The organism is Mariniflexile sp. TRM1-10, assembly GCF_003425985.1.
GTDB lineage: Bacteria > Bacteroidota > Bacteroidia > Flavobacteriales > Flavobacteriaceae > Mariniflexile.
The window spans coordinates 3572745-3630415 of sequence record NZ_CP022985.1 but is presented as its reverse complement, the minus strand read 5'-3'; the positions used below and the strand labels follow the sequence as shown (position 1 = coordinate 3630415).

Annotated in this window: 39 protein-coding genes (2 of these 39 cut by a window edge); 11 read left to right on the top strand and 28 right to left on the bottom strand. The window is 35.4% G+C overall.

The features are described 5' to 3' along the window. From CJ739_RS15085 to CJ739_RS14975, 23 genes are all read right to left on the bottom strand, one after another. Positions 1-243, bottom strand: partial view of an alpha/beta hydrolase gene (locus tag CJ739_RS15085; RefSeq protein WP_117176779.1) — the 5' end (the start) only. It extends 627 nt beyond the left edge of the window; 243 of the gene's 870 nt are visible here — the first part of the coding sequence; the start codon lies at positions 241-243; its stop codon lies off the left edge, out of view. A gap of 105 nt (positions 244-348) precedes the next feature. After that, positions 349-1284, bottom strand: coding sequence for a polysaccharide lyase family 7 protein (locus tag CJ739_RS15080; RefSeq protein WP_205419368.1), 936 nt, complete (start codon positions 1282-1284; stop codon positions 349-351). A gap of 197 nt (positions 1285-1481) precedes the next feature. Beyond that, positions 1482-3329 (bottom strand): sialate O-acetylesterase, encoded by a 1848-nt coding sequence (locus CJ739_RS15075; RefSeq protein WP_162880232.1) that lies wholly within the window; start codon positions 3327-3329, stop codon positions 1482-1484. Between the two features lie 57 nt (positions 3330-3386). Then, positions 3387-4139 carry an SDR family NAD(P)-dependent oxidoreductase gene (locus CJ739_RS15070; protein WP_117176775.1) on the bottom strand — a complete coding sequence of 251 codons (753 nt, stop codon included), beginning with the start codon at positions 4137-4139 and terminating at the stop codon, positions 3387-3389. Between the two features lie 59 nt (positions 4140-4198). Next, the gene (locus CJ739_RS15065) at positions 4199-5650 is read right to left on the bottom strand and encodes an IPT/TIG domain-containing protein (RefSeq protein ID WP_162880231.1); all 1452 of its coding nucleotides are present in this window, start codon (positions 5648-5650) and stop codon (positions 4199-4201) included. 15 nt (positions 5651-5665) lie between these two features. Beyond that, positions 5666-8065: a polysaccharide lyase 6 family protein gene (locus tag CJ739_RS15060; RefSeq protein ID WP_117176771.1), complete on the bottom strand. Its 2400-nt coding sequence runs from the start codon at positions 8063-8065 to the stop codon at positions 5666-5668. A gap of 186 nt (positions 8066-8251) precedes the next feature. After that, positions 8252-9736 (bottom strand): RagB/SusD family nutrient uptake outer membrane protein, encoded by a 1485-nt coding sequence (locus CJ739_RS15055; RefSeq protein ID WP_117176769.1) that lies wholly within the window; start codon positions 9734-9736, stop codon positions 8252-8254. Between the two features lie 12 nt (positions 9737-9748). Further along, positions 9749-12886, bottom strand: a complete 3138-nt coding sequence (locus tag CJ739_RS15050; protein ID WP_117176767.1) for a SusC/RagA family TonB-linked outer membrane protein — start codon at positions 12884-12886, stop codon at positions 9749-9751. 427 nt (positions 12887-13313) lie between these two features. After that, complete coding sequence (locus CJ739_RS15045) at positions 13314-14150, bottom strand: endonuclease/exonuclease/phosphatase family protein (protein WP_205419367.1); 837 nt, start codon at positions 14148-14150, stop codon at positions 13314-13316. A 333-nt stretch (positions 14151-14483) separates the two neighbouring features. Next, entirely contained in the window at positions 14484-16313 is a 1830-nt protein-coding gene (locus CJ739_RS15040; protein WP_117176765.1) for a family 43 glycosylhydrolase, read from the bottom strand. A gap of 58 nt (positions 16314-16371) precedes the next feature. Next, positions 16372-18063: a sulfatase family protein gene (locus tag CJ739_RS15035; protein ID WP_117176763.1), complete on the bottom strand. Its 1692-nt coding sequence runs from the start codon at positions 18061-18063 to the stop codon at positions 16372-16374. 71 nt (positions 18064-18134) lie between these two features. Continuing rightward, the gene (locus CJ739_RS15030) at positions 18135-20756 is read right to left on the bottom strand and encodes a glycoside hydrolase family 2 TIM barrel-domain containing protein (RefSeq protein WP_162880230.1); all 2622 of its coding nucleotides are present in this window, start codon (positions 20754-20756) and stop codon (positions 18135-18137) included. A 61-nt stretch (positions 20757-20817) separates the two neighbouring features. Then, positions 20818-23040, bottom strand: a complete 2223-nt coding sequence (locus tag CJ739_RS15025) for a glycoside hydrolase family 3 N-terminal domain-containing protein (RefSeq protein ID WP_205419420.1) — start codon at positions 23038-23040, stop codon at positions 20818-20820. Positions 23041-23050: 10 nt separating this feature from the next. Then, positions 23051-24811 (bottom strand): discoidin domain-containing protein, encoded by a 1761-nt coding sequence (locus tag CJ739_RS15020; protein ID WP_117176759.1) that lies wholly within the window; start codon positions 24809-24811, stop codon positions 23051-23053. Between the two features lie 6 nt (positions 24812-24817). Beyond that, a complete protein-coding gene (gene bglX / locus CJ739_RS15015) occupies positions 24818-27136 on the bottom strand; it encodes a beta-glucosidase BglX (protein WP_117179029.1) in 2319 nt (772 codons plus the stop codon). A gap of 5 nt (positions 27137-27141) precedes the next feature. Beyond that, positions 27142-27936 (bottom strand): carboxylesterase family protein, encoded by a 795-nt coding sequence (locus CJ739_RS15010; protein WP_117176757.1) that lies wholly within the window; start codon positions 27934-27936, stop codon positions 27142-27144. 10 nt (positions 27937-27946) lie between these two features. Further along, entirely contained in the window at positions 27947-28921 is a 975-nt protein-coding gene (locus CJ739_RS15005) for a metallophosphoesterase (protein ID WP_117176755.1), read from the bottom strand. Between the two features lie 91 nt (positions 28922-29012). Continuing rightward, complete coding sequence (locus CJ739_RS15000; protein WP_117179027.1) at positions 29013-30380, bottom strand: glucoamylase family protein; 1368 nt, start codon at positions 30378-30380, stop codon at positions 29013-29015. 10 nt (positions 30381-30390) lie between these two features. Continuing rightward, positions 30391-31764 (bottom strand): glucoamylase family protein, encoded by a 1374-nt coding sequence (locus CJ739_RS14995; protein WP_117176753.1) that lies wholly within the window; start codon positions 31762-31764, stop codon positions 30391-30393. 95 nt (positions 31765-31859) lie between these two features. Then, positions 31860-33602 carry a LamG-like jellyroll fold domain-containing protein gene (locus CJ739_RS14990; RefSeq protein ID WP_117176751.1) on the bottom strand — a complete coding sequence of 581 codons (1743 nt, stop codon included), beginning with the start codon at positions 33600-33602 and terminating at the stop codon, positions 31860-31862. 20 nt (positions 33603-33622) lie between these two features. Continuing rightward, positions 33623-35170: a RagB/SusD family nutrient uptake outer membrane protein gene (locus tag CJ739_RS14985; RefSeq protein WP_117176749.1), complete on the bottom strand. Its 1548-nt coding sequence runs from the start codon at positions 35168-35170 to the stop codon at positions 33623-33625. 10 nt (positions 35171-35180) lie between these two features. Then, complete coding sequence (locus tag CJ739_RS14980) at positions 35181-38213, bottom strand: SusC/RagA family TonB-linked outer membrane protein (protein ID WP_117176747.1); 3033 nt, start codon at positions 38211-38213, stop codon at positions 35181-35183. 226 nt (positions 38214-38439) lie between these two features. Next, on the bottom strand, positions 38440-41241 hold the full coding sequence (locus CJ739_RS14975) for a helix-turn-helix and ligand-binding sensor domain-containing protein (RefSeq protein WP_117176745.1): 2802 nt from the start codon (positions 41239-41241) through the stop codon (positions 38440-38442). A gap of 497 nt (positions 41242-41738) precedes the next feature. Here CJ739_RS14975 and CJ739_RS14970 point away from each other — a divergent pair, with 497 nt between their 5' ends. Further along, the gene (locus CJ739_RS14970; protein WP_117176743.1) at positions 41739-42053 is read left to right on the top strand and encodes a hypothetical protein; all 315 of its coding nucleotides are present in this window, start codon (positions 41739-41741) and stop codon (positions 42051-42053) included. A 132-nt stretch (positions 42054-42185) separates the two neighbouring features. Next, entirely contained in the window at positions 42186-43523 is a 1338-nt protein-coding gene (locus CJ739_RS14965) for a sigma-54-dependent transcriptional regulator (RefSeq protein WP_117176741.1), read from the top strand. Here the strand turns inward: CJ739_RS14965 and CJ739_RS14960 are convergent. Beyond that, positions 43516-45942 (bottom strand): hybrid sensor histidine kinase/response regulator, encoded by a 2427-nt coding sequence (locus CJ739_RS14960; protein WP_117176739.1) that lies wholly within the window; start codon positions 45940-45942, stop codon positions 43516-43518. The two genes, CJ739_RS14965 and CJ739_RS14960, sit on opposite strands and share 8 nt — an antisense overlap. A 383-nt stretch (positions 45943-46325) precedes the next feature. Between CJ739_RS14960 and CJ739_RS14955 the strand changes: the two genes are divergently transcribed. The 9 genes from CJ739_RS14955 (at position 46326) to CJ739_RS14915 (ending at position 52953) form a co-directional block, all read left to right on the top strand. Continuing rightward, the gene (locus tag CJ739_RS14955; protein ID WP_117176737.1) at positions 46326-46619 is read left to right on the top strand and encodes a helix-turn-helix domain-containing protein; all 294 of its coding nucleotides are present in this window, start codon (positions 46326-46328) and stop codon (positions 46617-46619) included. 116 nt (positions 46620-46735) lie between these two features. Beyond that, on the top strand, positions 46736-47983 hold the full coding sequence (locus CJ739_RS14950) for a type II toxin-antitoxin system HipA family toxin (protein WP_117176735.1): 1248 nt from the start codon (positions 46736-46738) through the stop codon (positions 47981-47983). Between the two features lie 478 nt (positions 47984-48461). Then, positions 48462-48680: a helix-turn-helix domain-containing protein gene (locus tag CJ739_RS14945; protein WP_117176733.1), complete on the top strand. Its 219-nt coding sequence runs from the start codon at positions 48462-48464 to the stop codon at positions 48678-48680. Further along, a complete protein-coding gene (locus CJ739_RS14940) occupies positions 48680-49012 on the top strand; it encodes a HipA N-terminal domain-containing protein (protein ID WP_117176731.1) in 333 nt (110 codons plus the stop codon). Before CJ739_RS14945 ends, CJ739_RS14940 begins: the two co-directional genes overlap by 1 nt. A gap of 28 nt (positions 49013-49040) precedes the next feature. Next, a complete protein-coding gene (locus tag CJ739_RS14935; protein ID WP_409446044.1) occupies positions 49041-49958 on the top strand; it encodes a HipA domain-containing protein in 918 nt (305 codons plus the stop codon). A 277-nt stretch (positions 49959-50235) separates the two neighbouring features. Beyond that, a complete protein-coding gene (locus tag CJ739_RS14930) occupies positions 50236-50817 on the top strand; it encodes a Crp/Fnr family transcriptional regulator (protein ID WP_117176726.1) in 582 nt (193 codons plus the stop codon). Positions 50818-50904: 87 nt separating this feature from the next. Further along, positions 50905-51534, top strand: coding sequence for a DsbA family protein (locus CJ739_RS14925; RefSeq protein WP_236951518.1), 630 nt, complete (start codon positions 50905-50907; stop codon positions 51532-51534). Between the two features lie 70 nt (positions 51535-51604). After that, on the top strand, positions 51605-52498 hold the full coding sequence (locus tag CJ739_RS14920) for an MBL fold metallo-hydrolase (protein ID WP_117176724.1): 894 nt from the start codon (positions 51605-51607) through the stop codon (positions 52496-52498). 65 nt (positions 52499-52563) lie between these two features. Continuing rightward, positions 52564-52953 carry a nuclear transport factor 2 family protein gene (locus CJ739_RS14915; protein ID WP_117176722.1) on the top strand — a complete coding sequence of 130 codons (390 nt, stop codon included), beginning with the start codon at positions 52564-52566 and terminating at the stop codon, positions 52951-52953. Positions 52954-53486: 533 nt separating this feature from the next. Here the strand turns inward: CJ739_RS14915 and CJ739_RS14910 are convergent. The 4 genes from CJ739_RS14910 to CJ739_RS14895 all read right to left on the bottom strand — a co-directional run. Continuing rightward, complete coding sequence (locus CJ739_RS14910; RefSeq protein ID WP_117176719.1) at positions 53487-53879, bottom strand: response regulator transcription factor; 393 nt, start codon at positions 53877-53879, stop codon at positions 53487-53489. A 384-nt stretch (positions 53880-54263) separates the two neighbouring features. Beyond that, complete coding sequence (locus CJ739_RS14905) at positions 54264-55541, bottom strand: YaiO family outer membrane beta-barrel protein (RefSeq protein WP_117176716.1); 1278 nt, start codon at positions 55539-55541, stop codon at positions 54264-54266. 10 nt (positions 55542-55551) lie between these two features. Then, positions 55552-57006, bottom strand: a complete 1455-nt coding sequence (locus tag CJ739_RS14900; RefSeq protein ID WP_117176714.1) for a glycosyltransferase family 2 protein — start codon at positions 57004-57006, stop codon at positions 55552-55554. Then, positions 57003-57671 carry the 3' portion of a HEAT repeat domain-containing protein gene (locus CJ739_RS14895; RefSeq protein ID WP_117176712.1) on the bottom strand. The gene runs 402 nt beyond the window's last position, so the window shows 669 of its 1071 coding nt (coding positions 403-1071); its start codon lies beyond the right edge, outside the window; its stop codon occupies positions 57003-57005. Before CJ739_RS14895 ends, CJ739_RS14900 begins: the two co-directional genes overlap by 4 nt.

Here is a 57671-nt window from a genome sequence, read left to right as displayed (position 1 = left end):
TTCTTTAACACCATGGTTCCATCCTCCACCATGAATATTGATGACTATAGGTGTTGGTGTTTCAGATTTTGGATTGGTGTACAAATCCATACGGCCATCCCAACCGTTTACTTGGGCATAGACCACATCTATGTGTGCTTTATATCCTTCGGGAAAATCAACAGGTTTGTATTCCTTTTCCTGACTGAACGTGGCACTTGAAAAAGTGGTTAAAAGGATGCTAAAAAAAATAAGTTTTTTCATACGTTACATTTATTGTTTTAATTAGGTCAGATGGACACGAACGATAGCGAACTGGCGAAGCAATCACTTTATTTTCATAGGTGTTTATCTCACCATCATTTTTGATTAGTGTGAGACTTTCAATTGATAATATTTGACATAGGCAAAGGATTCAGTATTTGTTGAGACCAGGTAATTGCCTGCTTTAAAGTAATTCTCAAAAGGCCATTTTTGTAAACTGACATCTTCAAAAACATGTATTTGATTATTGGCTTTAATGGTCAATTTTCCTGTTCTTGCAGTAATTTTTATACTGAAACTGTTAAAACCCACATAGCCAAAATTATGGCTGATGTCTGTCCAAGTTGATGAACTGTCATCATATAAATCCAATCCTGAAGTCGATTCATTCACCAACGTTTTTTTGTAAGCTTTGATATACCCTTCATCCCAAATCATTTTTAATAAAGGTGGTGCATGATTGGAACTAAAGCCATACGTAGTCATGTCTTCTTGCGAAATAATACCATGTATTTGCATGACAATGGTTCTATTATAAGTTCTGCTGCTATTGTTGTCTTCCGAAATGGAATCAATTTTTAGGGTGCCTTCTAAAATACCGCCTTCAGTAAGTGACCAATTGTTGTAATTATTTCCTGATGTTTGTTGTTCTCGTAATTCCGTTCTAGGATAGCTACTGTTTCCCGTAGTGGCACCAGCAGGATACGTATAAAACACAATAGATGTATCCGAGGTATCATCATACATAAAAGGGATGAGATTCTCTTCTGTTTGATACCCATAATTGATTAATGATATGGGCTGAAACTCATCTGGCTTACCGTCATTGTTCAAGTCTACTGGTAAGGTAATTTTCCAATGGTTGAAATCAATATTTGCATATTCCGTTGCTTTTTGTGAACTATCATTAGACACATTAACAATTGTTTCTTCAGGTAAATTAGTTTCATTTTTCGTACATGACACACTTCCGGCAAAAAGACTCACTGTAAGTATGATTTTAAGCAGTATGACTAAGGTGAATTTTTTAGTTATTTTCATCTGGTTGTATTTAGTTTATGGGTTTATTAGTTTATGGGTTTATGAGTTTATATTTTGGTCATGCTTCAACAAGCTTCATTTGCTAACTTCACTGCAAAATATATTTTTGCATCTCGCTAATGCTCAGCACAGGCTTGGAGCACCCTGAATAATCATCTTCGTATATGTAAATGCTATTTTCATGGGTGTTTCATATATTATTTATCAGTTCTAAAAGGTGGTGCCGGTAAACCAGAAGTATTAAAAATCATCACGTTTCCTGGAGCATCTTCCCATAAATAGCGCACATGTTTTGGATTGCTAATTGATTTTGACGAAACTTCTACAGTTTTGGTATTTGTCAATGTTGCTTCTGCTTTAATGAAACTGTTTTTGCCATCAGAAATTAAAAACCCATTGATGTTTCCAGCGTCCCCCTTGATGCTTAAAGGCTCATTAAAAGTGATGGTAATTTTATTCGTTTTCACTTTCATTTTTTTAACTATCGGGCCGCTTTTGGCTATATCGGTTTCGTTATATGCCAAATTTTGTGCTGCCATTGCCAAACGTTTGCCCACATCTTGCTTGTTCGCAAAATGGACATTGGCATCTTCACCAATATCTAAAGTAACTACCATAGCGGTGTTATCTAACTTCAAAGCTGCTGTTTGTGCTTCCCTTATAGCAGCTTCCCTATTGCCTTGATTGGCATAATTCGCCAACTGTACAAATAGGAATGGCATGTTTTTATTCCAACCTTTGCGCCAATCCTTTATCATTTCAGGGAAAAATTTGGCATACTCCTCAGGGTTTTTAGTGTTTGATTCCCCTTGATACCAAATCACGCCCTTGATATTGTAACCATAAAATGGATGCACCATGCTATTGAACAGTGAAGAGGGGTAGTTTTTTGGGTGCTCACGTGCTGGTGGTTCAGCGACATGAGGTGTTCCAACTTTGTAACACCAATCGCCAACCAACGCGTATGTTTGCGTGGCTGTTTTGAGATATAAATCACTCTCAGCACCTCTAAAACCACCTAAATCACCCAGATTTTTTGTGCGAATGGTTATTCTGTTTTTTCCTGTTTTAAGAAGGCTTTTTGGAATGGTATAAACCCTATCCAAATCTTTACTTGTTGAGGCTCCAACTTCTTGACCGTTCACGTAAGTGATGTCTTCATTGTCAACACGACCAATACTCAATTGAATATCGGAAGCAATATCGGAAGCATTTAAATTGATTTCTTTAGTCACCCAAACCACACCATAGGTTTGCTCTAGCTTTGTATCTCTCCATAACGAAGGCAATTGGAATGTTTTCCAGTCACTGTAATCTGTAGTTGGTGATTCCCAATGGGCAGGCATTCCCAAATCAGCTTTATCTAAATCAACACCATATTGTTTATTCGCTTTGTTATAAGCACTGATAAGGTTAACCATATCCAAAGTTTTCATTTTAGCGATGGTTTCCAGATGCTTTGGATGATCCTTGAATAACGTTGCATCCATCCAAGCTTCAATATTTGTGCCTCCCCAAGAGGAATTTATTAAACCAATGGGGACTTGGTAGGTTACATACAGATGTCTTCCAAAAAAATAGGCAACTGCCGAAAAACCTTCAGCGGTTTCTGAAGTACAAGTTTCCCATGTTCCTTTTAAAACATCGTATTCTTCAGTATGGCTCATGTTACGAGGCGCAGTGAATAACTTGATTTTTTCGTAATTGGCATGAGCTAATTCTTCTTGTCCATTTACTGAGTTTTCAAGTTTCCAGCCCATATTGGATTGCCCGGAACAAAACCAAACTTCACCAACATACACATCTGTAAACTTCAGTGTATTTGTTCCTTTTAAAGTCATTTCAAACGGTCCTCCTGCCTTTGTGGCTTTGAAAGTCACTGACCAATCCCCGTTGGAATCTGCTTTGGTATGTAACGTTTCATCATTAAAAAAAGCGGCTATGGTTTCTCCAGCATGCGCCTTTCCATACATGGTAATAGGTTCATTCTGTTGCAACACCATGTGATCAGAAAAAAAGTGGGGTACTTTTATCTCTGCATTCATCACGAATGAAATGAACAGAAAACTTATTATGAAACTCTTTTTAATCATCATTTTTAATTAACTAAAGGCTAAACCACCATTAATGTCAATATTATTTCCTGTTAAGAATGATGATTCATCCCCTGCCAAATAAGCTACTAAATCGGCAACTTCTTCAGCCATTCCTTCTCTTCTTAAAGCTGTGGCATTTGCAACATTTACCCTTACTTGTTCTTTGGTGAAATCATCATGGAATTTAGTTGCAATCATACCTGGGTTTAATGCATTTACCCGGATACCTAATGGACCCAATTCTTTTGCCAATCCGCGTGTAAAGGTAGAAACGGCTCCTTTTGAAGATGCATATAAAAAGGCTCCTGGACCGCCACCATCTCTACCTGCTTGCGATGCGAAATTAACGATGGAACTTCCTTTGCCCAATAAAGGTGCAAATGCTTTAGTTACAAAAACAACAGATTTAAAATTTACATCCATTATTAAATTGTAAAAGCTTTCGTCTACTTCACTAAGTGTTTTACGAGCAAAAAGACCACCAGCTACATTTACCAGTATATCTACTTTACTTCCAAAAGCGTCCTTAGTTTTTTCAACTAAATTATCTATATCACTTAGTTTCGTGACATCTGCAAATACCGCTATGGCCTGCCCTCCCAGTGCTTCTATTTGTTTTACCGTTTCTGCGCCATGTTCTTCACTATCAAAATAATTCACCACTACTTTAGCGCCTTCTTTTGCTAGTTTTATACATACTGCACGTCCTATATCGCGCCCTCCTCCTGTTACAACAGCTACTCTTCCTTTTAATTTCATTGCTTTGTTTTTTATATTTATATTTTTTATTTAGAACTTGTCTTGACTTTTTTCAGTAACTATCCTGCAGCGTCAAAAGCATCTGTTACATCGATAGCTCCAAATTCCGTAAGAACTGAATCCGTGACGATTATCCAATCCATATTTACTTTTACCGGGAACTCGGTGACGCCTGACCCTGTGTTAAATCGGATTTCAAAAGTTGACCCAATCGTTGAAATGCTTGGGATAAATCCTTTCAATCTAACAGCGTACAATTTCCAATCACCTCCTGTATTCATGTCGGATCCTGAAAGTTGCCGTCTATTAGCCGATCCTGTTCCGCCTATGTATATTTTTAAGATGGGTTCCGTGCTTTCTGTGTTAATCCAAAAATGCAATACCGGATTATCTCCAAAATTGCCAGTATCAATCATATTAGGCCACGTATCATTATTGGTTACATTATGCAAGCGCATTCTTGCTATGGTGCTTCCTGTGGCAGTGTTCATTTGAAGATTGTAATATGAACTGCCCGGGAAAGGTGGCTGCTCCACAACATTGTTGAGTTGCTGTGTGGCTAATGGGTCTTTTGAAAGGTCTATCACAAAAACATTTGCTGCATACGAATCAAATTCAATATAACTTTCAAACTGCCCATTGATATAAGGCACGTTAGATTGCGTCAACTGACCAGAAGTTCCGTAATTGACAACAATATCTTGATAGCCAGTGGCAACTCCTGATGGTACATTAAAGCTTACGGACGTTGCGCTTGCTGTGTTAAAGGTTGCATTTTGACCACCTACGGAAACTCCTGTAATGAGATTCATATCTGTTCCAACAATAGTAACTTCACTATCTCTGTTCATGAGAGATGGCCACGAACTAATGATAGGAGTTGGAATAAGAATATTAAACGAATCATTTAATAGCTGTGACACTTCACCATTTACTGTATTATAATAGTAATTAACCGCTACAGGAGAATTTTCATTATTAGGAACACTTACTACAACAGCCTGATCTTCTTGAAATTGGATCGTTCCATCCATATCGCCAAATGAAATTCTCGTGATACTGGTTAGGTTGGTTCCTGATAGTACGATGTTTTCGTTTACTGTGGCACTAGAAGGAAAAGTAGATGTAACCGTTGGTGTTGGATAGGTTACTGTCAATGTTTCTGAAGACACCGCTTCCTTACCTGCAGAGGTTATGATTTTCACTACGCCGGAAGTAGCATTTGGTGCTACTTTAATTTCTAAAGTTTTACCATTGATACGCTGTGTGATTTGACATTCAACACCACCAACAAATGCGGTTTCTGCAAAATTCAAAAAAGTACCTGTAATCGTAACTTTAGATAAAATATCTGCTGTTCCTGGGGAAATGGACTCAATGGTTGGTTGCGCTGCCAATATTTCATCAACAGTTTTGTCTACTTCAGTATCAGCATCACAAGCTGTAAATACTTGAGCTAATGAAAAGAGCATTATTATAATTGCTGTAAATTGTATTCCTCTAGTCTTCATTTGGTTTGTTTTTTATTATTGGTTTATTAATCCGATGTCCTTACCGTCTGTAGCAGCATGTTTTAAAGCCGAACTTTCTTTTAGTTGAAAAGTATCAGTGTCCTGCCATTGCGGATTTGTATTTAGTACGGATTTGGATGTTGCTTTACTTGATGTTTTTAATTCTCCTGCGTTAAAAACAACGGAATTAGAAACAGAATTTTTATCGCCTTTTAGAATTGCGGAATATTTTGATTCGGGACTTCCTGCAAAAATGGAATTGTTAATGGTAACGTAAACAATACCGTTAGTGCGAATGCTACGCCCTTTTTCATTGTCATCAACATTATAAAACACACAGTGATTAACATGTAATTGGCCTCCTAAGGTAGATTCGTCATTGCCACCTCGGTAATAATGGATGGCGAATTGATCAATGTCCTTAAATAGGGTGTTTTGAATATCAATGACCTCAGCATTGTATTTACCTAGGTCTTCTTTTTCATAACTCAGGTTCAGTCCTCTCAAGCTTTTCTCAAAACGACAATTTAAGATCTGAATGGAGTCTGCAAAAGTGCCTTTGTAAGCTTTAAATATGGCACTTCCATCGTCATGAAACCCATGAATGTACACATCATCCAATTTCAGGTTATACGCTTTTGATGTGGGTGTATTTTGAGAAACAATAGCGTAGCGAACCGAGTTTGCACTCGAACCATCAATTTCCAATCCTTTTATAGCTAATGATGTTCCTTCAGTTACTTTAAAGAAATATCCTGGAACTTTCTCAGCATTCTTACTTATTTTGATGACTGTTTTTTTGCTTCCAGCACCTTTGATTATAATATTTGAAGATACTTGCATACCTCTTGTAATTTCATAAGTGCCTTCTGATAATTCCAAAATGGTACCATCTTTTGCTTTTTTGATGGCATGCACCAAAGCATCTTCTGCTGGAGATACGCTCACTACTTTATAATCTTGTTGTGGTTTTACGGCATTCGTTTCTTTGGCTTTTTCCAAAGACCAACTAACGCCTGGTTGGATGCTCAATGCTGCGGGTACTTTTTTATTTCCAGGGATGATGGCGCCCGCTCTTACTTTTGTTCTTACCGTTCCTGTAAGGTCTGTGCGTACTGGTCGAGTGGTTTTTTTTACCTCTAAGAGCGAATCGCTTGAAACAGATGGAATGGGGTAAGATGGAAGGTTTTCCCAATTTAAATTGGCGTGTTCAAATCCTTCAGTACTGAATTTATAAGCCCCTTGGACTTTATTCCCTGAGAATGAGATCCCGGAAATATCATCAGAAATGTTTAATAAATTTATACTTTCAGTTCCGTAAAATAAATTATTTGCAAACGTCGTATTAATTGGTGTTGCCGAGCGTTCTTCATCACTGCCTTCACATAATTCAATAGCGCTGGAATTGATGAAGGTATTATTTTGGATCACCACATCTTTTACTTGATTGTAACGATTCAAAGGGCCATTAGGAACACCGTTCATAATCACTAAGGGGGCTCTAAAACCGTCACCTTTTAAACCAATCATGAGATTATTCTGGATGATGTGGCCTTCATTGATAACCCGAATTCCTCCTGTATGGGGTTTGTTATTGCCAAAAAACACATTGCCTTCCACCAAACATCTGTTGCCGTGACGTAAAGTGAGAATGCCTTCGCTTTCTAAAAACAGATTGTTTCTGTATATATTATCACAAGATTTACTGGATATAATTTCCACTTCCCCATTGCATTTTTCGAATAGGTTATTTTCCACAAGGGTTTTCGACGATTCCATGGAAGTATGGCTTGTACCAACTCTAATGGTTTCACCACCATTGGCTCCAAGCGGTGGTCTGTAACCAAAATAATTATTGTCTATACGATGGTTATTCTCTAAATTCTCAGGATTACCACGTAAACCAACAATTAAAACAGGACCTTGATTGGTTTTACCATAAAAGGAACAATGGTCCACACGATTGTTTTTTCCCCACAGTTCAACCCATTGGTATTGTGAAGCTCTGTCATCTGGGTTATAATTAGTAATGGCACAGTTGGTTACCCTACAGAAGTTGGCCAACTCAGTCTCATTCTTTCTGAAATTAATAACAGATTTATCAATAGCGTTACCATCTTTAAACCATAGGCCTTCTACAGTTAAATAGGTTCCGGAAATGATGATTCTGGATGTACCGTTAAGAATGACATGACCTGGTGTTTGTGCTTTTAAAACAATTGGGTTCTCTGGAGTGCCTTTACCAATAAAATTGATTTTGACGTCCGTCCAGGTTTGGTCTGCCAATATAATGGTATCACCGGGAGCCACATTTTTTAAAGCAGTTTCCAACGCTTGGGGGTTGCTCACTAAAATTTCTTTAGCATGGGCAAATACAGCAAATAGGCATGTGAGATATATTAAATATTTTTTCATATGTAAATATTTAACCCCCAAACCCCGAAGGGAAAACCTCGTACTGGGTTCTAAGGGTTGTGTTTATTTGTTTATTCGTTTATTTGTTGATTTGTTAATCCTTAACTCTTGACTTCACTCATAACCCATAACTCATAACTCATAACTCATAACTCATAACTCATAACTCATAACTCATAATTCAGATTAATAACCAATGTTTTGAGCAATACTTGGGTTTAAATCAATTTCGTATTGAGGAATTGGCAATAACAATTGAAATTCCTGAATGGGCTCTGTTTTAAATTGTGGTCTGTTAGGATCGTTATATTGGTCTTCGGTTGCAAATTGTGTATTCATGACCGTGACGGCTCTTCCTGTTCTTAGCAAATCAAACCAGCGTTGGTTTTCAAAAGCAAATTCCAACTTGCGTTCTAATTCCAAAGCCAATTTAAAGTCAAAATAAGTTCCAATTTCACCAGCATCATAAGCTGTAAGACCTGCCCGTTCATGAACTTGATTTAATAAATCCATGGCATCAGCAGTTGGTCCCGAACTTTCATTGATAGCTTCGGCTAATAGTAGCATGGCATCGGTAAATCTTATTACTGGCCAATCATTGCCGGCATCATCAACAGTTCCAAAATCTGAGTTGTATTTTTTTATATATCTGTATTCATTAACCTGCCCTTGAAATCCAACCCAGCTGTCTGCCATCGATGCGTCTTTGCGATCGTCACCTAAAGGATAAGCGTTTGACATGCTGGTCGCTGGGACATTTAATTCATCTCCACTTCCTGTAACCACATAATTATCACTTTGAATAGGGGCAAAATAGTTGGCAAAAGGTGCTCCAAGACCCACACTTCCTGTTTGGTATCTTACTGCAAATAAAATTTCGTTGTTGTATTCATTACTGATGTCAAAAACATTGGCATAGGATGGTAAATAACTAAAAGGACTGTCATATACAACCTCGCTTAAAACGGTTTCTGCCTTAGTTAAATTTGAATGGCCTCCTAAGGTTAAATAGGCTTTTCCCAATTCTGTTTTTGCGGCCCATTTGGTCAAACGTCCAAGATCCTGACCTGTGGCTGTGTTTGGAAGGTTATTGGATGCAAATTCTAAATCTGCCAATAGAAAATCATACACATCCTGTACGTTGCTTCTATCAATTGTTTTAGCTTCTTCACCTGAAATGGGTTTGTCAACTATAAAAACCCCACCCCAAAGGCGAACAAGGTTAAAATAGGCATGTGCCCTAAAAAAGCGTGCTTCCGCCTCGTATTTATCGGCGAGTTCCTGGTCTTCAACAACATCTATTTGTGTAATGACATTATTTGCCAATGAAATGGTTCTGTAACATGCTCTCCAATAATCTTCTACAAAAATGTTTTGAGATGTAAGTACAAATCTATCTACTTGACGATAGGGCACATTTGCAGTTTCACTATTGCGAGGACTCATATAGGTGTTGTCAGATCTTAGTTCTGTTAACACAAATTCTTTGTCAAGCATGTTTTGCATGGAATTATAAATCCCGACAACCGCAAGGTTAATTTCCTCCGTATTTTGATAGAATTCATTAGCCCCAATATCAGAAATAGGTTCTAGATTTAATTGATCACTACATGAGGTATATAAAGTGACTATTGAAATGGTGATAATTAATTGTCTTAAATATGTTTTCATTTTCTTTTTTTTTTAAAAATTGATATCTAAACCAACGCTAAACTGTTGTTGAATTGGATAGGCACCACGTTGATAACCTGAAATTAAAGGCGATCTGTAAACACCACTTGTTGAAAAACCCTCAGGGTTTAGTCCGTAGTAATCACTAGACATGAGATAAAGTAAGTTTTGTGCTGAAACAAATAATCTCACTTTATTAAGTTTGGTTTTCTCCAAGAACTTTTTCGGTACTGAATACCCAAGGATGACTTCTCTTAAGGATATGTATGAGGCATCTTGAATTAAATAATCTGTCAGTACCCAATCCCTACCTAATTTTTCCCTTGGTTTGGTTGCGGCAAAATTTTCATGGAACCACCAGCCGTTTACAAAATCGCTATGCAGGTATCTTGGTTCTGTATAAAAGCCATCGCCATAAAATACTTCGCCACCTTGAGAGCCTTGAAACAAGAAGTAAAGATCAAAACCTCCATATTTAAACGTATTGCTAAAGCCCCAAGTAAAATCTGGGAAAGGACTCCCTAAAGATGTTCTGTCATCTGCATCAATAATACCATCACCATTCATGTCTGCAACTCTAATACCACCAACGGCATCTTCTGAAGAACGCGGTAACGTATTTAATTCTTCGACATTTTGCCAAACACCAACCATTTTATATCCGTAAAACTGAATGGCTTCCTCTCCTACTCTGGAGATATATTGTTCGTTGCGCTCCCCTTGGTTGATAAATTGTTCTTCCCCACCTAAAGAAATGAGCTTATTTTTATTGGCTGAAAAATTAATGCTACCATCCCAAGTAAAACTATCGGTTCCTAGGTTTGCGGTCAGAGCTATTTCGTAACCTTGGTTTTGTATTTTACCTATGTTATTCCAATAATTATCGTGACCCGTAATGTATGATACATTCTGCTGAAGCAAGAGTTTGTCTGTTACAGAATAGTAGTAATCGGCTGTTAGTGATAATTTATTCTTTAAAAAACTAACATCAATTCCTGTGTCATATTGTTTGGTTTGCTCCCAACTTATGGCACTGTTGCCTAGTGTCAATCCGTTTTCAGCAAGACCGGAATTTACAGAACCTCCACTTTCCCCTAGTGAATAATTTGCTGGAAACAAAAGATTTGTAAATGCATAGCTTTCTATGTTGTTGTTCCCTGTAAGTCCAAAACTTGAACGGATTTTAAATTGGTTAACAAAACCGATATTGTCTTTCCAAAACTTTTCTTTGTGAATGTTCCATCCCACGGATGCTGAAGGGAAGAAACCGTATTTATTGTCTGGACCAAAAAGGGAAGAACCATCATAACGTGCTGCTGCAGAAAACAAATATTTTCCTTTATAATCATAATTGACTCTGGCTAAAAAAGACGCCAATGAAATTTCTTCCTTATTGGTATAAGTACCATCGGCATTGATTACAGTTGCTGCATTTAAAGTTTCAATTAAATCTGTTGGGAATTGTGTGCCTTCAATGGCTGAGTTTTTATAAGCTGTATATTCATAAGTGGTACCCACTAAGACATCCATACTATGGTTTTTCTTTTTCCATCTGTAGTTTAAGGTATGTTCTGTGATGAATTTGTTATTTAAGTTCATTAGATTATAACCATAAGATTCACCAGTATGTGACGCTTGTGAATTTCTGAATATTTCATAATCTCTTAATTGAAAATAGCCTCCAAATGTTGCTTTATATGTTAAGTTCTTTGCAACTTTCCAATTGGCAAATCCATCTGCAACGACCCTATAATCATAGCGTGTACGGTTTTCATTTTCCATTCTTGCAATGGGATTGTTATTACTGGATCCCCAAAGCGAGCTTGCTGTAAATGTTTGCGGAATCCCTTGGTCATCAACATAACTAAATGTGGTATTGTTATAGTGTCTCGGATGGGAATAGGAACCAATTGGTTGCCCTGTTAATTCAGAAGTAAATGCATTATGCCTTACGGGTCCCCATTGCAATGCTCTTGAATAATCAGAAAAAGGCACTGTGGAACGTCTTAACCTTGAAAAGGATGGTCTGAAATTAAACCCGATTTCTAGCTTATCAGATAATTTTGTAGATAAACGTCCTTGAAAGTTTAATTTATTGTTGAAGTTATCTTTTAAAAGTCCCTGGTCTTCAATGTACTGAGTAGATATATAATACTTTGTGCTTGAATTTCCTCCAGAAATATCCAGTTGATAGTTATTAATTTGAGCCGTTCCACGTTGGGATTCTTCAGACCAATTGGTACCTCCTGTTTCAGTAGCGACAATACGCTGCGCACGTTCTCTAGTCGTATACGTTAAGATGGATGGTGTTGTTCCATTTTGTGCAGCTTCAAAATTTTCGATGGTTTGGCGTTCATTAAGGAGCATATCGGTATATTCAAATCCATCTAAGGCGTCAATTTGTTTGTATGCACGCTTAAATCCGGTAAAGCTTTTAAAGCTGTATGTAGGTGTTAAACTGCCACTTTTGGTAGTTACTAGAATCACACCATTCGCACCTCTTGAACCGTAAAGTGCGGTTGAACTGGCATCTTTCAACACCTCAATGGATTTTATAGAACTCGGATTAATAAATTCCAAAGCATCTGCAATAGGAAACCCATCGACTACAATTAACGGGGAACTACTGGCACTAATGGAGCTTAAACCTCTGATGGTAATTTGTGGTGATTCCCCAATTTCCGATGATATATTTTGAATTTGCACTCCGGCAATTTTACCTTGTAAAGCTTGGTCAATCCTACTGTATGGCAACTCGTCAAGATTGTCATTATTTAAACTAGAAACAGCCCCTGTGAGACTTGATTTTTTCTGGGTTCCGTAGGCCACAACAACAATTTCATCAAGTTTGGCCATATCTTCGACCATTTTAATTAGCACGTTATTTTGACTCCTTACAATAAATGTTTGCGAAACAAAGCCTACATAGGATACCGTGACAACATCATCATTTGCAACTTGAAGCGTGAAACCGCCATCGAAATCCGTAACTGTTCCTTTGTTTTTGGAAGTCACAAGAACGTTTGCTCCTACAATAGGCATCCCGTCTACCTCAGACACAACTTTTCCCGTTATAGTGTACGTATTGGTTTGAGCATTGACAATAAAACTACCTAGAAATAGTAGCAGATAAAAAATTCTTAATTTCATAATAATTAATATTATATAAAGTTAGATTGTTTAGTTTCACTGGATAACCAAATTGGTTAACTAGTTTGGTTTTCCAAATATATAAAAAAATTTATAATAAAAAAGATTTAATAAAAATTTATTGATTTTTAACAATTAGGCGTTTAGAGACTGTCTAAGCTTTATGCTTAATTATGGTAGGGTTTCAAATATTAAAATCCGCAAATAATTATTTTATGCTGGATAGATTTTATATTGAAAAGTCTAAATTTTAATTAAAAAGAATGTGTTCTGATTAAAAATAGCACCTAGATCCGGGAGAAATGATAAGGTTTTGAGTGTAGAAAGACTGTTTTTCAATCGCAACTAAATAAATTAATGAACTACCCCGAAGGTGAGCCTCAAGGAATTCTATAGATTAAATAAATTTTACACGTATTTGTAAATTTTAGTCTGTAAAAGTTATTTCAGTAAAAACAGGCAAGTGGTCCGATGGGTAACGGCATTCTTTAGAATCACTTAAAACGGCATATTTATTCACAGTGATATGGTCACTTACAAATATAAAATCGATACGTCGGGTTACTGGTTTATGAAATTCAAAATCATTGAAAGTTCCTGATGGACCAAAAGTGTTTCTTGCAACATATTTTGAATCGTTTAAGCTTTTTGAAATATATTTAATACGCTCATGGGTTTCTTCCATATTAAAATCGCCCATTAAAATAACCGGTAAACCTTGGGTATTAAGAAGCTTTATTTTATTTAAAATTAATTTTACACTTTCAATTCGTGCTTCTGTACCAACATGATCTAAATGTGTATTAAATACCCAAAACATTTTTTTCGTTTTAAGATTTTTAAACAAAGCATAGGTACATACCCTATTGCAAACAGCATCCCAACCCATCGATACTTTTTCGGGTGTTTCCGATAACCAAAATGTGGATGATTCCAATACTTCAAATTGATCTGCTTTATAAAATATTGCTGAATATTCACCCGCATCCTTACCATCATCTCGTCCAACACCAACAAAGTCATAATCAACCAAAAGGCTATCCATGTCTTTCATTTGGTTTGGCATGGCTTCTTGAACACCAAGCACATCTGGTTCGTAAAATTTGAGCTGATTACTAAAGAATGGTTTTCTATTCATCCAACTGTTTTCTCCTTCTTTAGGGTAATCCAACTTTATGTTATAAGTCATTACCGATATTTGCTGAGCATTTAGACTCATGCAAAATATGATTGCACAATAGGTTGTTATTCGCTTAATTTTCATCTGTTTTTTTTTAAGTTGCAAAGTTGCAAAGCCGCAAAGTTTCAAAGCTGCAAAGTTTCAGAGTTTCAGAGTTTCAGAGTTTCAGAGTTTCTAAATTTCTAAGTTTTACTTCTAACTTCTATCTTCTGGCTTCAAACTCTTAACTCATAACTTTTAACTTTAGTTTTGGACTTTTTTGATTTTTGATTAACAATTGATGATTTTTGAATTTTAGACTTGTTAGATTGGTTTTAAGTGTTAAGTTGTATTTTTACTTCTAACTCACAACTCACAACTCATAACTCATAACTCATAACTTCTTAACTCATAACTCATAACTCATAACTCATAACTCTATTCTGCATAAATAATCTCACTTTTTTCTGAAATGCCATTTTCGTTAAATGCTTCCACTTGCATGTAGTAGGATTGATCTGTATTTAAAGCACGAAGTTCGTAATTTGGTTGTTCATACATCAAAGCAGATAGGTTTAGCTTATCCTTAGAAATACCCCAATAAATAACATAGCCTGTTGCGTTATCTACTTTATCCCATGTTAAGTTGGCATTTCTTTTATCGGCTTGCCTTTTAACTTTAAAATTAGGAGGTGTTATTGGTTTTTTATCCAATCCTTTTCCAAAAACCCTAAATTCTGAAATAGACAAATATTTATTAGTACAATACACGTGATTGTATCTAATATAACGTGCTTTTACGGCGTTTTCCAACTCAATATAGGCATGTGGCATGTCTTTTTTGTTCTTTGAATAATCTGCCATGGTTTCCCATGTTTTACCATCCATTGAAGATTCAATAACAAACTGTTGTTTTAAATGATCTGGTCTGCCAAAAATAGTGCTATTAAAATCTTGAAAGTTTATCTGAATGGCATTTACAAGGCTTGGTTTTTCTAAATCCATCTCAAAATAGATGGAATCATTATTGGTTTCTGAAACCCAATAAGAACGAATTTCTTCATCATTAACTTTAGCGATGTCAAATTCCCTTATTTGCTCTAACATGAAACCACTTTCGCTTTCATCTACCACATTAATATCTTTGGTTACCACAGGCGAATTGGTTTTAACAGTTTTTTTATAGGATAGCAACATCCAACCTGTGAAACGTTCCTTATGGTTCCCAACATCCGTATTTGGTAAATAATGTGGGTAATCACCATAAGCGGTATTCACATACATTTGTCCGTTCGTTTCAAATCCTGCAGGATACATTCCTATGCGTCTTTCAAATTTATAGTTTACAGATATGGCCATGGTTGCATAATGCCAGTAGTTTCCTTGGTTATCCTTTACGGTACTTCCGTGGCCTGAGCCTTTCAAAAAGCCACCGGGTTTATAAGAAATGGGGTTATATGGCGCATATTCAAAAGGACCTAACGGACTTTTGCTCGTATAAACGCCATCGGCATAGACATTCCATTGGGTTCCCGGAGCTCCATATTCCAGGTAATAGGTGCCATGGTGTTTTACCATCCATGGACCTTCGATATATGGTGCTAAATCGGAATCATGGTCTTGACCAAAGCGTTCCCAGCCATGCTTATCTGGTTGAAGGTTAAATAAATCTTTTTGTTCTCCAATGGGTACATAATAGTTTTTGGTATCCAACTCTACCACACGAATTGGCCATTTGTTTGAAGATTCTTCATATAAATACAACCTACCATCATCATCTAAAAATAAATTGGGGTCTTGTATGCCTCCTGGAGGATTTAGAACGGCATAATTCGTTTTCCAATCGCCAAGTTCCGGGTTATCGGTTTCTATAATCGCCCCACGACCGGACGGATCACCATAAACCAGTATTTTTCCATCTTTTACAACCGCTGCTGGTGCATTACTTCCATTAAAATACCAACTTTGTGGTTTTATAAATTTCCAATTACTCATGTCATCAGATGCCCAATATCCATGGGATCTGGTAACAAACATATAAAACCGTCCTTTAAAATTTACGATAGCAGGGTCTGCACCAGATCTATAGGAAACGGCATTTTTGCTCCGGTAATGAGACATGTATGAATAATCAATATCTATTGGGTTGCAATAGGTTTTAAAGTTCTTTTTTCCCGTTTCTGTAAAAACTTCATCTGTTGCCAGTTTCTTGTCTGTGTTGCAGGAAACACTTAAGAATAGTATTAAATAAACCAGTATTCGTTTCATATGTAGATATTATTTGTTTATTCGTTTATTTGTTTATTCTGAATTCAGAATTCAGAATTCATAACTTTCTATCTTTATTGGTAATGGGGTCATAAGAAGTTCCTGTATGGCCTCGTAATTTTTCAAATTGCTTAAAGGCTCTTTCAACACTTTGGGGCGATGCTTGTTCAAATTCTTTATCTGTAACCTTATAGCCTGCTTGTAAAGCCTTAAGTTTTTTATGGAGTTGCGCTTTAATGGTTTGATACGCCGGATCATTGATTAAATTTTTAAGTTCGTGTGGATCTTTCTCTAAATCGTAAAGTTCCCATTCGTCAATATCGTCGTAAACATGAATCAGCTTATAGCGTTTTGTTCTTACACCGTACATTTTCTTTACCATATGAAATGCTGGATAATCATAGTAATGGTAATACACGGCATCCCTAAAATCATCAAAATCTTGTTTTCCTTCAAGCAATGGCCGTAATGATTTCCCTTGCATATCGGCAGGAATTCCAACATGGGCATAATCTAAAAAAGTTTCAGCAAAATCGATATTTTGTGTTAATGCATTAATAACCGTCCCTTTTTTTATTGCTTTAGGGTATTTCATTACAAGCGGCATACTTAACGATTCTTCATACATAAAACGTTTATCAAACCAACCTTTTTCACCCAAATAAAATCCTTGATCGGTGGTATAAACAATGATGGTGTTTTCAGATAAATTATGAGCTTCTAAATAATCAAGAATTCTTCCAACACTTTCATCAACAGCTGCTATCGTTGCTAAATATTCTTGTAGATAACGTTGTCCTTTCCATTCCGCCAATGCCCTTCCTGAAAGATTTGCATCATGCATGGCATCATTTTTTGATTGGTATGCCTGATCCCAAATGGCTCGTTGCTCTGTGGTCATTCTATCAAAATCAGTAGTCCATGGATTGTGTGCCAACTCATTACTGCCCTTTTCTTTGGTCATTTTAAGGTCATGGCCTTCATACATGTCTTTATAAATGGTTTGCAGTTGCATTTTTGAAGCCGTTGAACCTTCATGCGACGTAAAATAAGTATCTGGAAGTGGGAATTGAACAGCATCGTATTTATTTAAATGTCTTAAAGCTGGCATCCAATTTCTGTGTGGCGCCTTATGATGCACCATAAGCATAAATGGCTGTTTGCTATTTTTTACTTTATCCAAATATTTTATGGCATCTTCGGTAATGATGTCGGTAGCATAGCCTTCTATTCTAGTGGTATCGACTTGCTGTGTTTGCTGGTTTACCTCAATAAAATCCGGATTGTAATAATTGCCTTGATCGGTTAAAATATGCCAGTAATCAAACCCCTGCGGTAAGCCATCTAAATGCCATTTACCAATCATTCCTGTAGTATATCCTGCTTTTTGGAGTAGTTTTGGAAATGTTTGCTGATTACCATCAAACCTATCGCCATTCATCCTAAAACCATTAACATGGCTAAACTTACCCGTTAAAACGACCGCCCTACTTGGTCCGCAAATAGAATTGGTACAAAAGTTATTTTTAAACAAAGCCCCTTCATTTGCTATTCTGTCAATATTTGGTGTTGGTGCCAACTTGCTTATGGGATGGCCATACGCACTTATGGCTTGGGTGGCGTGGTCATCTGCCATAATGTAAATAATATTAGGGCGTGTTGGTTTTTGGTCATCAACTTTTTGTGCTGGTTTTTGTCCGCACGCTTGAAGTATTAACGCTATGCAGACTATATAGATTAATGGTTTCATATGCTTTTTTAGTTTTAAAGTTTTAAAGTTGCAAAGCTGCAAAGTTTCAGAGTTTCAGAGATACTTTTCATTTAATCCAATTTCTCTATTAAAACACCGCTAATTACAGGGGTTCCTTCAATAGGCTTTAAAGAAATTGTTAAGCCTTCATTAGTATCAACCGTTACAACAGCGGTATTTGTAATGCCATATTTTTCTGGATATGCATGAGCCATATTGAATTGTTTCTCAACCAACTGTTTATTCAAATACACGTCGAAAATGCGTTGTTTTTTTACTTCGGAATTATTTTTGGCTGCCTTTAAACTATATAAATCTGAAGTTGGCTTTATTTGTGGTTCAACAAAGAACAGCGATACTTTATAGTTTCCGTTAGGAATATCTGCCTTATACGTTGTACAACCTTCTAGCATGGTTTGGTACAAAGGTTCTGAAGTGGTGTTTTTTATATCATAAGGAATCCCTTGATGCTTCTCTTCATTTATATTGAAAATGTCTCCATCCAAATAACCAAACCATCCACTTTTATATTTCTGGTCTGGGACAAACGTGATATGCTGAGCTTCATCTGTGAAATAAAAATGTGAGCCTATATTGATACCGAAACGATTAAAATTTTCAAAATCTAAAGAATTCACCCTTAAAACCTCAACGGTTTGCTCATCAGACGTGTTTTCAGAAACTACTTTTATTCTATTTAACCCATTTTCGAAAGGGATATCTATCGTTGAAAAACCATCTTTAATAGTGAGCTCTTTTAATTTTTTATCATTCAAATAAACTGAAACCATATCTTGATTTGAATATATTTGAACAGGATACGTTTCATTTCCAAACAAGGTCATTCCTGACAAATAATCGGCAGCAATGTGTACAAACGGCATACTTTTGTTCAACACTGCTTTGTACCAATAATATACTTCTTTGGGTGTCCTGTCATATTGCAACAAACCTTTTTGGTTAACATGCGGAATGGCATCACCCCTAAATTCTGAACCAAAATCAGCATAGTTCCATGCGGACATACCCACTACAAAATCACGTGTCGCAACTTGATTGTAATACCCTTGATGCAATAGCAGCTGATAATCTAAGGAAAAATCATATTTCTTTGGGGTTGGGGTAAAAATCCGTGCATCGGCACCTGGACCATACTCTGAAACTAAAATAGGTCGCTTTGGATATCGTTTGTGTTGTTCATCCAAAAACACACCTAAATCTTGAATTTTGTCATGGTACCATCCAAAATATAAGTTCCAACCAATCAACATCGGAATGTCTGCAATACCTGTTTCGTTGTACAATTCACTAAAATGCAACGCCATCACAGTGATATGGTTTGGCGCCAATTTTCTGGTTACATCTTCAAGTTGGGTTGCTAATTTAACAGATACTGTTTTTAGGGTTTCTTTATCACTTTCAGATGATTTGTTATCGAAAGACAAACGTAAAAGTATTTCATTCATATACCCTATCATCACCACAGACGGATGGTTATAATATTGCTTGATATGCTCCTTTTGCATCTCTAAACTCGTATTAAAAAAAGCTTCAGAATTGGTTACTACATTAACAATTGGTATTTCTGTCCAAACTACAATTCCTAATTTATCGCACATATCATACAACTCCCGAGCGTGCGGATAATGGGCAAACCTTAAAAAGTTTCCACCCATGTTTTTTATAATTTCTATATCTTTTTTTTGAAGTTCAATAGGAACGGTATTACCCAAACCTTTAAAATCCTGATGTCTATTTACTCCAACAAGTTTTAATGGTTTACCATTTAAAAAGAATCCTTTTTCAGCATCTACACGTACCCAACGGAAACCAATATTTGTATGTCTCCTATCTAAAACAAGTCCTTTTTCGTCTGTTAAGATTATTTTTAGTTGATACAAATAGGGCGTTTCGGGCGACCATAATTTAGGGTTGTAAATTTCAGGGAGCTTTATCTTAAATTCATTAGATGTCTCTGCTGGTAATTTTAATGATTCCGTTCTCGTTTTTACAACAGTTCCATCTGCGTCCAATATGTCTAAACGTAACTTAACTTTGGAGTTGGTTACGGCTCTATTGTTTATAATACTTGTTACCTCAACACCTGCTTTTTCTTCAGAAACATCATAATAGTTTACATAAAACCCATCGGAAGCAAAATCATCTAAACTAAGGTGCTGTTTAGGAAGCGCTATTAATTCGACGTCTCTATATATACCTCCATAGAAAGTAAAATCGGCATCTATAGGCGGGATGTTTTTATTATATGAATTATCAACCGTAACCTCTATGAGATTATAGGTATCAAAATTAACAACAGCACTAATATCAAAATTGAAAGCAGTGTAACCACCTTTGTGGTTTCCAATCTGTTTGCCATTTACAAAAACGGTTGCTTCTTGGACAACCCCATTAAATTTAAGATAATGTTTCTTGTCTTTTTCTTCGGAAGAAATAAAAACTTGCTTTTTGTAATATCCCAATCCGCGTCTGTAACCCGGTTGGTCATCAAAAGCATCGTTTATATTCCATGTATGCGGAAGGTTTACGGCTTCCCATTGTGTATGATCCTCTGAAAATTGCCATCCAGAATTGATCATGCTGTTTTGGGCTAATAGTACTGGTCCACAAGAGATTACCCAAATAAAAATAAGAGCAATATAATTTGTTTTAAATGTATTTCTAAACTTCAAAATATTTGGTTTTAAAATTAACCTGTAAGATGACATAATCACACAGGTTAATTATTGATAGTCACTCTAATATAAAACTATTTTTAAACTTAAAATCGGAACTTGGGGCAATGGCAATTTCAAATTCTCCATGCTCAACCGTATAGTTCATCTCACTATTATAAAACTTTAAATCTTCGGCAGTTAATATAAAAGTGACTGTTTTGCTTTCTCCCTTTTTTAAAAATATTTTTTGAAAACCCTTTAGTTCCTTAACGGGTCTTGTTACACTCCCTACTTTATCATGAATATATAATTGTACCACTTCATAACCATCAAAACCCCCTGTATTTGAAACAACTACGCTGGCTTTTAATGTGTCTGAAAAAGACAGTGTATGAGACGATAATGTGAAGTCAGCATATTTAAAAGTGGTATAACTCAACCCATGTCCAAAAACAAATAATGGCGAATTTGGAGAATCGATGTAATTACTTTTATAATCTTCGGTGGGATTATTATCAGGAATGGGTCTTCCCGTATTTTTCATGTTGTAATAAATAGGTACTTGACCCACATTTCTAGGAAAAGTTACAGTTAGTTTTCCCGATGGATTATACGCACCAAAAAGAATATCGGCAGTTGCAGCACCTCCCATTGTTCCTGGAAACCAAACTTCTAAAATAGCGTCTACTAAATTTACTTCGTCTGACAAATTTATGGGGCGCCCATTCATTAAAACCAAAATGATTTTTTTATCTGGATTGGCTTCACGAATTTTCTGTATTAATTTAGGCTGAATACCAGGGATTTTCAAATTGGTTCTTGATGCCGCTTCACCACTCATATGGTGGCCTTCGCCCATAACCAAAACAATAACGTCTGCTTTTTTTGAAATAGTGATAGCTTCCGAAAAGCCAGATTCATCATCCTTCAAAATATCACAACCCTTGGCATACATTATTTGATTTGGTTTTAGATATTCCAAAACACCTTCAAATACACTCACCGCTTTTCCTTTTCGATCGCCCTTGGCTGCCCAATTACCTAAAATATCGTATTCATCTTTTACCAATGGGCCTATAAACGCAATTGATTTTGTTTCTTTTGAAAGTGGTAAAACGTTATTTTTATTCTGTAACAATACCGATGAAGCTGCTGCAATTTCTCTGGCTTTTGATAAAAACTCAGGCTTATATTTGGTTTCTGCTTCACGTTTTTCATCAATATATCTGTAGGGATCATCAAATAGACCTAACTTGAATTTCGCCAATAAAATTCTGCGACAAGCATCATTAACAATAGCTTCATCAACTTTGCCTTCTTCAACCAATTCTTTTAAATGTTTTCGGTAAACACTTCCCATCATGTCCATATCGACACCTGCATTCATACCAATTCTAGCAGCATCTGTACTGTCTTTTGCAAAACCGTGAAGAATCATTTCATTAATAGATGTATAATCTGAAACTACAAAGCCTTTAAAACCCCATTCTTCCTGTAAAATATCCCGTAGCGTAAACTTGTTTCCAGAAGTAGGCACACCGTTTAATTCATTGAAAGCTGACATAAACGTTTCCACTCCAGCATCAACAGCAGCTTTAAAAGGCGGTAAATACACATTCCGCAATTCACCTTCACCCATATTAACGGTGTGATAATCGCGACCTGCTTGGGCTGCACCATAGCCCACAAAATGTTTAGCACAAGCTAAAATGGTGTTGTGCTTTGATAAATCATCCCCTTGATAGCCTTTAACATAGGCCTTCGCTATTTGGCTGGCTAAATACACATCTTCACCTGAACCTTCGGAAATACGTCCCCAACGAGGGTCGCGGGCAATATCGACCATAGGGGAAAACGTCCAATGCAAACCTTCTGCTGAAGCCTCTTCGGCAGAAATACGTGAACTTTCTTCAATCATTTTTAAATCCCAACTGGCAGCCATTCCTAAGTTAATTGGGAAAATAGTACGATGCCCATGAATGACATCATATCCAAACAACAACGGAATGCCCAAACGTGTTTCTTCAACTGCTACTTTTTGCAAATCATAAGTGCCCTTTACCGTAAACGCGTTTAGCATAGCCCCCATGTTACCTTCTCTAATATACTTAGCGTTATCTGTACCAACAATTGGCCCTGTTTGATCCCAACTACCACTGTACATCACGGTTTGCCCAATTTTCTCCTGAAGCGTCATGAGCTTCATTAAAGAATCGACTTTGGCTTCATAATTTTGTGCTAGGGCAACATGTCCAAAAACAAAAATTATACTATATGTAAGTTTAGTTTTCAATGTCATCATTTCTATTTTACTCAGATTTTACAATAGTGCTACGTTCGCTCATACCATTGGCATTAAATGCTTCAATTTGAAAATAATATGCATCCGTTCTATCGGCTCCCGTAAAAAAATACTCGTTTTTTCCGTAAACCATGATACTTCCGTAGAGTTTATCGGGCGATTTGCCCCAATAAATTACGTAGCCATCGGCCAATTGATTTTGCTGCCATTTAAACCAAATGCTTCGGCGTTCGCCATACTTCTTCGGGCTTGAACGTAACACTGTGAAATTCTCAACCGTATTTGGTTTTGTTCCATTTCCTTTTCCAAAAACCCGAAACCCACTCAACGCAAATTTTCCGGTAGGCATGTGTCCATTTTCCATTTTTATATAACGTGCTTTAACTGGCTTTTCAAACTCAATATAATCATGTGGCACATCGGTATCATTCTTACTTTTATCAACAATTACCTGCCATTTTTTACCATCATTAGAACCATAGATAATGTATTGATGACACTTGCCTACCGTTTTACCTAAAAACTCAACATCCTGATCGGCATAATTAATTTGAATGGCATGTATGGTTGATACGTCGCCTAAATCGGTTTGAAACCATTCGCCTTTATCCCCCGATTTTGCACTCCAATAGGTTTTTATATCCTCATCAACCGCAAAATTGGCTTGGTAACCTCCCAACGTTGAAGATACTTGTACGGGCTTTTGATAATTGAGTAGCATCCAACCAGTAAACAAACCTTTTGAAAAATCTTTACCTTTAGCAAATTCTGGTAATAGCGTCGGATAATCGCCGTAAGCCGTATTGCAATACATGACATCATCGGCATCAAATCCTGCTGGCCAGATACCCAATCGTCGTTCAAAATTATTTTTTGTAGAAATAAAAATGGTCGATACATGCCAATAGTTATCAAAATTATCTTGAAATGTTGCACCATGACCTGCACCCCGGGCAAAACCTCCAGGCTTGTATGAAAATGGATTGTGCTGTTGGTATTCAAATCTATCTAATGGGTCTTTACTCACGTAAACGCCATCGGCATAACCACTAAATTCTGTCGCAGGCGCACCATATTGCATATAATATTTTCCGTTGTGTTTGGTCATCCACGCACCTTCAATAAAAGGTTGTAAAAACACATTATCGTTATACTCACCAAAACGCTCCCATCCATGGTCTTCTGGAAATAACCTCACAATTGGCACGGTATACCCTTCAGATTGCATGGTTTTGGTATTGATTTCTGTACCTAAAATGGGCCATACATTACTCGAACCCCAATACAAATACAGTTTATCCTTTTCTTCTTCATAATGGAATGCAGGATCCCAGGCACCAACTTTTAGCGTGTCAAGGGCAATTTCCCAGTCATCAACGGTGGGGTTGGTACTTTTCCAAATCGGAAAATCAGATTTCCAAGTGGAGCCATACACATAAAGTGTATCTTTCATAGCCCACGCAGCTGGTGCGTTTAAATCATGTGTGTAGGTGTCATCCAAAAGGAATTTACGATACACAAACTTCCAGTTGAGCATGTCATCACTCCACCAATAACCTTCTTGGTTTGTTGAAAACAGAAAGAGTTTTTCTTTAAAATTGACAATCACGGGGTCGGCCGTAGCACGATGTTTACCCTGACTTGAAAACGATTTGAAAGGTGTATAACCATAATCAATATTAATGGGGTTACAGTACGTTTTTTGTTGCGTATAACCAGTTATTGTGAACACAAAACATAGGGCTATAAAAATAATAAAACGTTTCATGTAAACTTATTTAGTCAATTCAAATTGAGATGATAAACTTGCATTGGAATCTGTACCAACAAACACTTGAAAAACACCTGCTTCTGCCACGAAATCCAAATTGGAGTTATAAAATTTTAAATCTTCTTCAGATATTTTAAAAGTGACGGTTTTGGTTTCTCCTTTTTTGATTTCTACTTTCTGGAAGCCTTTTAATTCTTTTACTGGTCTGGTTACAGAACCTACTACATCGCGGATATACAATTGAACGACTTCCTTGCCATCAAAATTTCCTGTATTTGTAACTTCAACAGAAATGTTCACGCTTCCATTAGCATCTATTTTTGTTGTGTCTAATTGTAAGTTATCGTATTTAAAAGTGGTGTAACTCAATCCATACCCAAATGGATACAGGGGTTCGTTACGGACATCTAAATAATTTGATTTAAATTTTTCAAACTTGCCTTCAGTATTACCTAAAGGCCTTCCTGTGTTTTTATGGTTATAGAAAATTGGTACTTGACCAACATTCATTGGAAACGTGGCTGTTAACTTCCCTGAAGGGTTGACGTCACCAAACAACACATCTGAAATAGCTAAACCTGCTTCGCTACCCGGAAACCAAACATTCAATATGGCCGGAACATTTTTGTTTTCTTCAACAATGGCCAAAGGTCTTCCCGTAAACAAAACCAGAACTACTGGTTTTCCTGTTTTTAACAAGGCGTTTAACAATTCTTTCTGTACTTGGGGGATTTGTAAATTTGTTCTACTACTGCTTTCGCCGCTCATTTCGGAAGATTCGCCCAATGCAGCTACAATAACATCCGATCTTGAAGCAATGGCCAAAGCTTCATCCAATAATTGTTTGTCGGTTCTTCCATCCCTTGGTATAGTTCTTCCAAACATGGTGGCGCGCTTTTCAAACTCCAAATCATAATCCAGGTTACTTCCTTTGGCATGTAATACAGTAACATGATCTCCTGCAACGGATTTTATGCCATCTAGGAACGCACTAGCCTTTTCTAGCTTTGTTGCAACACTCCAAGTACCGGGCATATTTTCCTTTGAATTTGCCAATGGTCCAATAAGCGCAATCGTTCCCGACTTTTTTAATGGTAAAATTTGGTTATCATTTTTCAAAAGCACCATAGATTCTGACGCTACCTTACGGGCAAAATTCCTATGTTCTTTTGTGTAAACTTCCGTTTTTGCCCTAGTTTCATCACAATACTTGTAGGGATCGTCAAATAAACCCAACTCAAACTTAGCGGTTAAAATGCGTTTTACTGCCACGTCAATATCATTCATGGATATTTTACCTTCATCCAAAGATTTTTTTAGTGTCGATAAAAACCCATCGGATACCATATCCATATCAATCCCTGCTTTTAAAGCTTGAGCAGACACTTGTTGAAAGTCACCTACGCCATGATACTCCATCTCTTCAATTCCTGTATAATCGGTTACCACAAAACCATTGAAACCCCAATCGTTTCTCAATAAATCGGTCAGTAACCACTTATTTCCAGTTGCAGGAATCCCATCAATTTCATTAAAGGAGGCCATAACGGAGCCAACACCAGCATCCACAGCAGCTTTGTATGGCGGTAAATACTCGTTATACATGCGTATTTTACTCATATCGACCGTGTTGTAGTCCCTACCTGCTTCTGGGGCACCATAAAGTGCAAAATGTTTAACACACGCTATCATGGTGTTGTTTTTAGTTAAATCGTCACCTTGATAACCCTGTACCATGGCTTTTGCTATTTCACTTCCTAGATACGGGTCTTCACCAGAACCTTCTGAAACACGTCCCCATCTTGGATCTCTAGAAATATCAACCATGGGTGAAAACGTCCAGTTAATCCCATCGGCAGTAGCTTCTTTTGCAGCTATTTGTGCCGTTTTTTTAATCATTTCCATATCCCAAGAACATGATAAACCTAACGGAATTGGAAAGGTGGTTTCATAACCATGTATGACATCCATTCCAAAAAGTAACGGAATTTTTAATCGGCTTTTTTCGACAGCAATTCTTTGAACATCTCGAATTTTTGCTGCAGATTTTATATTGAAAAGGCCACCAACCTTGCCTTCTTCTATTTTTTTAGCAATATTGGAACTTTTTGCTTGTCCCGTTGTAATATCACCTGATGATGGTAGGTTTAACTGACCTATTTTCTCTTCAACGGTCATTAAACTTAAAATAGAATCTACTTTTCCTTCAAATGGATGATCACCCGAAAGTGTGTTCGATTTATTTTGGTTTGAATTGCATGCTATAATGAATATTGCGGTAATGCCCCATAAAGCATATTTTATGTTCGTTAGGTATCTCATTTTTTTTAGTTTTTTGATTTTGAAAAGAGCCAAGGTAAAAGTTTCGGTTCTGCAAAAGTGGAATCCCAACTGTTGTGATTGTCATCCGCGTAAAGTGTAAAATTAGGGGTGCCACCATACTTTAAAATAGCAGAAACCATATCAATAGAAAGTTGTGGAACAACCACATCATCTTTAGCACCATGAAAAATCCAAAGGTCAACAGTCGTAGCATAAGCTTCGGCGGCTTCAGTATTTCCACCACCACAAATAGCAAAAGCGGCTGCAAACATATCGGGTTTTCTATATAACATTTCAAAAGTACCCATGCCACCCATTGACAAACCACCAACATACACTTGTTGATTAGTTACAAATGATTTTGCAACCATATCATCCATTAATTTCATAACCAAGCTCAATGCTTTAGTAGGTTCGCCACCACTAGGAAACTTTAATGTTAAAGGCCGTGTTGTTCTGTCAACAGAGGCATTTGCCCAATAATCATCTTGCGGACATTGCGGAAAAATGACAATAGCAGGAAAACTATCTCTATGTTTTTCATTGGCAAATAAGTTACTGCCATGAACTAATTGTGAGGCATTATTGCTACCTCGTTCGCCAGCGCCATGAAGGAACAATACCAATGGATACTGTTTATCTTCAGAAAAATCTTTAGGATACATGATGCGATAGTTCAATGTATCCACATTGTTTATAAATGCTTGAGCTTCATACAACTCTTGTTGAGCAATTACGCTATTGGACATCAAAAGAATGATTCCAACAACCAATTTTATATAATTTCCAATTCGATTCATAAGTATCTATTTAAAATGTGACGTTTTCAAAAGTAAACTCTTGGTCAGGTTCTGTTTTGTATTGATTTAACCAAGGTGAATAGGTTTTTACGGAAATGGTTTTTGCTTTTTTATCAACTTTAATAATCCTCAAATAACCGGAATCACCTTTTTCCACCGTTTTCACACCTTTTTGATAATTTGCCAACATTTGATGAACTTTATTCCCATGTTCACCTTCACTAACCAAAGTTCCAACACCACTTCCAGTGATGTGACCAGTAAATACCATCAGTATGTTTTTATGCTTTTTTACGAGTTTTCCCCAAAGTTGTCCACCATCATTTACCGCATCATCACCAGTTAATTTACCAACACCATAATTTTGAGGTAACGACCAATCATTTCCATCTAAATGTGTATTATCATGAAACAAATAAGCATGGGTATTGATGATGATTTTATGATTTGGATGTTGCTTGACGATAGATTCCACCCAATCGATGGTTTTGTTACGCGGACCAAATTCCAAAGAAAATACCAGCCAATTGTCATTCAAAAGTTTAAATTCAGAGCAGCTATTATCAATAGTATTTTCAGGAAAAACAGCTATGGTATTTGAGTTTTTTATATAGTCATTTAATGGGAAATACCTATTTGCCAATGCTGTATTTCTGGTATCAGCAAAAGCACCTGCTTTACTACCCATGTCATGATTACCAAGTGCCAACATGTAAGGGATCTTTCCGTTTAAAAGAGATATTCCTTTTTGTGCCAAAGTCCATTCAACATCAGAATTATTTTGAGTAATGTCACCAACATGCAACATAAAGGCAAAACGTTTTCTTTCATTAGCTATCCATGCCATTTGTTTCATATACACTTCTGGGAATTCCTCCACATAGGTTTGAGTATCAGGCACGACAACAAACTCAAAACTATCTTGAGCTCCACTCGTTAAATGAGTGAAAAAGATGAAAGCAACTATATACTTTAATAATTTCATCTGGTTATATTCATTATTTTTAATTGTCAGATGGAACACCTTGAATAATCATCCTCGTATGACAATGTGATTTTTTTTGGTGTTTCATATTTTAATAATTAAACCCTAATTTATTTAAGCCGTTTTTCACATCGGTATTTTGCATAAATAAATTCCAAAGCAATCCTGTTCTATGGTTTTCAATCATAATAATTTGTGGCCCTTGGTCTATTGCTAAATAGGCATCTGCAACCCAATAGTTGTTTTGAGGGCTAAAAGCATCATAAAAACCAGCAACACCTAATAATTTATCCTTTTTCTGATATAGAAAATGCATGACTTTCAAGGATTCTGAAGGTGTATACGGGATGGAGCTTATTGCTGCCGTTGGCGATATAACACCAATATCATTTGAAGGGCTGTGCGCCGAATACCCTATAGAACCATCTGTGTTTCTTGAATAACTGGCGGTCAATCCCCAGCAATCTTCTCCATAATCCACATAGCCTTTAGGATTAGCAATACAATATTGACGGTTTATTTTGGTATGGTTAACCGCGAGATTCCAATAGTTGCCATACTGATCGGTTAAATTCTTAGGATTCAAGCCTAAAAACGAATAATGGCTAAAAAACAGCGGCCCTCCAAAATTTGATCCTCCAGCATGCTTTAACACTAATGGAAAACCATATTGCGAAGCCGAAGATACAATAGCACCATTATTTGCCCATCCTTCTTCGTAAACTGCTTTTGATATGGAATAATCAGGTGATGCTGCTGCTAAAACATAGGCAATCATGGTTTCGTTATAACCTCTTAATTTAAGATTGATTTCAAAGCCATAATCAGGACTCCAATGCCAGAACAACGCGTTTTGGTTTTGGGTGTACCAGTTCCATTCAACACCTTTCCATAATGCATCGGCTTTGTTTGCTAAAGCTTTTTCGCTATCGTTACCATTCTTCAAATATTCCTTAACGCAAATAAGGCCTTGTGATAAAAAGGCCGTTTCAACCAAGTCACCGCCATTGTCTTTTGTACTAAAGGGAATCACATTACCGCTACCACCATCAACCCAATGTGACCATGCACCATGAAAACGATTGGCATTCTCTAAAAAAACTAAAATTTTATTTAAACGTGCTACACCTTCTTCTCTAGTTACATATCCTCTTTCAATGCCTACCAATATGGCCATTAAACCAAATCCTGTTCCTCCTGTAGTTACCACATTCTGATTTAAATTTGGATTTTTAGGATGGTAGCGTTCTTTTGCTGCACCAGAATTTGTATTGGCAAAATCCCAGAAATATTTAAAGGTTTCCCTTTGTGTCAAATCCATCATTTCTGTATCAGTTAATGGATCAATTGTGGGTTCATTAGGTTCTGGAACATAAGGTTCTTGGTATCCAGGTCCCTTATCTGAACTACACGAAATTAGAACAAATACAAGACATATGGTGTAATATAATTTTGACATGAATTCCTTTTTAATTAACTGTTTCAATTGTAAACCCTAATTTTTCCAAACCATTTTGAACATCTTGATTTTTCATGAATAAGTTCCACAACAAACCTGAGCGGTAGTTTTCAATCATGACAGGAATAGGCCCTTGATCTATAGCTAAATATCTTGGTAAAAACCAATTATCTTGTAAACTAAACGCATCGTAAGGACCGTACTTGCCAATTAAGGTATCGTGGTCTTTATACATTTTTTTAAGCATCTGCATACTTTCTTTTGGGGTGTATGGGAAGGACGACAAGGCTGCTGTTGGTGAAATCACACCATGGTCATTACCAGGTCTGTGACCAACATACCCTTTAATGGAATAACTTGAGGTTAATCCCCATAAACTATCGCCATAACCTTTGTAGTTTTCAGGGTTATCAACAGCATATTTGTAATGAATTTTCGCATGGTTTTGGGTGAGTTTCCAATAATCCGCATATTGATCTTTTAATCCGTTAGGGTTTAATCCTAAATACGAATAATGCGCCCAAAATAAGGGGCCTATTGCTGCATCATCATGTTCATAATAATTTAATACCAATGCTTCACCATAAAGCGAATCCTTAGAAACAATGGCGCCACTTTTTGCCCAACCTTTGTCATAGACCGATTTTTCAATTGGATACGTTGGAGAAGCTGCCGCAAGAACATACATAATTAAACATTCATTATAACCACCAACCGGGAAGTTCATATCCCAACCATCTGTTGGTGACCAATGCCAGTATAAAACGTCTTCACCATTTTTGGTGTGCCAGTTCCACTCTACCTCACGCCATAGTTGGTCTATTTTAGCTACCAATTGTTGTTCTCTGTCATTGCCATTTTTATAATATTCACCTACTGTCAATAGGCCTTGGACTAAAAAAGCGGTTTCAACCAAGTCGCCACCAGTATCCTTCTTGCTAAAAGGTTTCACCTTACCTGTTTTTCCATCAATCCAATGTGACCAAACACCATGAAATCTATCAGCTTTTTCTAAGAAATTGACAATGCGTTCAAAACGTTCTAACGCTTGTTCACGGGTGATAAATTCTCGTTCTACACCTACCAAAATGGCCATCAAACCAAAACCAGTTCCGCCTGTTGTGACCACATATTGATCATTTTGAGGATAGACATTATCTAAATGCAAGCGTTCTCTTGCCATGCCTGAATTAGGTTCGGCACCTTCCCAAAAATAATTGAAGGTTTGCTTTTGAATGGAATCCAAAAGTTGGTCATCTGTCAATTCTTTTGCTTGTGGTGTTTCACTGGTAATTTGTTTGCTTTTTTTATCAGAATTGCAGTTAAAAAACAACAACATATTGGCTAACAAAATGTAAGTGATTTTGTTGGATAGAAATTTCATTATAAATGTTTTTGAAATTTTAGCTGCATCTACTCAACATAAATGCAGCTAAAAAGTACATAGGTTAATTCAAATATTTTTTAGATAGCATACAATTATTGTAAGCTTTGGATTTCCTCTTGAGTCAATGCTCTGTTAAAAATTCTTAGTTCATCAATGATGCTTAAATCTGATAAATGACCCCAATAACTAAATGTTGGACCACCAGCACCAATGGTTAAATTATCACAACCAGTCCAATCCACTGTGGATCCAAATGTTGATGTCAATGAAGGTTCTCCATTAAAATAAATATTGCTTTCAGTTGCCGATACGGTAACGGCTATATGAACCCATTCACCAGCTGTAACATCAATAACGCCACCATCGTTCCAACTTTCACCACTATTAATACCAAGGTTTAATTTGATACGTTGTTCTGTAGCATTACCTTCTCTAAAAATTCTAAAGCCTTGATTGCGGTTTTCAGCAATATCTGGCGTACCAACAACTAATATTCCCGATCTATCGGGAGTTGAATTGACTTTATACCAGAAAGCAGCAGTAAACTCTTCTGTACCAAAAAGGCCATCAATTGGCATTTCTAAATAGGAATCTGTAGCAGATTGAAATGCTTTACTACCAGCAAAACTATCATCCGAAAAACCTGGAGTACCTACTTCATTTGCCGAAGCGCCATTCAATAAGTTATTATAATTACCATTAAAAGGCATATATAAGGTTTCTCCAGTTGTAGGTACATAAGGATTTGTAACTTCTATGATATTTTGAATTTCAGATTCCGTTAGTGCTTTACTAAACAAACGTAAATCATCCATAAAGCTATTATCGGACTTATGTCCCCATTCTGTAAACCTAGGGTAACCTGACATAATGGATAACACATCACACCCTGTCCAATCGATACCTGTAAAGGTACTTTCTTTTACTAACTGACCTCCAATATAAACTCTGGCTGTTGTTGCAGAAATTGTAAATGCCATATGTACCCAATCTGCACCAGGAGCTACATCGGCAGCCGTACCACCATCAACCCAAGTATCAGCTGTACCGTTACCAACATTCAATTTAAATCTTTGATTACCTCCAGCATTTTCCCTAAAGAAACGGAAACCGTTTTTTCTATTATTTTGCATATCTGCAGCTTTTCCATCATCAGGTGGTCCTATAACTAAAATACCAGCCCTATCTGGAGAGGCGTTAACCTTATACCAAAATGATGCTGATAATTCCGACCCTAAATTTAATCCTACTGTTGGAAATGTTAAATAAGCATCGGTGGCTCCTTTGTAAGCGTTTGTACCTACAACTGCAGTTCCGGCAAAACCAGGTGAACCTACTTTTGTTGCAGGAACAACACTAATTAATTCGGTATAATCATTATCAAAAGCCATATATAAAATCTCATTTGCAAACAATGGTATATACGGTGGTTCTTTTTCGAAACTAACAGTTGAAGTAGTTGATTTACCATCAAGATCTATAGCGGTTATTTTTAGCTCGTGAACTCCCGTAGCAATATTATTGGCTGTTAAAGATTCCAATACACGACGGTAGTCTATAAAATTAGTAAAAGTAGCTATTTGTGAACCATCCATAAATACCGAAATAGAACCTACTTCAATATCATCGGTTACTTCAAACTCAATATTAACAGAAATTAAAGGATCGTTTACCTTGAACTTAGCACCATTTAATGGTGCTTTAATGGTTACTACTGGTGCAGTGGCATCAGCACCTGGATCTACTGCTGTTATTGGGTCAATCCCATTGTCACATGCAGAAAACGCAAAAAGCAATATAAGAACCCCAATAAAATATTTTTTAAATGTTTTCATTTTTTTATTTATTATAGTTATTATCTAGGTACATCAGCCAAAATAGGGAATTCATCAATTTGATCTTGATGATAGGTTACAAAAGCTTTATCCTTAGTGAAAGTCCTACCTTCATAACTCAGTTCTCCATATCTTTCTAGCCTTACCATGTCGAAAAATCGTTTACCCCATTCCATTGCTAGTTCAGCATATTTTTCATCAACAAGCTGATCTAAAGTCACTCCACTTATTGGCGTAAGATCGGCTCTTGCCCTAACAAGATTTACTGCTTGATCGGCTGTCATAGCAGAATTTGAAGCCCCTTGCAATAATGCTTCCGCATAAATTAAAAGCGTTTCTGCATAACGATAAACAATATAGTTTTTATTACTTCCATACGCAGTACGACCAGGAATCAACTGGTTACTTGGTAAATAATGCTTCCCGCTACAAAATATAGCTCTTGCATTATCTTTTAAAAAATCGCCATCTCTAGTGGTTGGGGAAACAAAAGATGGCAATGTACCTGCCGTATAACTGGTAGTCGCAATGATACTGTCAATACCTTGTTGGGTAAATAATACAGTAGTTTCCAAGCGTTTATTTTCTCCTCGGTCCAACATAAATTTAACATACTTCATACTAGGCTCAAAAAAGCCCCATCCTGCTCCAGCACCAGCTACTGCAGGCGTCCAACCATTTGGCCCATAAGGATTATAAAGATGGCTTACCCTATCACCTTGTCCAACTCCAAAATCGGAATACTGAAATTCGAAGAGGTTTTCATTGCTTAATTTTCCGGGTGTTTTAAATAATTCGTAATAATCATCCATTAAGCTAAATTTCCCTGAACTTATAATTTGTCCCGCTGCATCTGCTACCGCCTGATAGTTTTTCAGCTCCTGATTCGCTAAGGCCTTAATATGCAAAGCAGTATATTTAGTGGCTGCCCCAGGCAAATCGGTACGTTCATTTGGTCGCATATCCAAAAGAAATGGAATGGCTTCATCCATCTGATCAGAAATATGCTGCATCACCTCATCTTTTGAAGGCACAGAAGTTACATTGGCAAAATCACTAAGATTTGAAGATTCTGGAATAAAGACTGCACCATAAACTTGTGACAGTTGAAAAAGCAGTATAGCCCTTAGCACTTTTGCTTCAGCAATATACTGATTCCCTAAAGCCACCCCATCTTCATCTGCCAACTCCATATATCTACCAATTTGCTCCATGCCGGTGTGTGCACGAATAATATCGCCATAATATGTTTCCCACAAAGTTCTTGAACCAAAAAAGGAGTTGTCGTATACATAGCGATCTTGATTTTTAAGCCCTTGCTGATCTCCTGCGGCATTAACATCATCGCCTCTGGTAGAAACCACCAATGGTTGCTCCCAACCTCTATCTGCAACTGATTGATAAACACCAATAAGTAAAAAAATCATATCATCAGTCTTTGAAAAATCTGTACCCCCAGCAAAGTTATTATTAAGCTCGGGTTGATCCAACTCGTTCGAGCATCCTGTAAGCATAACAACCAACAAGATTAAAAGCATATGCAATTTGTTTGTTTTAATATGTATCATAGCTATTTTTTTAAATTTTAATGTTCACACCTAAAGTATATACCCCAGGAATAGGATATGTTTGATTATCTCTACCATCTGCAACTTCTGGAGTAAATCCATTGTATTTAAATATTGTTAATGGTCTCTCAGCAGTTATATATAATCTTATTTTAGGATCGAATTTTCCTTTTAACTGTGGCAACGTGTACCCCAACGTAACATTTTGCAATCGAACAAAATCTCCTTTTTCAACAAAAAAGCTATTAAGAAATTGATTGCTCCAAGGGTTTCTTATACCTCTGGCCGATGGATAGCTATTGGAAGTGTCAGGACCATTCCATCTATTGATGGCAAAATCCCTGTCTATATTAGGGTCTGGTGTTTGTCTAATTGAAAAACGTTTTATGTTTGCTATGACATTGCCTCCTTGCCCAATAACATTTAAAGAAAAATCGAAGGCTTTATAGTTAAGACCCAAGTTAAAACCAAAGTAGTACGATGGTAAATATGATCCTAAATCAACTCTGTCTTGTGCATCTATCATCGTATCGCCATTGTGGTCAACAAACCTGAAATCACCTGGTTCCACAACCAATCCATTAGCTATGGCTGTTTGAGCTGCTGGATCTGCTTGAATTTCTTCAGGTGTTTGATATATACCAGCAACCTCAAGTCCAAAGAAAGAATTTATAGCGCCCCCTACTACAGATCGTTGTGCGGTATCTCCTCCAGATGTTAAATTTTCTTGTCCAGCTAAATCTAAAATTTCATTTTTTAAGGTTGAAAAATTTGCGCCTATATTGTAGCTAAAATTTTCAGACACTCTTTTATTCCAATCGAGAGCAATTTCAAAACCAGAGTTTTTAATTCTCCCAATATTCTGTCTGGTTTCGCCAGGCACTAAAAGTCTTGATACCGGAATTATGGCATCCCTGGTTTCTCTACTAAAGTAGTCAGACTCGACAGATAAACTATTATCGAATAGTTTTGCAGTGATTCCCACGTTTGTCTCAGCAGTAACCTCCCACTTTAAAGCTTCAAAATCACTGCTGGTAACTAACCCTGGATAACGAACATCGCCAAAAGCAGCGTCAACCTCAGTTGAAGTTATGCCACCAGTGCTTGAATTTACGTTGGCATTTCCTAATTCTCCCCAACTAGCTCTTATTTTCAAGAAATCGAAAACACCGTTATTTTCCATAAACGGTTCGCTTGAAATTACCCAACCAGCTCCAATAGTTGGGAAATAACCCCATTTTTCTTGATATTTGCTAGTTCCATCTGCACGGAACGTACCATAAAGTAAATATTTGTCATCAAAATTATAAGCGACACGTCCAAAATAAGAGAAAAAATATTGTCTCTCCCCGTCATCTCCAACGCCATCCAAATCAATAGTTTTTGCCAAATCTAAAAAATAAGATTCATCACCTATTCCAGTACCATTCGGAAAATTCAAACCTTTGGCCTCCAGTTGTTCGAAAGACCTATCTCTAAAGGATGAACCTGCCAACAAGGTTAAATTATGCTTTCCAAAATCATCATTATATGTTAAAGTATTGTCCCATGTTTGCTCAGAAAACGTTTCATTTCTTTTGATGAGCTCCGCATTTTCTCTAAAAGCATTTCCAATACCATAAAAATAAGGAAGCCTTACCTCTCTAGTTTCGAGGGTTTCAAAATTATGGGAATATGATGTTTTAAAAGTTAATTTATCAGGGATTACTTGATATTGCAAATTAAAACTCAATAAGGTATTTCGTATTTTATTCCTATTTTCGGTATTATCCATTAAAGGAAATGGGTTTTGAGGACCTCTATACCCTAAATCTTGCGCATTAGCATACGGTTTAGGAAAAGCATCTGTTTTAGACGGGTCTAATACAGGCATTATTGGCACCGCAAAATATGCCGAACTAAAAGCCCCTTCTTCTGGGCGATATCTAGTAGCATTACTAAAGAGCGTAGAAACTCCTACCTCCAACCTGTCGCTTATTTCAACATCCAGTTTAGATCTAACATTAAAACGCTCGTAGTCATTTTTCATTCTAAGAATACCTTCCTGTTCAAATTGACTTAGCCCGAGTGAATAGGTAGTGCCACTAGTACCCCCTGTAATACCCAAACTATGGTTTTGTATAGTCGCATGGCGTAATATTAAATCATACCAATCTGTATTCACATTAGGTATATTAGGGTTAATTCTACTACGCCCATAGCGTTGCATAGCGTTTTCTATAAAACTAGCTTCTGCAGCAGAGCCAGATTCTCTAGCTAAAGTGGAAAACTGTTCAGAATTCGACAATTTGACCACATTTTGGGCAACCTGAACACCTTGATAACCACTATAGGTTATTTGAGGTAGCTGGTTCGCTTTTCCCGATTTTGTTTGAATAAGTACCACACCGTTTGCAGCCCTTACTCCATAAATAGCAGATGCCGATGCATCTTTAAGTATCGAAATAGTTTCAATGTCTTCGCTATTTAAAAAATTAATATCATCGTAAAAGATACCATCTACCACATAGAGCGGATCGGAAGCTCCATCTCCTGTATAAGACCCAATACCTCGCACTCGAATCGTAGGCGCTGTACCAGGGGCACCACTACTAACCACTTGTAAACCTGCTACTTTACCTTGAAGAGATTGCATCGCAGCACCAGAAGGTGTTCTAGTAATATCTTCGGACTTGATGGTTGTTATAGATCCTGTTAAATCGGCTTTTTTCTGAGTACCATACCCAACCACCACCACCTCATCTAGTGAAGCAATGTCTGTTTCCATTATTACATTAACTGTAGTTTGGTTTGATATGGTAATAGCAACCGTTTTAAGCCCAACAGCGCTAAACTCAAGAACTTCACCAGTTTTAACTTCTATAGTATAGTTACCATCAAAATCGGTACTAACGCCTCTAGTTGTTCCCTTAACAATGACATTAACACCAGGCACTGGCATATTATCTTCAGAACTTGTAACGACACCCGAAACAGTTAGATCTTGAGCGAAGCCACTGACTGAAAATAGAAAAAATAATAATAAAATAATTTTTGCTTTCATATAGTTTTAGTTTAATATTTTAGTTAGGTACAAGATAAAACCTATTAATTTTTTTGAAGCAAAAGTGTTTACACTTTAAATACGCCATTGAAGGCGGAAAGGCTTAAATACCTTTAATTGAAGTATGTTAATTTAATAATAAAGTGAGTAAAATGCAAACAGAAAACGTTATATGACGTAGTAATGACGTAAAAAAAATTACGAATAACGTATTTTTAACAATAGATTATTCGAGATTTATTAAATAATGTGATACAGAAATATCATTTTCTAAATTCAGTTTCTTTTTTAATCTGTATCTATGTGTTTCTAAACCTCTTACAGATATGTTCATTAAAGGTGCAATTTCTTTATTCAATAAATTCATTTTGATGTAAGCACAAATCCTTAAATCTTTTGGGGTTAAGTTGGCGTGTTTTGATTTTAAACTCTTGAAAAAATCTTCATGGACCTGATTAAAGTTATACTCAAAAACTTTCCATTCATCCTTATGTGCAATAGAACTATCTACTTTATTCAATATCTTCTTAAAAGCATATTGATTATCGAAACTATCTTTGTTACTGGCTAACTCTTTTTTGATGTCCTGTAAGGTTTCATTTTTCTTAACTAATGCCAAAGCTGTATTAGCCAGCTGTTTGCTTTTTAATTTAACTTCATTTTTAAGAGACTCGTTCCTTAATTGGACGATTCTCTTTTCATTCTCTAAATTTTTCTCTCTAACAATTTCTTGCTGTTCTTTGGCATATTTAATCTTTAATAACCGTTGCTCTCTTTTTATCTTTTGCTTATTATAATAATAGAATGTGCCAATACCAAGTGCAATAAGTACAAAATAAAGAACAATTCCGATAGTATCTTTATACCAAGGTGGTAACACATTTATTTGAATTTTAGATGTTTCGGAAGGCTTATCTAGATAATTTCTGGTTCGGAATAGTATGGTGTATGTTCCATCTTTTAGACCTGATAGCTCTAATTTGTTTTTTTCTAATCTTTTCCATTTATTAGGATCTAACTCTACTATAGAATACTCAAAAAAATGATTACTTGATTTTGGTGATGATATTGAAACACCAAAACTACTGTTCAACTTTATAGATGTCTTTTTATTTAAATTAAAATCTATTAGTACTTTATCAATTTCAATATTATCAATAGTTGGTTTATATAGTTTTGCTTGGGAATCTGACCTGCTATCGATAAGCATAAAACCATTGTTTAGATTCAATGCAAATATGGAATCATTTATACTGGAAACATTTTCGTTACCAACAATTAATCTATTTTCAAAATAGTTATTAGATAGTGATATTTCTTTTTCGTTATTTAGTAAGGATTTAAAACGAATAGCATCATTATTGGTTTTTAAAACTAATTGATTAATATTTTCTTCAGATATTACATAAGAATCCCTTCCAAAACTTTTGTTTAATACATCATATGGAACAATACTATCTAAAATTGATTCATATCTTAACCAACCATCATTTGTTTTAAAACAGATATCGCTTTTAATTTTATAAACCCTAATATTAAAATCTGGAAAAACACCTTTAGTATTATAATTTTCAATACTTATAATGGTATCGTAGTTTTTATCAAACTTAATTTTATATAAGCCTTTATAGGCGTGTGCAGCCCAAGCTGTATTTTGATTTTCAAAAACCAAATATTTAATGGGCATGGTGGTTTTTCCAAGATGTTTCGCCGACCAAATATTGTTTTCCTTTTTTAATCTAACCAATCCTGTATAGGTGCCTTCAATATATGTACTGTTTTGTTCTGGAGCTTTTTTTATAACCCAACCTCCTGTAACCGGTGACACTAGTTTAAGTGCATAATCTTCTACTAAAAATGTCCCCTCATTATGCCCGCAAAATAATTCTCCCTCAATTTCCTTTAAATTCCACACTTGTCCTTGAGAACCTTTTATAAATTGCAAACTATTTTCTTTATCTAAATAAAACAAGCCTGTATTACTGCCTAGATAAATGACATCTTTAAACTTAATAACATCATAGACCGCCCCTAATCGGCCAGAGACATCGTTAAAAAAGGAATTATTGTTATTTAAATCAACGCATGCTATTCCATTGTCTAAGCCCAACCATAATTTATTATCACTATCTAAATATTGACTTAAAACAGTATTGTTTATTAACCCGTTTTCTTTATTGATGTGAAAAATTACTTTTCCTTCATTATTTGTGAAATAGATACCATCCTTTATAGTTCCAAAAGCCATATTTCCTTTATTCAATAAAGAGAACCCATTTAGCAAATGTTGCTTTATGATATCATTAATTTCAAAATCTGCGGGTTTTAGAGTGTTGTTTTCATAAATTAAACATCCTTTAAGTGATGTTATTAAAAGTAATTTTCCTTTGTACTTAGTAATAAATAAGACTTTAGTATTATCTATAGTCTTATCCTCAATTTTTGATATTAACTCATTATTCTTAAATTCATAAATGCCATCATTAAGTGTCGCTACATACAATATATTATCAACGACACTACACGAAATAATTATAGATTTTGGTTTTATCTTCGTTATTTCACCATTAAATTTATATATGTATATATTTAGAAAAGACCTAAAAGCAATGCCTTCTTTAAAGGGTAAAATTTGCCAAATTTCTTCATTAGGTGAAATTTTTTCTTTTATTGAATTGCTTAGAGAACTATAAATTAATACGCCTTTAGAATTCTTTTTCCAATACCCGAACTCTTCATAGGATCCTGTATATATTAATTCTTTATAAGCTAAAACAGATCGAATGGTGGTTTTGTTTGGCAGCTCCATAAAGTCCCATTTAATGCCATCATATTCTAACAAACCGTTATTATTAGCGACATATAGCATACCATTTTCTGCTCTGGAAACACCCCAATTTTGATTCCCTGCATTATATTCCGATAAAGAGTAATTTTGAAAAAAGGGTGTAAATTGGGCTATCGATACTTGAGAAATTAGTAAAAGACAAAGGAAAAGTAAACTATTACAATGTTTTATTGGTGACATAGTTTTTGAAATTTACAAATCAGTATAAGAACTCGTTTAAACTTTTTTGACTAATTTTTAGACAATTGTGAAAAGTTTAAACAAGTTCTAAATAGTAAAACTAATCAAATTTTAATACAATTAGTTTACTAAGAGCAAGTTTATATGAATCTTCAAATTATACCCACTTACAATTTCGCAATATTTTTAAAATAACAACTTTAACTCCTATAGAATATAATGTAGGAATAAATACAGTAAAGTTTAGCATGAATGGTATTATTTATTTTACCGGAAAAACAATAGTGTAATTTTTACACGCCCCATGCTGGAATTACACACTTTTTACACATCAACGATTTGGTTCCCAAATCGTGAAAATATCACAAAGTACTTAAAATCAATATTTTACGCGTATTTTGTTTTTAATTATTACTCATGGCATATTTATTTCTTTATACTAATCGTAAATAAATTAATAAAATAATTAATAATTAAAATCTTAAATCTTAAAAATCATGAAAAAATTAATTTTAACCGTAGCAATTTTAGCAAGTGGAGTTTCAATATTTGCATTATCCAACAGTATCTCACCAGTTGATGAAGTTATAAACGTGGTAATGAATGACAAGTTCAAAGAAATTGCTGTTGATAAGTTACCAGCTGCCGTTACCGATGCTGTAACGAAAGATTTTGCATCGGCTACAATAAGCAAGGCTTATGTTAATGAGAGCGAGCAATACAAATTAGAGCTTACCATTGATGGAAGCACTAGCACAGTTTATGCCGATAAAGATGGAAACTGGTTAGAAGAAAGCACCGTTACTGAATAATAGCAGCATATATTACATCCATTAATCCATTGAAAAGGGCGTTTTTTTAACTAAAAACGTCTTTTTTTTTATGTTTTTTTTAAAGGTGTATGTTATATTATCTTACTACTTTTACAAAATAGTCTCGATTTTATGAAACATATTTTATTAATAGAAGATGATGTGACATTTTCTGAAATGTTAAAGCATTTCCTTGAACGTCATAAATATGTAGTTGATCTAAGTTATAATATTCATAATGCCTCTCTTTTATTAAAAAAACAAAATTACGATTTGGTTTTTACCGATTTACGTCTTCCTGATGGCGATGGTATTAGCCTATTAAAGCAAATAAAGAATAATAATGATATTCCTGTGGTCTTAATGACGAGTTATGCCGAGGTATCTACAGCGGTACAGGCAATGAAACAGGGTGCATTCGATTATATTTCAAAACCTTTCAACCCAAGTGAAGTTTTGGAGGTTATTAGTAATGCTTTAGAAGTAAAAAAAGCAGATACTATTGCTTCAGAACATACCCCACAAAAGAATAACAGTAATTCCAATGCTGATTTTGTTACGGGCATCAGTTCAGCTTCAAAAACCTTAAGTGAATACATCCATTTGGTGGCGCCTACTAATATGTCGGTATTAATAACAGGTGAAAGCGGTACCGGAAAAGAAGTGGTTGCTAAAAATATTCATTTAAAAAGTTTACGTGGTGATAAGCCCTTTGTAGCGGTTGATTGTGGAGCCATACCAAAAGAGCTTGCTTCAAGTGAATTTTTTGGACACAAAAAAGGTTCTTTTACCGGTGCTATAAATGATAAAATAGGCCATTTTGAAGCGGCTAATGGTGGTACGCTTTTTTTAGATGAAGTTGGTAATTTATCTTATGAAAATCAAATACAACTGCTGCGTGCACTACAGGAAAGAAAGGTTAAGCCCATAGGAAGTAGTGAGGAAATTTTTGTTGATATACGCTTGGTTACTGCAACCAATGAAGATCTACTAGAGGCTGTTGAAAAAGGAGATTTTCGTGAAGATTTGTACCACCGTTTAAATGAGTTTTCTATAAGAGTGCCTAGTTTAAAAGATAGACATGACGACTTGATTTTGTATGCTGATTTCTTTTTGGAAATGGCAAACAAACAGTTAAATAAGTCAGTCGTAGGATTTTCAAAAGATGTGTTAACACTTTTCCAAAGTTATCATTGGCCGGGCAATTTAAGAGAATTATCAAATACCATAAAAAGAGCTACATTGTTAACACAGACAGACATTATTGATAAAAGTGTTTTACCTGTCGAATTGATTCACATAAAAAAAAGCAATGTGCTATTGAATAAATTTTCTACTAAAGAAAATGAAAAAGAGCTTATTATAAGTGCTTTGCAGGAAGTTGACAATAATAAAACGCAAGCGGCCAAATTATTAAACATCACTAGAAAAACCCTTTATAATAAAATGAAGGAATACAGCCTTAATTAATATAATCTTCCAAAGATGCTATCAAGCTGCTTAATTTGTTTTCAAAATCAACAAAAAGTTTATCTTCAATAGTCGTGCTGGTTTCAAATGCTTCTAAATAAGGAATGAGAATTTTTACATCCAATTGTTTAAGCATACTAAGCATTTTATGACTAATATTTTTAATACTTTTCACGTCATTATTTTTTTTGGCCTGTTGTAACAATAGCTTATTTTTTTTCGTGTCTTCTAAAAAAATACGCAAAGTTTTTTTTATTGCCATAGCATCATTATTTAAAAAAGAACCTAAGGATGCAATACTGAACCCATTGGTTTCTTTAGCATCTTCGTTCACAGGTTTACTATGGCTCTTCAACAAAATTGAATAAAAATAATACTGCAAAATACTTTGGAGTTTATTGGGATTAAATGGTTTAATTAATACATCTGAAAAACCACTGTTAATATAATCTTCAATTGATAGATTTGTTCTTCCGGTCATAGCTATTATAGGTTGATTCTTGTATGAACTGTGTTTCTTAAGAATCTCCATAAAATGGATGCCATTCATTTTTGGAAGCTGAATGTCCGTCAAAACGACATCATACGGAATGTTTTCAATAGCATCTAAAGCTTTTTGGGCATTATCAAAAACATAAGCCTCTATATGGTATTGCTTCAAAAGATCACTTAACAGTTGCTGTATGGAAGCATCGTCTTCAACAATTATTGCTTTAATATTAAAAGTAGTATCTGCTTTAGGAAGTTTATTTTTACTTAAAATCTTATCAGAAAAAGTTATTGGAATTCTTAAAATAAAAGTACTTCCTTTTCCTAATTCGCTATCTAAAGTTATTGTGCCGCCCAATAACTCAGCAAGTTTCTTAGAAATAGTCAATCCTAATCCAAACCCATGTTGTTTATTTTCTGTGTGATCATTGGCTTGCGTAAATGCTTTAAAAATGTTTTGCTGTTGTTCTTTACTAATACCTATGCCTGTGTCTTTTATAGAAATTTGTAGTATATTTTTATTATGGTCTTTTATTAAAAGGGTTTTAACGGTTATTGTGCCTTCATTGGTAAATTTATAGGCGTTTGTTACCAAATTATTTAGAATTTGTTTTATCCTAAATGGATCGCTAATAATGTGGCGATCTATGGCTCTGTCAAATTTTATTTCATAATTTATTGGTTTACTTTGGGAAAGGTTTTTTACGTTTTGAATAATTTCGTTTACAAGGTTTTCCAAATTAAAAGGAATGGATTCAATAGATATGGTATCGTTTTCCAATTTTGAAAATTCTAAAAGATCATCAACTAACTGTCCCATATATGTTGAGGCATTGCGAATATGGTCAACATAATTTGTTTCTTTAGTGCCGTAAGTTGACTTTTGAAGCAATTCACTAAAGCCCACAATAGTGCTTAAAGGTGTTCTTAAATCATGGCTTACCATAGAAATTAGCTGTTCCCTGCTTTTTAAAAGTGAAGACGTGGTTTTATTTGCAAGCTCTAACTGTTTACGATAGCGCTGACTTTTCCAAAAATCATTTAAAAATATAATGGAAAAAACAATGATGATGATAAAACTAATACCAGCCGCAAACAGAATAATATTTTTACTATGATTTAAGGTTTTTTCTCTTTGGTTATTAATGCTGCTGGCGTAAAGAATAATATCCTTTTCTAGATTGCTTAGCAATTCCCGTAATTTTCTAGAAATAGTTAAATCATTTTCAATCAGTTGACGTTCTTTTCTCTGTAAAGATTTACGTTGGATGCTGGTTTCCTTTTGAACTTCCAATAGCATCTTTTTGGAAATGGACAATAACGAATCTATTTGTTTTTGATCAATTCTATTAATCGAATCTTTAGGGTTGTATTTATTAAGTATTTTAACATATTCTTCAAAGTTTTGATGCGTTTCTTTATCCAAATATTCAGGATTTTCAACAAAGTCTTTAATAGAAATTTTACCTAAAAGTGGGTCAATAGAGCTTAACTTATTGATGGCTGTACTTATAGATTCTGCAGAATTGTCCTTAAGTTTTAGATTTTTTAAATCGGTGATGTTTTTTTGTTTTATATCAATAACCAACTTAACACTATCTAAAATAGATGCCTGTGACGTATTGTCAACAATAAAGCTTAATGAATCTATTTTTAATAATAATTGCTCATTTTCACGAACGTATTCATTAAATTTTTTTGTGGAATTTAGTTGGATAGCAGCTCTTGCCAAACTTTCCTTTTCGTAAATATCGGCAATTAAGCTACCAATTTTTACAATTTTATTTCGGTCTGAGATATCTTCCCTTTGCAATTTGGTAAACGTTTTGATTTCAGAAAGTACCAAAATACCCGAGATGGTTGCTAAAACCCCAAGAATAAAATAGCCTATTAGAACTTTAAAAGTAATTCTATGTTTGGGAGATTTCATCTGTTTATTTTTATTATTTTAATTTGTTCAGATGGAACACCCTAATCATCCTCGTGTGTGTGCCATTCTCATGGGTGTTGGTAGAATAAACTTAAGAAAATATAATATTAGTACCTCTTTTTAATCTAAAAAAACGGTTCAAGTTGTATTTTGTTGCTTTAATTAGGTTACTTATTTATAAAAGCGCTGTTATTTATATTAAAAACCTTATAAAATAAATACCCTTGGGGCAGAGCCTTTAATTATTCTTCACAAAAACAACCACCATATAATTTTGGCAATAAATTATGCTTTTTGCCAAAGTTATATCAAAACTAAAAAATTAATATGTTTGTTATTTAAAACAAAAAAGCTATATTTGTTCATAATAACAAACATTTAATATGGCAATTAGCAAAAAGCAATCCGTTTTTCCAAAATATAATAAGATTTTGGAACAAATGGGAGAAAATATAAAAATGGCTCGTAAAAGGCGAAAACTCACCATGGTTCAAGTAGCCGAAAGAGCAGATATTGCAAGGTCAACATTGTATCTCATTGAGTTAGGAAATACAAGCGTAGCTATGGGTGCCTATTTCAATGTGCTACGTGTATTAGGATTACAAGATGATTTCCTGAAATTAGCAGCAGACGATGAACTAGGAAGAAAGCTCCAAGACCTAGACCTCCTTAAATAATAAGTAACTCGTCAGTTCGAGTTGAGAGAAGGTTTGCGGCAGAAAACATTCTCGAAACATCGAGAACAATTAAACAATTATATAATTTAATTAGGTGTAATATTCTAGCAATAAAGATGTCTACAAAAACCAACATATACGTATATGCCCACTGGAAGGGTATGCAGGGACCAAAAAATATCGGTATCCTGTCAGCTCAGCAAGCCAAAGGCAAGAAAGCATTCAGCTTTGAGTATGATAAGGAGTGGCTCAAATCAGAACAAAAATTTTTGCTAGACCCAGATATCCAACTCTATGGGGGTCCACAATATCCAAACCAAAAAGAAAACTTCGGAATATTTCTAGACAGTATGCCCGACACCTGGGGACGCACATTAATGAAACGAAGAGAAGCACAACAAGCAAAAGAAAAAAACGAAAAACCTAAAACACTCTACGATATTGATTTTCTTTTAGGAGTATATGACGAAAGCCGTATGGGAGCATTGCGTTTTAAAACAGATCCAGATGGAAACTTCTTAGACAATAATAAAACCGCTTCCACTCCTCCTTGGTCATCCATTAGAGAATTACAGAACGCAGCGCATATCTTCGAAAATAACACGGATAATGAAGAAGTAAATCGATGGTTATCCGTATTGATGGCACCAGGCTCATCATTAGGTGGTGCTAGACCTAAAGCCAATATTTTAAACTCAGATAAAAGTCTTTGGATTGCCAAATTTCCATCCAAGACAGACACCACCGACAAAGCTGCATGGGAATTTTTAGCATATCAGTTAGCTATTAAAGCAAGAATTGAAATGGCACCATGTCGCATGGAAAGAATTTTAGGTAAACACCATACCTTTTTTACAAAACGCTTCGACCGTGAAGACGGTGAACGCATCCATTTTGCTTCCGCAATGACAATGACAGGAAATAACGAAGACACCATTCGAGACAATCAAGCAAGCTATCTAGACATAGCCGAATTTATCAGTAATTATGGTGTAAACATAGAAGCCAATCTACACCAACTATGGCGAAGAATCATCTTCAATATTGCCATTTCCAATACCGATGACCATTTAAGAAACCACGGTTTTATACTAACCAAAGAAGGTTGGATTTTATCTCCGGCTTATGACCTTAATCCATCTATTGATAAAGATGGTCTAGCACTAAACATTGATACCGATAACAATGCCTTAGATTTTGATTTAGCAAAAAGTGTGGGTGAATATTTTCGTTTAAACAATAGCCAAATGGAGGTCATTATACAAGAAGTGTTAGAAGTAATAAGTAAATGGAAAACGTTTGCAAATGAAATAGGAATTCCCCGAAGCGAACAAGAATTGATGGAAAAAGCATTTCATACATAAGAAGTTTAAAAGTTTTTTTCGACATCTTTAAATGCGATTAAGTTTTGACAATAAACTTTATATTGCCAAAACTTAACAAATATTCTATTCACTATATACTACATCATCTGTAATGAATCGCAAATAGAAATCAAAACCTTGTCCCAATTATCAACAAAATTTAGGACAATACCAAACAATATAACTTTGGCAAAAAATAATGCTATTTTACCAAAGTTTCCAAATGGTATAAAAGGCTAAAAATGGCAATTAAGACAGGTATATTAGCCGCTTTCTTGGTTAATCATTACGATTTAAGTATATGCAAAAACATATAAAACAAAATAAATCATTAATGTTATATGCAAAAACATATAATAAAAGTATATTTGCTTAGATTCGTTGTAAAAGCATATAATCATGGCATCGTCAACAATAAAGTTGAAATCCTTAAAATGGCGATTGCATAGGGACTTTAAAAATCAATAAATTTCAGCCTATGACAACACTAGCAGATTTTGTAAAAGAAAAAAGAAACGAAGTAAATCTAACGCAAGAGGCTTTTGCCGAACGGGCTGGAGTAGCACTTACGGTGATTCGAAAAATAGAGCAAGGCAAAGAAAACCTGAATATGGAGAAGGTAAATCAGGTGTTAAAAATGTTTGGACATACTTTGGCACCAGTCAATGCCAGAGAATTAACCAAAATAAACAAATGATGAGAAAAGCAGCCGTATACTATAAAGATAGCTTAGCAGGAATACTTACAGAGACAGATGAAGGTGAATATATTTTCCAATATGAAGAAAAATATATCAAACAACATCCAAGACAGTTTCTCACCTTTACCATGCCAGTAAACCCCAAACCTTACGTTGACAAAAGGCTTTTTCCTTTTTTTGAAGGATTGATCCCCGAAGGATGGCTATTGGACATTGCTTCCAAAAATTGGAAAATCAATCAAAATGACCGCATGGGCTTACTCTTAGTTTGTTGCCAAAATTGTATCGGAGCTGTAAGTGTTCAACCAATACCACAAGAAAATGAATAATAAAAAGTGCCTATATTGCTACAAAACATTGGACAAAAATACAATTGGCGATTTTCACGAAAAATGCAGTTTAGATTTTTTCGGAACCAAACAGCAGCCCTTGTTTGAACATTCATTGAAACAAATGGCAGAACTAGCAAAAAATGTAGTAGAAAGAAGTATAGCCGTTCCTGGCGTGCAGCCCAAGCTTTCCTTATCATTAATAACCGATACGATTCAGGATGGAAACAAAGGACGTTTGACCGTTGTTGGTGCTTTAGGTGGAAACTATATTTTCAAACCACCTTCCGACCAATTTCAACAAATGCCCGAAAATGAACATCTGTCCATGCGCATCGCTGAAGCTTTTGGAATTAAAACCGTAAAATCCAGTTTAATACGGTTGCAATCTGGTGAACTGTCTTATATTACTAAACGTATCGACAGAACAGAAACAGGACAAAAAATACACATGCTCGACATGTTTCAAATTACAGAAGCTTTTGACAAATACAAAAGCTCCATGGAAAAAATAGGCAAAACCCTAAACGAGTATTCCGATAACACCTTGTTAGACAAACTTAATTTTCTTGAGTTAGCTATTTTTAGCTTTCTTACAGGAAATAACGACATGCATCTAAAAAATTTCTCTATGCTAAACACTGGAGCATACTGGGTTTTATCCCCAGCATATGACCTTTTAAACGTAGCCATAGTAAACCCCGACGACACTGAAGAACTCGCTTTAACCTTGGAAGGAAAAAAGAAAAAACTAAAATGGGAACATTTTGAACGATTAGGTAAAATGTTAGATCTAAACGAGAAACAAATTACCGGTATTGCAAAACGCTTCAAAAAAAACAAACCCATTGCTATTCAATGGATCAATAATTCGTTCTTATCAGAAGAGTACAAAGAAAAATACAAAACTCTTTTAGAAGAAAGGTATCTAAGAATATTTCAGTAAACGCTTCAAAGTCAATTGCTCTTTTTTATAATTTTATTACGGGTCATAAAATTTGACTAATAGTATTTTAATACTAACCAAAGTCCAATCAAAGGGAAGTAAATTGAACTAAAACCCTTAAAACTATAATTTATTAGCTTTTTTTCTTTTGCATACATTTCAAATTATTCATTCTATCTTAATTTCGTTTACAATAAATATAAACCAGAATATCAAAACCCAAGATTCGTTCTCTCCATATCAAAATTGATTATATTTATACGCTTTAAGGAAACCTATGACCGAACTTCTTAAACAGAACATTGCAGCACACATTTCACTTTCAGATACTGAAATGGAGGCATTCTGCAATTTGTTTCAACATAAAACAATTAAGAAAAAAAGTTTTTTGTTACGAGTAGGCGACGTTTGCAAATTTGAAGGTTTTGTCATTAAAGGGCTTTTTCGAGTCTATCATATTGACCAAAATGGATTCGAACAAATACTCTATTTTGCTATTGAAAATTGGTGGGTTACCGACATTGATAGCTTTACCAATGAGACACCATCGCAACTTTTTATAGAGGCCCTTGAAGATAGTGAGGTACTTTTAATTTCTAAAAAAGACAAGGAGTTTGCTTATGCCAATTTACCTAAAATCGAAAAGCTATTTCGAGTAATGACCCAAAAAACGCACGTAGCTCTCCAACGGAGAATGATAGACAATTTGAGCAAAACAGCTGAACTTCGTTATCTAGAATTTGCAGACAAATATCCACAACTAATACAACGCCTTTCCAACATTCAAGTAGCTGCTTATCTGGGTATTACCAATGTATTTTTGAGTAATATTCGAAAGAAAATTGCCTTTAAAAAATAAGATTCCATTTTGATTTATTAAACTAGTTTAATGTTTTCGCACTTCATTTGGTAGCATCTTTGCATAGTATTAGCAATCAATAAAACAATGAGTAAACTAATTTACGTCATGGATCCGCTTTGCGGCTGGTGTTATGGAAACAGCACCAATACACAAAAACTATTCGAAAAATATAAAAACCTGCTTGATTTTGAAATTTTACCTGCTGGAATGTGGATTGGCACAAATGCTCGTAAACAATCGAAACAAATGGCACAATTCATCAAAAAACACGATATCCAAGTACAACAAACCACAGGAACAGAATTTGGTAAAACCTATTTTGAGTTTATCGAAAATGAAAATATCGTTCTGGATAGCGAAGTGCCATCAAGAGCCATTGTTAGTGTAAAAAAGTTATGGGCATCACAATCCATTCCTTTCGCCATTGAAGTACAAAAAGCAAGATATTGGTACGGAAAAGACTTGAATAGTGATGAAACTTATGTTAGTATTTGTGAAAATTTAGGCTTGGATAAAGCTGAATTTCTAAAAATATTTCATTCTGAAACCATTAAAAAAGAAACACAGGAAACCTTTGCTTTGGCACAACAATATGCCAGTTCCTACCCTACGCTTCTGACTGAAAAAGAAGGTAAACTCTATATCTTAAAACAAGGATATGCCTCTTTTGAAATCATCACAAAACAGATTGACGCACTCCATTTATTAAACTAGTTTAAAGTTTTTGTGTATCAAATGCTTGCATCTTTACATCATCATTTAATACAAAACAAATATTAAAACCATGAGTAAAAATCTTATTGCAACAGTATTATTAATAACATTAAATTTATTTAATATGGAAACACAAGCACAAGGTTTCAAAACCATCGAAACTAAAAAATTGAAACTTCAAGTTTATAACGCATCAGAAAACAGTTTTGGAGTAACATCAGTAATTATATCCGGAAAAACAGATTCGGTTTTAATTGATGCACAATTTACTTTGGCAGATGCCGAAAAAGTAGCACAGGAAATTAAAGCAAGTGGCAAAAAACTAACTACTATTTTTGTTTCCCACGGTGATCCTGATTTTTACTTCGGACTGGAAATCTTCAAAAAACATTTCCCTGAAGTTACCGCTTATGCTTCTCCTGAAACAGTAGAACATATCAAAGCTACAGCTCAAAAGAAACTAGAAGTTTGGGGTGAAAGATTGGGTAAAAATATTACGTCAAACGTGATTTTACCTCAAGTCTTAAAAGGAAATAGCATGGAATTGGAAGGCCAAAAATTAGAAATAATTGGTTTGGAAGAATTCCCAAACAAAACATTTATATGGATTCCTTCAATAAAAACAGTGGTGGGCGGCATCAATGTTTTTGGAACCACTTTCCATCTTTGGATGGCAGATGCACAAACCGCTGAAGCCCGTAAAAACTGGATGTCGGTTTTAGATAAAATTATAGCTTTGAATCCTGAAATTGTGATTCCTGCACACGCCAATTCAAATTCTCCATTCGATATAGCCGCTGTAAATCACACCAAAAGCTACATTCAATTCTACGAAGAAGCTTTGAAAACCAATAAAACATCAGAAGCTTTAATTGCAGCTTTAAAGACAAAATATCCAACACTTACTTTTGAAACAGCATTACAAATTGGAGCAAAAGTAAACACCGGAGAAATGAAGTGGTAAAATCAATCCTCTACAGCTTGGTAATGCTTTTTGTGTTGTCAAGCTGTTCTTTAAATAAAAAGGCAATGACAAATCTTGACATCATAAAAAGTACTTACGAAGGAAAAACTTCGGAAGAAAACGGTAAAAATTTAGCTAAATATGTAGCTGATGACATTTCCTGGACAGAAGCCAAAGGATTTCCGTATGCAGGCACTTATATTGGATTGGAAAACGTAACCAAAAATGTTTTTAGCAGATTGGGAAGTGAATGGATGGACTATAAATTTACTCCAGAAGATTATGTTGCCAGCGATGATAAAGTGGTAACTTACGGCACCTATACTGGAACATACAAGCTTACAGGCAAATCATTCACTGCCAGAGTGGCCCACGTATGGAAACTAAAAGACAGCAAAATTGTAAGTTTCGAACAGTTTGTAGATAGTAAGATTGTTGATGAAGCAATTAAATAATATCCCTTTAATAATGACTATACCTAAGTTTAATTTAACACGCTTTATATTATTTCTACATATTAAATAATAAATTGCGGGTATGGCAGAAAAAAGAAACAACCAATATATTTTCAACAAAAGACACTCTAGCCAATCTAGGTACTTTTAAGTATCAATAGGATGTTAACTAATAGGTTTTATGCCAATAAAGCGGGGTCTTTTGTATTTCTCGATTATATAGCTCCTGTCCTTAAAGAAATAAATAATCTAAAACGAGATTATATTTGATAATAAGAATAAGGTAGCTCCTCTAAGTCAGACAAAAGCGAGCCTAGCAAAATTATTGCAAAGCCTTTTCATGGCTTAAACTTGAATATGCTTAATAAGTGATAATAATTCTCGTTTACAGTGGCTCATTTCACCATTTTTTGCAAGTGCGCCACAATCGTTTTATATGCTGTATTCGTATCGTGCCTCCAATCCCTTGTTAATAGAAGGTTTGTGTTTTATCAAAATAATAACAAACAACTCTCAACAACAATGATGGTGCTTTAAATAGCAATAGTCGCTTCCGTTCTCGTTAAAAAACGTCTCACACGAAGTAAAAACTCATTGGGATTAAATGGTTTGGCAACAAAATCATCAGCCCCAAGGTTGAAGGCTTTGGTAACAGTCCCTTCTTCCTCACCCAATGACGATAAAACAATGACTGGTACATGTGGGAAATGGTCCTTACAATAACTTGTTACTTCCAACCCAGATTTTAGTGGGAGCATCACATCCGTGATTACTAAATCTGGTTGAATAACATGCATACGCTCTATCGCATCCAGTCCGTTTTGGGAGCTAGAAACAGCGTAACCTTCTTTCTTTAATATAAAATTTAAGATTCGTAATGTCAGAGCATCATCCTCTACGACAAGAATTTTTTCTGCGTGGTTCATAGGTTGGGTTATTTAGATTTGGGTACTCCACATAAAATGTCTTCGGGCAAAAACACTTTATAATATGCTAAAATATAAAATTATTCTAAATACACAAGATTTTTGCTATAAATTTCATAAATAAAGCGTTTCTTTTTTATTGTTTAAGTGGTTTTTAATACACTGAAAAAAAATTAAGAAATAAAAAATTTCTTGAAACAGTCTATCCTAAAAGAGGCAGTGCCATAAAGGTATTTTGCCTGTTTCATTTTGACCTCTGGGTCAAAAACCGAAATTTTGTATTTTACCTCACCCAGAACTGCCCGAAAAGGCAGTTCTGACCTCTCCTCCAAAGGAGAGGTGAATTGGACACCCCGAGGCAGAGCCGTCGGGGAATTATTTAGATTAAAGACGATATTGAAGCATTACAAAGGTTTCAAACTCATTTTGCCAGTTGCCTTCAATATATTCTTGACGGTTATAAACGGCCTGTACACCTGCAATAAAATGCCTTCCAAACTGTCTGTAATAACCCAACCCAGCTCGGAAGGAGTTGAGCTGAACACGTTGGTTTAAATCTGCCTGAATCACACGCTCATCAGGCGAAGTGCCATAACCAAGAATGACATTGACATAATCAAAACGTGTATTGTAATAATAACGCGATGTTAAAGTAAATGCTGGATAGACATTTTCATTCTGTGCCTGAAAATAGGATCTTAGATGCATCCAGTAAGAACCAAAATACTTTCCGACACCCAAAGTTCCTGCGGGTATATTTTGTTCTGCTACATAGGTATAACGCATGCCAAAATCAACCTCCCACCCTTTTGGTAAAGTCTGAAAATAAGAAGCGCCTAAACGCCATTTTGGAAACACCAAAGCATCAGAATACCCTACCGATACATTGGCATAACTGTTCTCACCTGTAAAGAAATACGATTCTCCTTCAAATTGAATACCGTCCAATAGCAATGCACCATTTGAACGTCGGTGAGCATAATTGATCCTGCCTATAACCGAACCCCATTTACGCTCACCAATGTATTGTAAAGCTCCAAGATGCCAAGGTCCTACAGCGTCTCTATCAAAATTAGTCAGGCTGTATTGCAAACCTATCCGGTCGCTATTAAAACGGGAATCCAGCCAAAAAAGGCGTTGTTGTATTTCAGAGTCTTCTGGATAAAGAGACGACAATTTGTTTAGATATTTTCGCTCATCATCAACATCTTCTTGCAATTGATACACTTGTAGTTTTTTTAAACGAAAGGTTTTATTATCTGGATGAACTTCTATAGCTTTATCTATGAGTGTTTCTGCTTGTTCCTCATTTTCAGTTTCCAATTCCAGGTTAATTAAATACAAAAAGGCCTCTTCATAAGCCGGATTTTTATCTAAAACCCTGTTAAGGTATATTCTGGTGCTATCCGGTTGGTTTGTTAATTGATGGACTCTACCTATCAAAACTTGAAAGTCAAGATACTCAGGACTCATCTTTTTACCTAAATGTGCCTGCTTTAAAGCTAAGGCATAATCCTTTTGTTTTAGAGAATTATAGGCCTGCACGAGCAAACTATCCGTATTTATACGCTGTGCAAATAACATGGGAGAGCTAAATAAAAGCAAACAAACTATAATAGCACATAACTTTTTTGAAAATTGAGGTATTTTAGTCATCTTCATATCAAAGTATTTATTTTTTAACCGCCGTAAATCCTTTTCTTACCATGACGCCCCATTTAGCTTCTTTTTTTAAGAAAAATTGCCAATACCCTTTTAATGCCGCCACTACCACCACCGGATGATAGAATATAGGTTCTACCATTGCCATGCCTATCAGCTTTAATACTTCCCTAATGTTCGCGTAACTTTTATAAAGCAATTCATCCAGCAAAATGGATATAATGGTGATATTGATATAAAAAAGGTAAACAAAAAGCATGGACCATAACAAAAAGTCATAGTTGATAAAGTCGGCATAAAAAAAGGACAATATCAAACTTGCAGCGATAAGCAACATACCAAAGGCTTCTATAATGGGAGCTAAAAATTCAAATAAGAAAAAATAAGGAAGTGCAAACCATGATGTTCTGCCATACTTAGGGTTAAAAAACATCTTTCTATGAATGACGAGCGTCTGAATCAACCCTCGCGCCCAACGAATACGCTGACGCATTAGTATTTTGAGGTTAGGAGGTACTTCTGTCCAACATAATGACTCAGGGATGTAGCTAATTTTAAATTTTTCCTTTTTATCATACATCACTTTTCGCATCCTAATGATGAGTTCCATATCCTCACCCAAAGATGTATGCATATATCCGCCTGCTTCAATAGCCACTTCTTTATCGAACATACCCAATCCCCCAGAAACCAAAATAAGGCTATTCAACTGACTCCAAGCCATTCTTCCAAACAAAAAAGCACGCACATATTCCAGTTCCTGAAACATGGGATACCATTGGTTGGGATAATGAACTTTAACTAAAAAACCTTCATTAACTTCACTGGCATTCGAACTTCGTATGGCTGCTCCTGCCGCAATAACCCTCCTCCTACTTTCTATAAAAGGTTTAACAAGCTTTACAAGGGTGTTGGGCTTTAAAATACAATCAACATCCGTACATAAAAACAAGGGATACTGTGATGAATTGATTCCTACATTTGAAGCATCCGCTTTCGATTTACGGTTTTCCTTATCTACCACCAAAAGCTTAGAATATACTGGGTTTTTAGATTTGTAATGTCCTCTTACAGGAGCCGTTTCTATACGCCTTTGGTAAAAGAAAGGGACTTTAACCAAATTAAATTCGGCGATAAGTTTTTCTAAGGTATCGTCACTACTCCCATCATTGATAATAATCACTTCAAATTTCGGGTAGGAAAGTGACAATAAGGATTTTACGTTGTGAACTATGGTCGCACCTTCATTAAAAGCTGGAGCTACTATAGATACCCCAATTGCCTCGTTTGATTTTAACAAAATGTCTTCATTGATATAATGCTTCATCAAAACATATTTCCTAATAGCGACATAAGAAAGAAAAGCAAAAACCAAGTAAGAAATTACATAAAATGACGCATAGCCTACTATAAACCATTCATAGATATCAAGAAAATTTAACAAATAGTCGTACAAGTCTTTCATAAATATGCACAATTTAGGTGAGCTTTCATTCTGTCTATTTCCAAATCAAGTATAAAACGGGTATCATAGTATTGATTATCAATGGATTTCAAAGACCTCAACAATTCCATCTTTACATCTTTATCTAGGTGGTTACGTTTTAAAACGTTAGTAATGAACGAAACACTTGTCTCACTACCTATAACAGCCAGAGATTTCAAAATTTCTATCTTTAGCAACTTTTCTTCTTTATCAAATTGGCTATGTAATGCTTCTTCAGCATCAATTAAAAATAGTTCCCCGATGGAAAGAATGGCCTCTTCCCTAATCCTAATTTGCTCATGGTCCAATAAGGACATGATTTTTTCGGGTGCAGCTATGTAATTGTAAAACACCATGATTTTTAAACCCAGAATAACAATGGATTCATTTTTTGCTTCAAGCCAACTAGCTATGTTTTTTGGAATCGTGTCATGTTTCATATATAAAACATCAATTACCTTATACATATTAACTCTTGACAAAGGATTTGGGTAATCCACCAAAGAATCAAATGACTCCGTTGTAAGATACAAATGCGCTATATAGGCATTGGATCGTAAAATGACATTTTTGGACGTTATATAAGATTTGATGTATTTTTGACCGTGAACAAAATTCATGGCTTGAAAATGATTAATTCCAAT

Coding starts and splice junctions, on each gene's coding strand:
- CJ739_RS15080 (WP_205419368.1), bottom strand. CDS start 1,284: ATGAAAATAACTAAAAAATTCACCTTAGTCATACTGCTTAAAATCATA.
- CJ739_RS15075 (WP_162880232.1), bottom strand. CDS start 3,329: ATGAATGCAGAGATAAAAGTACCCCACTTTTTTTCTGATCACATGGTG.
- CJ739_RS15070 (WP_117176775.1), bottom strand. CDS start 4,139: ATGAAATTAAAAGGAAGAGTAGCTGTTGTAACAGGAGGAGGGCGCGAT.
- CJ739_RS15065 (WP_162880231.1), bottom strand. CDS start 5,650: ATGAAGACTAGAGGAATACAATTTACAGCAATTATAATAATGCTCTTT.
- CJ739_RS15060 (WP_117176771.1), bottom strand. CDS start 8,065: ATGAAAAAATATTTAATATATCTCACATGCCTATTTGCTGTATTTGCC.
- CJ739_RS15055 (WP_117176769.1), bottom strand. CDS start 9,736: ATGAAAACATATTTAAGACAATTAATTATCACCATTTCAATAGTCACT.
- CJ739_RS15050 (WP_117176767.1), bottom strand. CDS start 12,886: ATGAAATTAAGAATTTTTTATCTGCTACTATTTCTAGGTAGTTTTATT.
- CJ739_RS15045 (WP_205419367.1), bottom strand. CDS start 14,150: ATGAAAATTAAGCGAATAACAACCTATTGTGCAATCATATTTTGCATG.
- CJ739_RS15040 (WP_117176765.1), bottom strand. CDS start 16,313: ATGAAACGAATACTGGTTTATTTAATACTATTCTTAAGTGTTTCCTGC.
- CJ739_RS15035 (WP_117176763.1), bottom strand. CDS start 18,063: ATGAAACCATTAATCTATATAGTCTGCATAGCGTTAATACTTCAAGCG.
- CJ739_RS15025 (WP_205419420.1), bottom strand. CDS start 23,040: ATGACATTGAAAACTAAACTTACATATAGTATAATTTTTGTTTTTGGA.
- CJ739_RS15020 (WP_117176759.1), bottom strand. CDS start 24,811: ATGAAACGTTTTATTATTTTTATAGCCCTATGTTTTGTGTTCACAATA.
- bglX (WP_117179029.1), bottom strand. CDS start 27,136: ATGAGATACCTAACGAACATAAAATATGCTTTATGGGGCATTACCGCA.
- CJ739_RS15010 (WP_117176757.1), bottom strand. CDS start 27,936: ATGAATCGAATTGGAAATTATATAAAATTGGTTGTTGGAATCATTCTT.
- CJ739_RS15005 (WP_117176755.1), bottom strand. CDS start 28,921: ATGAAATTATTAAAGTATATAGTTGCTTTCATCTTTTTCACTCATTTA.
- CJ739_RS15000 (WP_117179027.1), bottom strand. CDS start 30,380: ATGTCAAAATTATATTACACCATATGTCTTGTATTTGTTCTAATTTCG.
- CJ739_RS14995 (WP_117176753.1), bottom strand. CDS start 31,764: ATGAAATTTCTATCCAACAAAATCACTTACATTTTGTTAGCCAATATG.
- CJ739_RS14990 (WP_117176751.1), bottom strand. CDS start 33,602: ATGAAAACATTTAAAAAATATTTTATTGGGGTTCTTATATTGCTTTTT.
- CJ739_RS14985 (WP_117176749.1), bottom strand. CDS start 35,170: ATGATACATATTAAAACAAACAAATTGCATATGCTTTTAATCTTGTTG.
- CJ739_RS14980 (WP_117176747.1), bottom strand. CDS start 38,213: ATGAAAGCAAAAATTATTTTATTATTATTTTTTCTATTTTCAGTCAGT.
- CJ739_RS14975 (WP_117176745.1), bottom strand. CDS start 41,241: ATGTCACCAATAAAACATTGTAATAGTTTACTTTTCCTTTGTCTTTTA.
- CJ739_RS14970 (WP_117176743.1), top strand. CDS start 41,739: ATGAAAAAATTAATTTTAACCGTAGCAATTTTAGCAAGTGGAGTTTCA.
- CJ739_RS14965 (WP_117176741.1), top strand. CDS start 42,186: ATGAAACATATTTTATTAATAGAAGATGATGTGACATTTTCTGAAATG.
- CJ739_RS14960 (WP_117176739.1), bottom strand. CDS start 45,942: ATGAAATCTCCCAAACATAGAATTACTTTTAAAGTTCTAATAGGCTAT.
- CJ739_RS14955 (WP_117176737.1), top strand. CDS start 46,326: ATGGCAATTAGCAAAAAGCAATCCGTTTTTCCAAAATATAATAAGATT.
- CJ739_RS14950 (WP_117176735.1), top strand. CDS start 46,736: ATGTCTACAAAAACCAACATATACGTATATGCCCACTGGAAGGGTATG.
- CJ739_RS14945 (WP_117176733.1), top strand. CDS start 48,462: ATGACAACACTAGCAGATTTTGTAAAAGAAAAAAGAAACGAAGTAAAT.
- CJ739_RS14940 (WP_117176731.1), top strand. CDS start 48,680: ATGAGAAAAGCAGCCGTATACTATAAAGATAGCTTAGCAGGAATACTT.
- CJ739_RS14930 (WP_117176726.1), top strand. CDS start 50,236: ATGACCGAACTTCTTAAACAGAACATTGCAGCACACATTTCACTTTCA.
- CJ739_RS14925 (WP_236951518.1), top strand. CDS start 50,905: ATGAGTAAACTAATTTACGTCATGGATCCGCTTTGCGGCTGGTGTTAT.
- CJ739_RS14920 (WP_117176724.1), top strand. CDS start 51,605: ATGAGTAAAAATCTTATTGCAACAGTATTATTAATAACATTAAATTTA.
- CJ739_RS14915 (WP_117176722.1), top strand. CDS start 52,564: ATGACAAATCTTGACATCATAAAAAGTACTTACGAAGGAAAAACTTCG.
- CJ739_RS14910 (WP_117176719.1), bottom strand. CDS start 53,879: ATGAACCACGCAGAAAAAATTCTTGTCGTAGAGGATGATGCTCTGACA.
- CJ739_RS14905 (WP_117176716.1), bottom strand. CDS start 55,541: ATGAAGATGACTAAAATACCTCAATTTTCAAAAAAGTTATGTGCTATT.
- CJ739_RS14900 (WP_117176714.1), bottom strand. CDS start 57,006: ATGAAAGACTTGTACGACTATTTGTTAAATTTTCTTGATATCTATGAA.